Raw genomic sequence first — 56,384 nt, forward strand, 5'->3', positions numbered from 1 at the left:
AGGCCAACCGGAAAAGGATACATCGATGGCTCTCCCTGAATTCAGCATGCGCCAGCTGCTCGAAGCTGGCTGTCATTTCGGACACCAGACGCACCGCTGGAACCCGAAGATGAAAGACTACATCTTCGGCGATCGCTCCAATATTCACATCATCGACCTGTCGCAGACGGTCCCGCTGCTGCACCAGGCCCTGGTGAAAGTGCGCGAAACCGCTGCCAAGGGCGGCCGCGTCCTCTTCGTCGGCACCAAGCGCCAGGCCCAGGAGCCGATCTCCCAGGCGGCCGGTCGCTGCGCGCAGTACTACATGAACCAGCGCTGGCTCGGCGGCACGCTGACCAACTGGTCGACGATCTCCAAATCCATCCAGCGTCTGCGCGAACTGGAAAGCATGTTCGACAGCGAGGGCGGCCTTGACGGTCTGACCAAGAAAGAACAGCTGATGCTGACGCGTGAGCGCGATAAGCTGGAACGCTCCCTCGGCGGTATCAAGGACATGGGCGGCACGCCGGACCTGATGTTCGTGATCGACACCAACAAGGAAGCGATCGCGATCCAGGAAGCCAAGAAGCTCGGCATCCCGGTTGTCGCCATCGTCGATACCAATTGCGACCCGGACCCGATTGATTTCCCGATCCCGGGCAATGACGATGCCAGCCGCGCGATCGCACTGTATTGCGACCTCGTTGCTGACGCCATCCTCGACGGCATGGCCGACAGCCAGCTCGCCATGGGCGTGGATCTGGGTGAAGCCGAAGCACCGGTCGAAGCCATGATTGAAGCCGAAGCCCCGGCTGCTGAAAAAGTCGCTGCTGAGGCTCCGGCCGAAGCGGCTGAAGCCCCGGCGGAAGCGTCCACCGACACCGACAAAACCGAAGCCTAAAAGCTTCAACCGACCGAATATTCCAGGAGAATACCGATGGCTGCAATTACGGCTGCACTGGTAAAAGAACTGCGCGAGAAAACCGGCGTAGGCATGATGGACTGCAAGAAAGCGCTGAACGAGACGGACGGCGATTTCGAAGCGGCTGTCGACTGGCTGCGCAAGAAGGGCCTGTCCAAGGCTGCCAAGAAGGCTGACCGCGTCGCCGCTGAAGGCCTCGTCGCTGTGGCGACCGAAGGCTCCAATGGTGCCGTTGTCGAGGTCAATTCCGAGACCGACTTCGTGGCCCGTAACGAGACCTTCCAGGTCGCAGTGAAGGACATTGCGACCCTGGCCCTGACCACGGGCGGCGATGTCGACGCCCTCAAGGCGGCATCCCTGCCGTCCGGCGAGACCGTCGAAGACAAGCTGACCAACCTGGTCGCGACGATCGGCGAGAACATGTCCCTGCGCCGCACCCAGGTCATCACGGCCGAACCGGGTGTTGTCGCGTCCTACATCCACAATGCTGAAGCTGACGGCATGGGCGCCCTCGGTGTTCTCGTTGGCCTGAAGTCCGAGGGTGACAAGGACAAGCTGGCTGAGCTGGGCCGCAAGATCGCCATGCACGTCGCCGCCGGTTCTCCGGCGATTGCCGTCTCGGTCGACATTGACGGTGTCGACAGCGCGATTGCCGACAAGGAACGTGAAGTCTTCGCCGACCAGGCGCGCGCTTCAGGCAAGCCGGACAACATCGTAGAGAAGATGGTGGAAGGCCGCATGCGCAAGTTTTACGAGGAAGTCGTGCTGCTGAAGCAGGCTTTCGTCATGGACCCGGACCGCACCATCGAGAAAGTTCTCGAAGATGCCGGCAAGGAGCTTGGCTCTCCGGTTGAGATCACCGGCTTTGTCCGTATGGCCAAAGGCGAGGGTGTCGAGAAAAAAGAAGAGGACTTCGCTGCCGAAGTCGCGGCCGCAACCGGCCAAGCCTAAAAATGCTGTATGGCGGCGCTGTTTCAGCGCCGCCATTTTCTATAGGCTGAACCTCGTGACTGATTCTGCTTCCTCCGCGCCTTCGGGCGATGAAAACCCGCCGCAATTCCGGCGGGTTCTGCTCAAGGTCTCCGGCGAGGCCCTGATGGGCTCGCAGCAATTCGGCATCGATCTGGAAACCGCCAATCGGATCGCCGGCGAGGTCAAGCAGGCCGTCGAGGCGGGCACGGAAATGTGCCTGGTGATTGGCGGCGGCAATATTTTCCGCGGACTGTCCGGTGCTGCCAAGGGCATGGACCGGACCGCAGCGGACTATATGGGCATGCTGGCCACGGTGATGAACGCGCTGGCCATGCAGACGGCGCTGGAAAGCATCGGCGTTCAGACCCGCGTCCAGTCGGCCATTCCCATGACCACGGTGTGCGAACCCTATATCCGCCGCCGCGCCACGCGGCACATGGAAAAGGGCCGGGTGGTGATCTTTGCGGCCGGCACCGGTAATCCCTTCTTCACCACCGATACCGCTGCGGCCCTGCGCGCTGCCGAAATGGGCTGTGATGCCCTGGTCAAGGGGACCCAGGTGGATGGTGTCTACAGCGATGATCCGCGCAAAAACCCGGATGCGGAGCGCTATGACCGCCTCGATTATCTCGATGTGCTGACCCGCGATCTGAAAGTCATGGACGCTTCGGCGGTGACATTGATGCGCGAAAATGCGATCCCGATCGTGGTATTCGATATTCACACCACGGGCGGTCTGGCCCAGGTGCTCGCCGGGGAAGGCGTGTGCACCATTATCGGCGATGTTCGCGAGCCCGCGGCCGCCGGGGCCTGATACGTTCCAGACCATAACAAGGGGAAACGTCCATGAGCGATGTGGATTACGATGAGGCGGACCTGAAGCGCCGCATGGATGGCGCGCTGGAGTCGCTGCGCAAGGAGTTCGGCGGTCTGCGGACTGGCCGAGCCAGCGCGGCCTTGCTCGACCCGATCAAGGTCGAAGCCTACGGTTCCCCGACGCCGATCAGCCAGGTCGGAACGGTTTCCGTTCCCGAGCCGCGCATGATCTCGGTCCAGGTCTGGGACAAGGATCTCGTCGGCGCCGTGGACAAGGCGATCCGCAATTCCGCGCTGGGCCTCAATCCGGTTGTCGAAGGTCAGCTGCTGCGTATTCCGATCCCGCCGCTCAATGAGGAGCGCCGCGCCGAGATTGCCAAGCTGGCTGGCACCTATGCTGAGAATGCCCGCGTTGCCGTGCGCAATGTGCGCCGCGACGGCATGGACGCGCTGAAGAAAATGGAAAAGGATGGCGATCTTTCCGAGGACGAGCACAAGATGTTCGCCGATGATGTGCAGAAGCTGACCGATGCTGCCATCAAGGGGATCGATGAGAGCCTGAAGACCAAGCAAGAAGAGATCATGCAGGTTTGATCGCCGGTTCTCGCGGAGACCAGAATGACCGAGACGGCGCCCGCAATATCGACCGTGCCGAGCCATGTGGCGATTATCATGGATGGCAATGGACGCTGGGCGAAACAGCGCGGCCGGCCGCGCTCTTTCGGGCATTCCAAGGGCGTTGATACCGTCCGCAAAACGGTCGAGGCGGCGGGCAATATCGGCATTCGCCATCTCACCCTGTTCAGCTTCTCGACGGAAAACTGGAACCGTCCGGCCGATGAGGTCGGCGCCTTGTTCGAGCTGATGAAACGCTATGTCGAAGCTGATTTCAACACGCTCGACAAACGTGGTGTGCGCGTCCAGATCGCCGGGCGCCGCGATGACCTCTCTGCTGATATCCTGGAGATTATCGAGAAAGCCGAGCGCCAGACCGCCGGCAATACCGATTTCTACCTGACCATCGCTTTCAATTATGGCGGCCGCGATGAAATTGTCCGGGCCTGCCAGTCGATTGCCCGTGATGTGGCGTCCGGTGAGGTGAAGCCGGACGAGATCGATGAAAGCCTGTTCAGCAGCCGGGTCGATACGGCGGGCATTCCCGATGTCGACCTCTTGATCCGTACCAGCGGCGAGCAACGCATTTCCAACTTCCTGCTCTGGCAGGCGGCCTATGCCGAATTGCTATTCCTCGACGTGTTGTGGCCGGATTTCTCGCCCGAACATCTTGAGGGGGCGGTACAGGTGTTCGCAGCCCGCGAGCGGCGCTATGGAGGCGTCAATGCCGGCGCGGCATGATCCGGTCTTTCGCAAGCGCCTGCTGTCCGCTCTGATCCTCGGTCCCCTTGCTTTTCTCCTGCTCTGGTATGGCGAGCTGGCCTTTACCGCCTGGGTTGCAGCCTTTGCCGCGGCCATGGCCTGGGAATGGATCCAGATGTCCGATCGCGACGCGCCGCCGGTGGCCTATGCCATCGCCTGCGCCACGGCCTCGGGGGCGGTGTTGCTGGCCGGTCAGACCTCCATAGCCGATGCGGTAATCTGGGGCGCGCTGGGCACGCTGGGCAGCGGTATTGAACGCTGGCGCCGCGGCTGGTCGATCGAGATTCTCGGCGTGCTTTATGTCTCGCTTTCGGCGGCCCTGCTGGCCGCCATGCGGGCACAGGAGCCCAACGGCCTGGCCGCTGTGATCGTGCTGTTTTCCATCGTATGGGCCGCGGACAGTTTCGCCTACCTTGTCGGGACCTGGATTGGAGGGCCGAAACTCGTGCCACAGGCTAGCCCCAACAAGACCTGGTCGGGCTTTCTTGCCGGACTGGCCGCCGGCATGGCTGCCGGGTGGGCCGCGGGCATGATCTTCGGTCTCGACCCCGTGATGGTGCTCGTGTTCGGCCTCCTTGTGGGCGCTGCAGCGATTGCCGGGGACCTGGCCATGTCGCTGTTCAAGCGCGGTTTCGGGGTCAAGGACAGTGGCACGCTGATCCCGGGCCATGGTGGCGTTCTCGATCGTGTCGATGCGCTTATGCTGGCAGTGATTATCTCCGTCATTGCCCAGCGCTTTATCGATCTGGGATGGGGCGCATGAGCATGCCGCGCCGGATTTCCGTTCTCGGGGCGACGGGCTCTGTCGGTGCCGCCACACTCGACCTGATCGAGCGCGCACCGGAGGGGGTGTATGACGTCGTCGCCCTGACAGCGCGCACCAATGTGCTCGAACTGGCCCGTCTGGCCATCAAGCACCGCGCCCGCTTTGTCGCCATCGCCGACGAAGCCTGCGAACCGGCCCTTCGCGAGGCGCTGGCCGGCCATGACATCGAGATTGCCAGCGGTGAGGGAGGGGTCATCGAGGCGGCGCAACGCCCGGCGGACTGGATCATGGCCGCCATAGTCGGCGCGGCGGGATTGCGCCCGACGCTTGCCGCCTTGCGCCAGGGGCGGGCGCTGGCCTTTGCCAACAAGGAATGCCTGGTCTGTGCCGGCGCCCTGTTCATGCAGGAAGCAGCGGCCCACAGGACCCGGCTCCTGCCGGTGGACAGCGAGCACAATGCCATTTTCCAGGTCTTCAACAGTGAGGACCGCGGCGCGATCGACGCCATAACCCTGACGGCCTCCGGTGGCCCGTTCCGGACCTGGGATAAGATTCGCATGCAAAGTGCTGGGCGGGCCGACGCGTTGGCGCATCCGACCTGGGATATGGGCGCGAAGATTTCCATTGATAGCGCGACGATGATGAATAAAGGGCTCGAGGTCATTGAGGCCTGCTGGCTGTTTGATCTGCCGGAGGACCAGGTCCGCGTCGTCGTGCATCCGCAATCCATCGTGCACGGCATGGTGCATTATGCCGATGGCAGCGTCCTGGCGCAGATGGGTTCACCGGATATGCGCACGCCGATTGCCCATACGCTGGCCTGGCCGGAGCGCATGGCCGCGCCGGTGGAGCGCCTCGATCTGACACAGGCCGGACGTCTCGATTTCGAACCGCCGGATCTGGAGCGTTTCCCAGCCTTGCGCCTGGCGCGTGAGGCGGTGCAGGCCGGGGGCATTGCCCCCACGGTGCTCAATGCGGCTAATGAAGTGGCGGTGGCCGCGTTTCTGGATGAACAGATCGGTTTTCTTGACATCACCGCTTGTGTTTCCGAGGCTCTTGATCGCGCGGCGGGGGATGAGGACATGCCGTCGCAATTGGGAGCGTTCGACGACGTGTTCGCGATCGACAGGCGGGCAAGAGTGCTGGCACGCGGCTTGATTGGCGCACCGGCCGGACAGAACGGATAAGGGTTTCCTCATGAGCGTGATTTTCGGCTCCTTGCTGGCCATCGTCTCCTTTGTCTTCCTGATTTCGATCGTCGTGGTGATTCACGAGCTGGGGCATTATTGGGCCGGCCGCTGGTGCGGCGTGCATGCGGAGGCCTTTTCCATGGGGTTCGGCCCGACCATGTTCTCCTGGAGGGACAAGAACGGCACGGTCTGGCGGATCGCGGCGCTACCCATTGGCGGCTATGTGAAATTCCTCGGCGATGCCGGCGCGGCCAGCGAACCGGATTCGGAAAAACTCAAGGAACTTCGAGAACGCATGGGGAATGCGTCCGAAAAGTGCTATCATTTCAAACCCATCTGGCAGCGCGCCTTCATTACGGCGGCGGGTCCGATTGCCAATTTCATGCTTGCGATTTTTATCTTTGCCGTGATGGCGCTGTCTTTCGGCGACCGCTTCAATGAGCCGGTCGTGGGAAGTATCAGTACTGGAACGCCCGCGGAAACGGCCGGATTTGAGATCTATGATCGTATTGTCTCGATCAATGGCATGCGGATCCGTGATTTCTCCGACATCGCCCGTGAAGCGGTCTGGCGGCCGGGCGAGGAGTTGAACTTCCAGGTCCAGCGCGGCGATGAAATAATTACCATCCGCGCGGCCGCGGAGCTGGTGACGGTTCAGGATCGTTTCGGTGGTGAGCGCCAGTTTGCCCAGGTGGGTCTGGGGTCGTCCTCTATCCCGATGATTGGCAGGATCGAGCCGGGCGGCGCGGCCGAGATGGCCGGCTTCATGTCCCGGGATGTGGTGCTGTCGGTGGATGGTCAGCCGGTCCGGGTCTTCCAGGATATCGAACGTGCGGTAGAGGCCCGATCGGGTGAGACGCTGACCTATGTGGTCCGCCGCGGCGAGGACGAGCTGAGCCTGCGTGCGGCGCTGCCGTTCCGCGATCGTGAAACGCTGATGCAGGGGCAAGGGCAGGGGATGATTGGATCCATCACCATGGCCAGCGCCGGCGCGATGGAAACCTATCAGAGCTATAATCCGGTGACCGCACTAATCCGCGGGGCCGACCGGACCTGGGGCGTGGTCTACATGACCGCCCGCTATGTCAGCTATGTCGTCACCCTGCGTTCACCGCCAACCATGCTCAATGGCCCGCTCGGGATTGCAGAGACGGCCGGGCAGATGGCCCAGACCAGTATCGAACAGGGCCGGAGCGCCGCGGAAAGCGCATTTTTGTGGCTCGTGAACATGATTTTGCTGGCTGCATTCCTGTCGGTGGGACTGGGATTGGTGAATTTGTTACCGATCCCGATCCTCGACGGCGGTCATTTAGTGTATTACGCCTATGAGGCGGTCGCGAGACGCCCGTTAAGCATGAAGGCGCAACAACTTGGTTTTCAGTTGGGGCTTGCACTTGTGCTTGGGATGATGCTTTTAGCGACCTGGAACGATATTAACTACAAGCTCAGTCAATGGTTCTGACTGAGCGCAGAAAGCGGCGATCTTTCATGGCGAGTGTTTTGCGTGTGCTTTTCGCGGCCCTGATGACCTGCAGCCTCGGGGCGGCTGCACTGGCTCAGGATCCGGCATCTGATACAGGACAGCCCGCCGTCCAGGCCCAGCCGGTGATCCAGCAGATCTTGGTCGATGGCAATCAGCGAGTGGAAGCAGATACGGTTATCTCCTACCTGCTGATTCAGCCGGGCCGGCCGCTTGATCCGCAAACCGTTAACCTGTCGATCCAGACCCTGTTCGCCACGGGCCTGTTCTCCGATGTCCAGATCGAGGATCGCGGCAATATCGCCGTTGTCCGCGTACAGGAAAATCCGATCATCAACCGCGTGGTCCTGGAAGGGAACCGCGCCATGGATGATGACAAGATCACGGACGAGATCCAGGCCCAGCCGCGCGCCATCTTCACCCGCGCCCGGGTGCAGTCCGATGTGCAGCGGATTATCGAGGTTTACCGCCGCTCGGGCCGTTTTGCCGCGACCGTAACGCCGAAAATCATCGAGCTGCCGCAGAACCGTGTCGATCTGATTTTCGAGATTTCCGAGGGTCCGGTCACCGGTGTCAGCCGCATCAACTTCATTGGTAATGACAGCTTCTCAGACCGCCGTCTGCGCCGCGAACTCGTGACCCGGGAATCGCGCTGGTGGCGGTTCTACTCGTCGAATGACAATTACGACCCGGATCGTCTGGAATACGACCGCGAGCTGCTGCGCCAGTATTACCAGAACCGGGGCTATGCCAATTTCCGGGTGCTGTCCTCTGTGGCCGAGCTGACCCCGGATCAGGAAAGCTTCTACATCACCATCACGATCGATGAGGGTGAGGTCTATAATTTCGGCGAGATCACTGTCGACAGCCAGATCGAGGAACTCACCAATGAATTCCTTGAGGCCATCCTGCCGATCAATACCGGTGATATCTACCGTGCCGACGCGATCGAGAATTCGATTGATACGCTGACCTTTGCGGCCGGTGCGTCGGGCTATGCCTTCATCAATATCCGCCCGATCATCGAGCGTAACCGCGACACGCAAACCGTCGACGTTGAATTCGTGCTCGATGAAGGGCCGCGTGTCTACATCGAGCGCATCGACATCGTGAACAATACCCGGACGCTCGACCGTGTGATCCGCCGCGAGCTCGATGTGGTTGAGGGCGACGCCTTCAACCGCGTCCTGATCGACCGGTCGCGCAATAATGTCCGTCGTCTCGGCTTCTTCGAGGAAGTCGAAGTGACCGAGACGCCGGGCTCGAGTGCTGACCGTGCGCGCCTGCTGGTTGACGTCACAGAACAGCCGACGGGTGAGCTGGCCTTTGGTGCCGGTTTCTCCTCGACGGATGCCTTCCTGGTTGACCTGTCGATCTCCGAGCGCAATCTGCGTGGCCGCGGCCAGTTCCTGCGTTTCCGGATTTCCGCCAGCTCGCGCCGGGAGACGATTGATATCCGCTTCACCGAACCGCGCTTCCTCGATCGCAATCTGGCGGCCGGTTTTGACCTCTTCCGGGTCAATTCGGACTTCCTGAGCGAAGCCTCCTTCCAGACCGAGTCGACGGGTGGTTCCGTGCGCATGGGTTTCCCGGTGACGGCGAATACCAACATGCAGCTGCGCTATACGATCCGGAATGACAACGTCCTGGTCTTCTCCAGCGCGTCGGCGGCCTTGCAGAGCCAGTCCGGTAACCGGACCACCTCGGTGGTTGGCTATTCCTTCAGCTGGTCCCAACTTAATGATCCGATCGAACCGAGCGATGGTTTCCGTTTCACCGTGAGCCAGGACTTTGCCGGTCTCGGTGGTGACGTGAACTATGTTCGCACCGAGATCCAGTCAGCCTTCTATTATGGCTTGTGGCGCGACATCGTCGCGAGCTTCACCGCCGATACCGGTTTCATTCTGGGATGGGGTGGAGACTCGATCCGCATCAACGACCGCTTCTTCAAGGGCGGCAACAGCTTCCGTGGCTTTGATGTAGGCGGTCTGGGGCCGCGTACTGTCTCGCGGGACGAGGATACGGGTGAGTTGATTCTTGGCGATAGCCTGGGTGGCAGGCTTTATGCAATTGGCGCACTTGAAGTCACTTTCCCGCTGGGTCTGCCAGAGCAATACGGCATCAGCGGAAGCGTCTTCACTGAGTTTGGTACTCTGGGTCTTCTGGACACAGTGGACCAGATCGACGAGGGAACAAGTCCGGTCTTTACGGTCGATGATTTGGCGCTGCGGGCGTCGGCTGGCGTGAGTATCTTCTGGGATTCTCCGTTCGGTCCGGTCCGTTTCGACTTCGCAGAGGCGTTTATGGCGGAAGAGTACGACAGAACGGAATTCTTCCGCTTCAGCACACGAACAGGGTTCTAAGAATATGAAATTTCTCAAAGCATTTCTGCTCCTTCCGCTGGCGGTCGTTGCGCTCGCCGGTCCGGCGATGGCGCAGGCCAAGGTCATTGTGATCGATCGCGATCGCATCCTGGCGCAAAGCCAGGTCGGCCAGCACGTTGCTGAGCGTCTGACCACGATCGAGGCCGAGATGGCTGCCGAGCTCCAGGCCATCGGTGCGCCGCTGGCCCAGGAACGCGATGCGCTCAATGCTGAGACCGCAAGCATGACCCCGGCCGCTGTCCAGGCCCGTCCCGATTTGATGCAGCGCATCGAGGCGCTTAACGCCAACGCGGCTGCCTTTGAACAGGCGCGCCGCATTCGTGCGGAAGAGCTTGAGCGGACGCGCGTCCAGGCCCTGCGCCCGGTCGGCGAAGCGCTTGACGGTATTGTTCAGCAGCTGGTGGCGAACGAAGCCCCGGACCTGCTGCTTGATCGCTCTGTGCTCTACTATGCCAGCGACAATGTCGATATGAGCGCAACGCTCATCGAACAGCTGAATGCACAGCTGCCGACGGTTCCGGTCAACCGCGTCCGCGTTTCCGTCGACCCGGCTGCTTCGCAGGGCGGCGAATAAGACCAGGATCGGAAGACACGTGGCTGAAACCAGGTTCTACGACCGGCTTGGCCCCAGAACGATTACGGAAATCGCTGCGTTATCTGACGCGGCGATTTCTGATTCTGGGGCAGGCGACATCAAGGTGGATGCGGTGGCGCCCCTGACCGAGGCGAAGGCCGGATCGGTGTCCTATGTGGAGTCGGCCAAATTCCTTGCGGCCTCAGAGGGTGTCGATCTGCGAGGCGCGGTTGTGATAGCCACTGAGGCTCTTGATCATGCGCTGCGCGAACGCGGGGCAATCGTCCTGGTCCATGCTGCGCCGCGAGCCGCCTTCGCACGAATTGCCACCGCCCTGTTCCGTCCGCGTCGGGTCGCTTCTGCGCAAGCCATCGATCCGAGTGCCCGTATTGCCGGTGATGCCGTGATCGCGGCCCATGTCGTGATCGGACCGGATGTCGAGATCGGGGCCGGTGTCTTTATTGGACCAGGTGCTCATATCGGACCGGGTTGCCGTATCGGGGCTGGCAGTGTGATTGGCGCCAATGCGTCTATTTCCTGCACCGATATGGGTGAGGGGTGCCAGATCCTCGCCGGAGCTGTCCTCGGTGAAGCCGGTTTTGGCGTCGCGGTGGCGGGCAGCTCAGTCATCGACATCCCGCATCTGGGCCTTGTGCGCCTGGGTGACCGGGTCACGGTGGGGGCCAATTCCTGTATCGACCGGGCTGTATTTGGCGAGACCCGTCTGGGGGATGGCGTCAAACTCGATAATCTTTGCCATATCGCGCACAATGTAACGGTCGGGGCTTCGGTGCTGATGCCGGCCTTTGCCGGTGTGTCCGGATCGACCACGATCGGCGAGGGCGTGATGTTCGGTGGCCGCGTCGGCGTGTCGGACCATGTCGATATCGGCGCCGGTGCACGGGTCGGCGGCAATTCGGCGGTGATGAATAATGTGCCGGCCGGTGAAACCTATGCCGGTGCGCCGGCTCAGCCGATCCGCAAGCATATGCGTGAGGTCGCCGAACTTCGGCGTCTGGTAAAGTCTAAGGACAAAAGCAAAAAAGGGGGCTGAAGCCATGTCCGAGCGGATTGAGAGTACCGAAATCCAGCAATTGATCCCGCACCGCTACCCCTTCCTGCTTGTGGATGCGGCAGAAGATTATGTCGAGGGCGAGTCCATCACCGGCCTCAAAGGTGTGACGGCGAACGAGCCTTTCTTCCCGGGCCATTTTCCCGGCAATCCGGTGATGCCGGGCGTGCTGATGATCGAGGCCATGGGCCAGACGGGCGCTGTCCTGATGTCCAAGACGCTGAAAGCCGATCCGTCCAGGGTGACGATCTTCTTCATGGGGGCCGACAAGGTGAAGTTCCGCACGCCGGTGCGTCCAGGCATGATGTTGCGCATGCCGGTCGTCGTCACGGCTGCGCGCCATGGCGTGTTCAAGTTCAAGGGCGAGGTCTATGCCGACGGGGCCAAGGCGGCCCAGGCCGAGTTCGCCGCCAAAGCGGTAGAGCACGCATGAGCGCCCCGGTGATCCATCCGACCGCGATTGTCGATTCCGCGGCCCGGCTGGGTGAGGGCGTGGAAATCGGTCCGTTCTGCATGGTGGGACCGCATGCTGTTCTCGGCGACCGCGTGCGCCTGCTCTCGCACGCCACTGTGGCTGGAAATACCAATATCGGCGAGGACTGCGTGCTTTATCCCGGCGTGCATCTCGGTCATCCGCCGCAGGATTTCAAATACCAGGGTGAAGATACCAAGCTGGTGATCGGTCAGCGCAATATCATCCGCGAGAACGTCACCATGCACCCCGGAACCAGTGTGGGCCGGGGTGAAACCCGTGTCGGCGATGACGGCTACTTCATGGTCAACAGCCATGTCTCGCATGACAGTGTCGTCGGCGACCGCGTGGTCTTCGCCAATGGAGCGGCGATTGGCGGCGGTACCACCGTGGCCGATCATGTCATTCTTGGTGGTTATGCTGGTGTACACCAGAACAGCCGCATCGGGCGTCACGCCTTCATCGGTGCCATGGCCATGGTCACGGCCGACGTCATTCCCTACGGCTCGGTGATCGGCAATCATGCGCGCCTGGCCGGGCTTAATGTCGTGGGTCTCAAGCGCCGCGGCATGCCGCGCGAGACCCTGCGCGATTTGCGCACCGCCTATCGTTTGCTGTTTGCCGCAGAGGGCACGTTCCAGGAACGCATCGAAGATGTGTCCGGCGCTTATTCGGACAACGCACCGGTGAAGGAAATCATCGATTTCATCCGGGCCGACGCCAAGCGCTCCTTGTGCATGCCCAATGACTGACACCGCTTGCCAGGCCGATTCGTGGTCGCGGCTGGGTATTCTGGCCGGTGGCGGTGACTTGCCGTTGACCCTGGCGCGCGCCGTGTCGGAGGATAACCCCTTCATCGTCGAGCTCTCCGGTTTTTCCGACCGGGATTATTCCGCCTTCGAAACAAAAACCATTGCGGTCGGCCAGATCGGCAAGATCATTAAAGCGTTACATGAAGCGAAGTGCGACACGATCTGTTTCGCCGGCTATGTCACCCGGCCGGATATGAAGGCGTTGAAGATGGATGCGCGGGGCCTCGCCCTGGTGCCCAAGGCACTGGCGGCGGGACGCAAGGGTGATGATGCGCTGATCCGTGTCGTGGTGGGCGAGTTTGAGCAGGCCGGTTTCCGGGTTGCCGGAGCCGATGAGGTTCTGGCCGGCCTGGCTCCCGATGATGATGGCGCTATCGCGCCGGAGCTCGCGCACGCACACCAGGCCGATATCGACAAGGCCGCTGCCATTGCCCGCTCCATCGGAGCGCTGGATATCGGCCAGGCCTGCGTGGTCGCGGACGGTCTGGTTCTGGCTGTCGAGGCACAGGAAGGCACCAACGAAATGCTGGACCGCGTCGCCGGCCTGGATGCGGCCTTGCGTGGCCGTGCCGGGGACCGCCGCGGTGTTCTGGCGAAAATGCCCAAGCCGGTGCAGGAGCGCCGGGTGGACCTGCCGACGATCGGGGCCGGCACCGTGACGCGATGTGCTCAGGCTGGCCTGGCCGGTATCGCGCTCGAGGCGGGTGCGGCACTGGTGCTGGAAGGTGAGGCGGTCAAGGCCGCCCTGGCTGAAAACGGCATGTTCCTCGCGATCGTGCCAGCTGTTGGCAAGGCCGAAGACGCATGAACCAATCGCCGTCCATCTATGTCGTCGCGGCCGAACGTTCCGGTGACCTGCTCGGCGCCGGACTGATCAAGGCGCTCAAGGCCCAGACCGGGGGCGAGGGAGTGTTTCATGGCGTCGGCGGCGAGGCGATGGCGGAGGAAGGCGTGGATAGCGCGGTCGATATTTCCGGCCTGTCCATTCTGGGCTTCTTCGACGGTCTCAAGGCCTTCAAACGGGTCAAGGCGCGCGTCGCCGAGACTGTGGCCGATATTCTCAAGCACAGGCCCGATGCAGTCGTCCTGATCGATAGCTGGGGCTTCATGCTGCGTGTCGCCCAGGGCGTGCGCGCCGCGGATCCGTCGATCAAGCTGATCAAATATGTCGGCCCACAAGTGTTCGCGACGCGCCGCGGCCGGGCCAAGACGCTGGCCGCTGCTGTCGATCACCTGATGACTATTCTCAGCTTCGACGCGCCGTATTACGCGCCGCACGGCCTGCCGGTGACCTTCGTCGGCAATCCGACGCTGGATCGCATGCAGCCGGGCGATGGCACCGGTTTCCGCGCCTGCCATGGCATTGGCGAGGATGAGGAAACCGTCCTTGTCCTGTTCGGCAGCCGCAAATCGGAAATCGACCGTATGTCGGCCGACTTCACTCGCACGATCCGGCGATTGAGAGCGCAGCGCGGCGTCCGCCCGGTCATTGTCACTGCCGGATCGGTCGCCACCCATCTGGCCTCGGTCTCGGCCCAGTTTGCGGACGAGTTCGGCGCGGTGATCGTGAGCGAAGAGGAAAAGGCCGACGCATTTTCTGCAGCCGATGTGGCGCTGGCGTGTTCCGGTACGGTGGTCACCGAGCTGGCGACCGCTGGCGTGCCCACGGTCACCGGTTACAAGCTCGGCTGGCTGACCTGGGCGATTATCCGTGGTTTCAACATCATGAAGGCGCCTTTCATCAGCCTGGTGAATATCGCCGCAGACGAGATGCTGGTGCCGGAATTCGTCCAGACGCGAGTGCGGGCCGGGCTAATGGCGCAAGCCGTGGCCGATTTGCTCGATGATCCGGCCGGTCGCGAGGCCCTGAGCGCGCGCCTGGTCGAAACCACGGCGCAGATGCGCGGGCGCGGTGAAGCCAGTGACCGGGCCGCCGCCACGGTGCTCGATGTGATCGCGCTATAAAAAAGGCCGCCCCGGAGGGGACGGCCTCTCTTGTCATATGTATCGCCGGTTAGCGCTTGGACACGTCGACATAGTCACGGGCCTGAGCGCCGGTGAAGATTTGGCGCGGACGGCCGATCTTCTGGTTCGGGTCTTCCAGCATTTCTGACCACTGTGCGATCCAGCCGACGGTCCGGGCCAGGGCGAAGAGCACGGTGAACATCTCGGTCGGGAAGCCCATCGCCTTCAGGGTAATGCCCGAATAGAAGTCGATATTCGGATAAAGCTTCTTCTCGACGAAGTATTCGTCTTCCAGCGCGATACGCTCGAGCTCCATGGCGACCTGCAAGGTCGGATCGTTGCGGACACCGAGAATGTCGAGAACCTCGTGGCAGGTCTCGCGCATCACCTTGGCGCGCGGATCGTAATTCTTGTAGACGCGGTGACCAAAGCCCATCAGGCGGAACGGGTCATTCTTGTCTTTCGCCTTGCGGACATATTCTGGGATCTTGTCGACTGAACCGATCTCGTTGAGCATGTTCAGTGCCGCTTCGTTGGCACCGCCATGCGCCGGGCCCCAGAGCGAGGCGATACCAGCGGCAATACAGGCAAACGGGTTGGCACCGGACGAACCGGCCAGGCGCACGGTCGAGGTCGATGCATTCTGCTCGTGGTCGGCGTGCAGGATGAAGATGCGGTCCATGGCGCGCGCCAGAACCGCATTGTTTTCATAGTCTTCAGCCGGAACCGCAAAGCACATGCGCAGGAAGTTGGCGGCATAGTCCAGCTCGTTGCGCGGGCTGATGAAGGGCTGTCCGATAGCGTATTTGAACGCACGGGCCGCGATCGTCGGCATTTTTGCGATCATGCGGTGCGAGGCGATGGTGCGCGCCTCGGGATCATTGATGTCCGTTGAGTCGTGGTAGAAGGCGGACAGGGCGCCGACCGTACCCACCATGATCGCCATCGGGTGTGCATCGCGGCGGAAACCACGGAAGAACATCTCGAACTGGTCGTGCAGCATGGAGTGGCGACGGATCGTCCAGTCGAAGGTTTCGAACTCGCTGGCGGTCGGCAGTTCGCCTTTCATCAGCAAGTAGCAGACTTCCATGAAGTTGGACTTCTCGGCCAGCTGGTCGATTGGGTAGCCGCGATAGAGCAGGGTGCCTTCATCGCCATCGATATATGTGATCTGGCTTTCACAGCTCGCCGTCGAGGTGAAGCCGGGATCATAGGTAAAGGCGCCGGTCTGCTTGTAGAGCGTGCGGATGTCGATCACATCCGGGCCGATCTCGCCGGAGAAGACCGGAAGCTCGTAATTCTCGCCCTTATAGTTAAGCGTGGCAGTTCCGTTCGGCTTGGCTTTGCTTTCCATGACATCATCCCTATACGCGGTGACCGGCTCAGTTTGCCGGCGACATTTGTTCCTGTATGCGATCGAGCGCTTCGTCGCGGCCCAGGAAGACCATGACTTGTGCCAGATCTGGGGCGGCAGCCCCGCCGGTCAATGCCGCGCGCAGCGGTTGGCCGACTTTGCCGAATCCGATCTCTTCGGATTCAGCGAAACTCTTAAGTGCATTCGCCAATTCATCTTCATTCCAGGCCGTGAGATCGGACAGATGAGTGAAAAGGCGGTTAAGACGGTCGCGCGCCTCGTCATTTAAGACCTTGGCGGCCTTGCCGGAAAACTCGAACGGACGCTGCTTGATTAGAAAATAGCCTTGTTGGGCCAGCTCTTCCAGCGTCGAAGCGCGGGTTTTCAGGACCGGCATGGCGACCATGTAACGCGCGGCGATCACATCGGCGTCATCGAGCCGGTCTTCCAGCGCATCGATGAAGGGTTTGGCGAGCTCAACGAGACGGGCATCATCGGCCTGGGCCAGGTGATGGCCATTGATATGGTCGAGCTTGGCCTTGTCCATGCGGGCCGGTGCCTTGTTCAGCCCCTTCATGGTGAAGGCGGCGATGGCTTCGGCATCGGTGAAGGTCTCCTGGTCGCCATGGGCCCAGCCGAGGCGCAGCAGGTAATTGCGCAAGCCCTCGGGCAGATAGCCCATTTCGCGATATTCCTTGGCACCGAGGGCGCCATGGCGCTTGGAGAGCTTCTTGCCGTCATCGCCATGGATCAGCGGGATATGGGCGAAGACCGGGCGGTCCCAGCCCATCGCGTCATAAATCTGGCTCTGCCGGGCGGCATTCACCAGGTGATCATCGCCGCGAATGATGTGGGTGATTTCCATATCATGGTCATCGACAACAACGGCGAGATTATAGGTCGGTGTACCGTCCGAACGCAGGATGACGAGATCATCGAATTCCTTTGCCGCCCAGCGCACATCGCCCTGGACCGCATCGGCGATGACAACATCTTCGTCGCCGGCGCGGAAGCGCACCACGAAGGGCGTATCAGCCGGCGCTTGCGAGGCATCGCGATCCCGCCAGGGAGAGCGCAGGGCGCGGCCCTCGGCGAAGGCCTGTTCGCGCAGCGCGTCGACTTCCTCGGGGCTGCAATAACAGCGGAAAGCCCGGCCGTTCTCGATCAGGGCTTCAGCGATCTCGACATGGCGGCTAGCGCGGGCAAATTGGGAAATGGCATCGCCGTCCCAGTCGAGGCCGAGCCAGCTCAGGCCCTCGGAGATGGCGTCGATGGCTTCCTGGGTCGAGCGGGCGCGGTCGGTATCCTCGATTCGCAGCAGGAATTCACCGCCGTGATGGCGGGCGAAGAGCCAGTTGAACAAGGCCGTGCGGGCGCCGCCAATATGGAGGAAACCGGTCGGCGAGGGCGCGAAACGGGTACGGATCATCGAATTTTTTTCTTGCACTTGCGAGATCATGCTGCGCTGCGGGAGGGAAATAGGTGTTAGCATGGATTGGTTCGCTGGCGATAGAGTGAAGCTAAATTCATGTTTGCGGCTGCAGACCGGCGTGTTTCTCCTTGGCTTGACTGGCTGCTGCGGCAGCTGGACGGACCGCGTCTGCAATCGGGACGCGGCGGCAATATCGCCCTGGGCTTTGCCGGCGGGTTGATCCTCGGTGCGGCGGTTTTCTTTGCCTGGCCATCCGATCCGACGGCGCCGGCAGTCATCATTGCCGGGCTGCTATTCGCGCTGGGTCTCGCCGCGTTCCTGCTACTGCAATTCCGCCTGTCCGCCGGGCTGCTGATCGGGGTGGTGCTGATTTGCGGTCTGGGCCTGGGTTTTGCCCGGTCGGAGATGCGCACGGGGGCCTTTGATCATGACTTCGAGATCAGTACCCGGGCGGTGTCCGTGAGCGGCTGGATCGAGGCGGTGGACCGGGCGGGGAATGGCCGACCGCGCCTGCTGATCCGGTTGGCAGGCCACGAGGCGGCAATCCGGGTGCGGGTGCTGGCGCAAGCGGGCGAATTTGGCCCGGGTGACAGTGTCACTCTCAATGCCGTCATTGAGGCACCGCGCCGGGCCGCCGTGCCGGGCGGATTTGATTCGCGTTTCTTCTTTTATTTCCGCGGTGTTGTGGCCACTGGCTATGCCGTTACGCCGGTCCGGGCGGGTCAGGCGCTGGACCAGGACCGCTGGGCGCGCTCGATCGCCAGCTTGCGGGCCGATATCTCGCAACGGGTCACGGCCCAGCTTGAGGGACGACAGGGCGCGCTGGCGGCCGCCTTGCTGACCGGGCAGCGCGGTTATCTCACGGCCGATGACCAGGAGGTGCTGCGCGCCTCCGGACTGGGCCATATCCTGGCTATTTCCGGCCTGCACATGGCCTTGCTGGCGGGCGGCGTTTTCGTGTTCGTGCGCTGGCTCAGCGCCCTGATCTCGCCCTGGGCGAGACGCGGGGACACCTCCCGGCCGGCCGCGATCGCTGCCTTGCTGGCCGCGACGGTCTATCTTGTCCTCTCCGGCGGCGCCATACCGACCCAGCGGGCCTATATCATGGCGGTGATCGCGCTCCTGGCGGTGATCGCCAATCGCCGGCCGGTCTCCCGTCACACCCTGGCGCTCGCCGCCATCGCGGTCGTCCTGATCCAGCCGGAGGCGGTGATGGGGGCCGGATTCCTGATGTCCTTTGCGGCCGTGGCAGCGCTGATTGTTGTGGCCGAGCGCTGGCCGGGTGGTGGTGGCGGACGTTTGCGCCAGGCCCTGTCCGGCCTGTCGATGACCAGCCTGGTGGCCGGCACGGCGACGGCGGGCGTGGCCGCCTTTCATTTTCATCGCCTCGCGCAGTTTGGTCTGCTGGCCAATCTTCTCGCCATGCCGGTCTTTTCCTTCTTGGTCATGCCGCTTGGGATCGCCGCCCTGATCCTGATGCCCTTCGGGCTGGAGGCGCTGCCGCTCTGGCTGATGGGGCAGGGGATTGGTCTGGTCTTTGCCATCGCCGATGCGGTCGCGGGACTGCCCGGTGCGATCACCCCGGTGCCGGCAGCACCCGCCGGTGTCTTTGCGCTCTATGCGGGTGGTTTTGCGCTTGCGGTGCTGGGCCAGTCCGGGGTGCGGCTCGCGGGCCTGGCCTGGCCGGGCTGGGACTGGCAATGGCCCTATGGGCCGCCGTGCCGCAACCCGATCTCCTGGTGACGGAGAACGGGCATCTGGTTCTGCGCCAGGAGGACGGTTGGGTTGCCAGTGATCGGCGCCGCGACCGGTTTGCCCGGCGGGTCTTCCTCGAACGTCGGGCCGCGTCAGAAGCAGCGGAGCGCGCCCCGGAGGCCTGTGATGCGGTCGGGTGTGGCTACCAACTCGATGAGATGCGACTGGTTCGGGTCGACGCGCTGGAGGGGCTGGCCGAGGATTGCCGGCGGGCCGGCCTGATCATTGCCAGTGTGGACGTGCCGTCCTGGCTGGAGCGCAGGTGCCGGGCGGAGATTATCGATGCCGGGGAGCTCGCCCGACACGGTGCCTTGATTGCCTGGATTGAGGCGGGGCGCCTCGTCCGTATCCGTCATGCCGACCCGGATGGACCGGTCCGGCGCTGGATGTGAAGCGAGCGGGCGGGGGGCATTTCAAGGACGGATTCCTGTGCGGTGCGCTCTGACAGCGTCACAAATGCAAAGCGCCGCCTCGGTGATTGACCGGGCGGCGCCGGTAATATCTTGAAGCTGAAAGCCTAGTGATATTGCCGCAGCAGGCCGACCAGCTTGCCTTGGACCTTGACCCGGTCCGGCCCGAAAATGCGGGTTTCATATTCCGGATTGGCGGCTTCCAGGGCGACGGAGCCGCCCTTTTTGCGCAGCCGTTTCAGGGTCGCTTCCTCATCATCGACGAGGGCAACGACAATCTCTCCGCTTTCCGCGGACTGGCAGCGGCGGATAAGCACCGTATCGCCATCGAGAATGCCGGCCTCGATCATCGAATCGCCCTTGACCTCGAGCGCGAAATGCTCGCCCTGGCCCAGCATGCCGGAGGCGACGGGCAGGCGATCGGTTTCGTGCTGGATGGCGGAAATGGGAACACCGGCAGCGATGCGGCCGAGCAGCGGGACCTCTACGGTCTCCGGTCCGGATAGATCAGACGTTGCATCGAACACACCGCGAACCACGTTGGATCCGGCATCACTGTCGCTGGCGGTCGTCGACTGCGGCTGAGCCGGTTCCTCCGGAACCGCGCTTTCAGGCAATTTGAGCACTTCGAGCGCCCGGGCGCGATGGGCGAGACGGCGAATGAAGCCGCGCTCCTCCAGGGCCGTGATCAATCGGTGCACGCCGGATTTCGAAGCAAGCTGCAGCGCGCCCTTCATTTCATCGAAGGAGGGCGAAACGCCGGTTTCCTTGATGCGCTTGTGGATGAACAGGAGAAGTTCATTCTGTTTACGCGTAAGCACGAGCACCCCCGAATTGGCGGCCGGTTCGGAACAAACCGGGAAAACATGCTCGTGTTCTACATGTGTTCCACTCAAGCGTCAAGCGTGGGCCTAGCCCATCAGACGCCGGGTTGCCGCGGTCACATCGTCCTGGCGCATCAGGCTTTCACCGACGAGCAGGGCGCGAGCCTTGGCCGCCTGCACGCGCTGGGCATCGGCCGGCGTGAAGATACCGCTTTCGGCGACGAGGAGTTTGTCCGCGGGAACGCGCGGAGCCAGGCGTTCAAAGGCTTCCAACGAGGTCTCGAAGGTGCGCAGATTTCGGTTGTTGATGCCTAACAGGGGGGAGGGCAGTTTGAGGGCACGCTCGAGCTCTTCCTCGTCATGCACTTCGATCAGCGCATCCATGCCCCATTCGCTCGCCGCCTCGACGAGCGCCAAGGCGGTCTCGTCGCTGACTGCGGCCATGATGACCAGGATCGCGTCCGCGCCCAGCAGGCGGGCTTTGGCGACCTGGTAGACATCGTACATGAAGTCCTTGCGCAGGGCCGGCAGCGCGACCGCGTCGCGTGCGGCGGTGAGGAAGGCATCGGCACCCTGGAAGCTGGGCGTGTCGGTGAGGACAGACAGACAGGTGGCGCCTCCGGCTTCATAAGCCCGGGCCAGGGCGGGCGGATCGAAGTCTTCCCGAATCAAACCCTTGGACGGGCTGGCTTTCTTGATCTCGGCAATCAGGCCGAGCCTGCCCTCGGCGGATGCCGTCTCCAGCGCGCGGTAGAACCCGCGCACCGGAGCGACGTCACGAGCGGCGGCAGCGACCTCGTCATAGCTGCGCTTGGTCTTGCACGCCGCGATATGCTCAAGCTTGTAGGCGGTGATGCGCGCCAGCGCGTCGGGCATGGCCGTCATCACGCCTCTCCCTTGGAAATTGCGATCATCTTGTCCAGCGTCACCTTGGCGCGGCCGTCATCGATCGCGGCGGCGGCTTGCTGCGCGCCGTCGGCAATGGTTCCGGACAGACCGGAGATCACGAGGGCCGCGCCGGCATTGAGCAGGACGATATCGCGGAACGGACCCGCTTCACCCTCGAGCAGGCGCAGGATGGCGGCCGCATTATAGTCCGGATCTCCGCCTTGCAGGTCTTCCTCGCTGGCGCGGGGCAGGCCGGCATCTTCGGGCGTGAGCGTGAATTCGCGGATCTCGCCATCGCGCAGCTCGGCAATGCGGGTCGGTGCGGTGGTGGTGATCTCATCCATCCCGTCCTCGCCCCACATGACCCAGGCATGCTCGCATCCCAGCCCGCGCAGCGCTTCGGCCATCGGCACCAGCCAGCGCGGATCAAAGACGCCGAGCAATTGGCGTTTTACCCCGGCCGGGTTGGACAGGGGGCCGAGCAGGTTGAACAGGGTGCGCACGCCAAGCCCCTTACGGGCACTGGCGACATGGCGGACGGCGGAATGATGCGCCGGGGCGAACAGGAAACCGGCACCGGCTTCGCTGATCGAACGCTCAACGCGGTCCTTGGGCGTGTCCAGGGCAATCCCAAGTGCGGCCAGCACGTCGGAAGAGCCGGATTTGGACGAGGCGGCCCGGTTGCCGTGCTTGGCGACAATGGCGCCTGCGCCAGCGGCGACAATGGCGGAGGCGGTCGAGATATTATAGGCGCCCTTGCCGTCACCGCCGGTGCCGCAGGTGTCAATGGCGCCCGCCGGCGCCGTGATGTGCAGCATGCGGCTGCGCATGGCTGTCGCGCCGGCAACGATATCGGAGGGGCGTTCGCCGATAGCCGCCAGGCCCATTAGGAAACCGCCGATGGCCGCGTCCGGGGCGTCGCCTTCCATCAATTGATCGAAAGCGCCGGCAATATGGGCGTCGTCAGGCCGTTGACCCTGGCTGAGGGCCTTCAGGCAAAGGGCAAGATCAGTCATGCCGCTCTCTTGTTAAGTCGAAGTTTGAAAGATCAGGATGGAGCGAATGAGCTGCGCCATCGCCGATCCAGCACACGGTATCGAACGCACGACATCGCCATGGCGCGGGTGCGTCTGGGCGCACGGGCGGGGGCGGATTGGATCGGCATACCGGCTGTCTCGTCTGGTAAATCCTGCGAACGGGATGAAATCTATCGGTCGCGCATGGAAATTCAACGCCCGAGTGCGCCTGTGCGCAGCCCGCTAGGCGGCCTTGGCGCCGGGTGAGCGGGTCAGGGCAAGGAAATTGGCCAGGATGTCGTGGCCATGCTCGGAGGCAATCGACTCGGGATGGAACTGCACCCCCTCGATCGGGCGGGTCTTGTGCTTCAGGCCCATGATCTCGCCATCAGCGGTCTGCGCAGTGACTTCCAGGCAGTCCGGCAGGCTCGACGGCTCGACGGCGAGGGAGTGATAGCGTGTCGCTTCAAACGGCGAAGGCAGGCCGGCAAACACGCCCTGGCCGGTATGCTCGATTGGGCTGGTCTTGCCGTGCATGATGGACTTGGCCGCGACAACCTTGCCGCCAAAGGCCTGGCCGATGGATTGATGACCCAGGCAGACCCCGAAAAGCGGTAGGTTTTCGGGAAGTTTCTCAATCAGTTCCAGACAGATACCGGCCTGATCCGGGTCACAGGGGCCGGGCGAGATGACGATGCCGGAAGGCTGTCGGGCCAGCACCTCTGCCACGCTCAGCGCATCATTGCGCACGACCTCGATATCGGCCTTCAGCTCCTGGAAATAATGCACCAGGTTGTAGGTGAAGCTGTCATAGTTATCGATCATCAAAAGCATGGCGGATCTCCTGCCCGGCAAGATAGGGCGTCCGCGGAAAAAACGCCAATGCCGGGTGCTGTTTAACACCGGATTAACCGACTCTCTGCTGCATCGCACCATGCGACGCCGAAACGCTCATCCACTGCGCAGGGTTCTGCAATCCGCTACGCCGGCCATGGCCAGTGTCGTGGTCGCGACGGCTTACGGGCTGGGCGCGATTGTGTTCTCCATCGCCAGTGCCGATGCGACCTCCGATCTGCCCGACAGGACCTTTGTCGATTTCGCAGCGCTGGATCGCGAGGAGATCAGTTCTACGCCGTCCTCTGACCGGGCCAGAGCGCGCACCGTGACCTATGAGCGAGCCGCGCCGGAGCCGCGTCAGCCGCACCAGGCCTTGCCGGCGATCCCGCAGGACAAGCCGCGTATCGCGCTGGTCATTGACGATGTCGGACTTGATCTCGGGGCCGCGGACCGTGTCGCCAACCTGCCGGTGCCGCTGACCTCGGCGATTCTGCCCTATGCCGAACAATCCGCCGATGTCTCCCGCCAGATGCGCGCGGCGGGGCATGATGTCCTGGTGCACATGCCGATGGAGCCGGTTGGTCTTGCCGATCCGGGACCCAATGCGCTGCGCGTCGGGCTCAGCGCTGCCGATATCGAGGCCCGTGTCCTGTGGGGGCTAGCCCGTGTGCCCGGTGCGATCGGGCTCAACAACCACATGGGCAGCCGCTTCACCCGCGACGCCGAGGCCATGCGCCTCGCGCTCTCTGCCGTGCCGGCAGAGGCGGGGCTGTTCCTTGATTCCATGACGACCTCGCAAAGCCGCGGCGCCCTGGCGGCACGCGGTCTCGGGCTCAACGTCCTCGAGCGTGATATTTTCCTCGACCATGTGCTCGAGCCGGCGGCCATCGAGGCGCGCTTGGCCGATGCCGAAGCGCTGTCAGAATTGCGCGGTTGGGCCCTGGTTATCGGGCATCCGCATGATGTGACCCTGGATGCGCTGGAGAGCTGGATCGACGGCGCGCAGGCGCGCGGGATCGAATTCATCACCCTGAGTGAGCTGGTCGAGCATACCGCGCTGGATCAGCCGCAGCCGCAAATCCAGGCATCGATCCGACCTTAATCAGCCTAAGAGCGTAATCAGTCCGAGAGCGCCTGTTCGGCCGCGCGGAACAAGGCTGCGGCCTTGTTGACGCATTCCTCGTGCTCGGCGACCGGGTCGCTGTCGAGCACCACGCCGGCGCCGGCCTGCACATACATCTTGCCGTACTTCACCACCGTCGTGCGCAAGGCGATGCAGGTATCCATGCCGCCATCGGCAGAGAAATAGCCCACCGCTCCGGCATAGATGCCGCGGCGATGCGGTTCCAGCTCGTCGATGATCTCCATCGCCCGGACCTTGGGCGCACCGGAAACGGTCCCGGCCGGGAAACCGGCGAACAGGGCGGAGACTGCATCCTCGCCATCGGCCAAATCGCCTTCGACATTGGAAACAATGTGCATGACGTGGGAATAGCGCTCGACGATCTCGCGCTCGGTAATGCGCACCGAGCCCGGCTTGGCGACGCGGCCGACATCATTGCGCCCGAGATCGAGCAGCATGAGGTGTTCCGAGCGCTCCTTGGCATCGGCCAGCAGGTCCGCTTCGAGGGCATCATCCTCAGCTGGGGTCGCGCCGCGCTTGCGGGTGCCGGCGATCGGGCGGACGGTGACGACACCGTCGCGCAACCGGACCAGGATTTCTGGGCTGGATCCGGCAATGGCAAAGCCGGGCATGCGGAAGAAGAACAGGAAGGGCGAGGGGTTGAGCCGTCGCAATGAACGATAGAGCGTGAAGGCGTCGGCCTTGAAATCGGCTGAGAAACGCTGACTCGGGACGACCTGGAAGGCGTCGCCGGCGCGGATATAGTCGCGCGCGGCATTGACGGCCTCGCCATAATTCTCCGGCGTGCGGTTGGAGTCTCGCTCGCCCAGTTCAGTGTCGATGTGCGGGCTTGCCGGCACGGCACTGTCGAGGCTGCGAAATACCTGTTCAATGCGCTCGGAGGCGGCGTCATAGGCCTCGCGGGCGCTGAACTGGCCCGGCCGGATCGGGCAGAAGACCTGGACTTCCTGTTTCAGCGCATCAAACACGACGACGGTTTGCGGCCGCATCAGGATCGCTTCCGGCACATCCAGCGGGTCTGCTGCAGCGGCCTCGGGCAGGCGCTCGATATGACGGATCATGTCATAGCCGAGATAGCCGAACACACCCGACGCGATCGATGGTGCGCCCGAGGGCAGCTCGCACCGGGTTTCCGCGATGACGGCGCGCATCGAGGTCATCGGATCATCGCCGAGCCGTGTGAAGCTCTGGCTGGTGGCGTCGGGCCCGCGGGCCTCTTCAGCCTGTCCGTCGTGACAGCGCCAGATCAGGTCGGGGTCCAGGCCGATGGCGGAATAGCGTCCGCGCCAGGCACCGCCCTCGACCGATTCGAGCAGAAAGGCGTTCTCTCGCTGCCCGCCAAGCTTGAGATAGGCTGCGACCGGGGTCAGCAGGTCGTCGGCGCGCGAGGCCGTCAGGACAACGGTTTCGCCACGATCATAGCGCTCGGCCGCTGCGGCGTAATCCGGAGCGATACGGGCGCGGGCTGCCGGCCTCATTGCTGGTCGTCGGCGAGGCCGAGAGCCTGGTCACGCAGGCGAGTATCCACCGTCGGGGCGTAATCATCGATGATTGCGCTCTGGGCCGTGTTCAGGATCGACGTGCTGGCGATCTGGGAGAGGGTGTATTGCTCGCCCTGTCCGGCCACGGTGAAGGCTTCGGTGCGTTCGGCCGGGTCTGCCTGGATCACCTCGTCGACAACGAGGATGGCGCGCATGGTGTCGCTGAGCGCAATTACTTCGCTATAGGCACCCGGTTCCAGATTGAAGGCCTGGAAGACTGCGAGCGGCGTGAACATGCCCGCGGATTCCGTCCGCGTCAGCGTGGTGGTTTCAACCTGGCCGCCGGTCGTCAGGGCGACGAGGTCGAGATCCTCACCGGCCTCGATCTGTGCGTAGGCTTCAGCAGCGCGGTTTTCCAGCGCAGCACTGATCTGGGCCACGCGCCAGCGGGCATCGGCGATGTCGCGAACTTCGTCCAGCTCGGCATTGCGCTGCGGTTCGATATCGTCGACGCGGACGATGAAGAAGTCCGAGCCGTTGAATTCGAGCAGATCGGTTTCAATGCCTTCAAACTGCTGGAAGACCGACGGCAGGATTTCCGGAACCAGCGTCTGATAACGCTGGAAGTCGAATTCCAGATCGTCGCCGCGGCCCAGATTGTCCATGGCGCCGAAGAATTCAATCGGCACGCCGGCATCAGCGGCTGCGTCTTCGATGGAGCCGGTGGTGTCGCGAGCGTCCTGGAATTCTGCGATCTTGGTGTACATCAGGTCGGTCGCGGCCTGTGCGGCGACTTCGTCGCGCAACTCCGGCAGCATGTCCTCGAAAGTCGGCAGGACTTGGTCCGTCGCAGCGGCAATCTCGACCGCATACCAGCTGAAGGCGCCTTCGACCGCAGCGGTCGCACCCTGGCCGAGGCCAAATACGGCCTCACCCAGATCAGTGTCCGGAATATCGAAGATCTGCACATCGCTTTGCTCGACCAGCGCAGCAAGGCCAAGATCGGCCGCGATATTGCTCAGCGTCTCACCGGCCTCGATACGGGCCACCACGGCATTGGCGGTGGCTTCATCCGGCACGGTCAGCTGGGTAAAGCTGCGCAAGGCGGGAGAGCCGATCTCGCCCGTCTCGACACGGAAATCATAGGTTTCACGCAGGAAGGTTTCATCAACTTCCACATCGCGCAGATAGTCCGCGACCTGGAAACGGATCAGGGTGAAGCTGCGGCGTTCCGGAACGACGTAGAGCATAACTTCGCGATCGATAAAGGGCAGGCTGTCGAGACGGTTGTCATCGATATAGGCCTGCAGCTGCTCATCCGTCGGATCCTCGACGCCTTCAACGCCGCCGCCATCCAGGAAGAGGCCGCGGATGGTGCGACGCTCATTGGCGTGCTGGTAGGCGATATCATCCCAGGTGGACGGCAATTGCGTGGCTAGGGTCAAGGTGTCGGCCAGTTGCGCCCGGGTCAGGTCGGCGATCAGCTCATTATCCCATTCGGTCAGGGTATAGCTGTTCTGCAGCAGGACCTCTTCCATGGTCGCGCGATCAAACTCTCCCGTGGCCGGATTGCGGAAGGCCGGGACCTCGGCGGAGGTCTGAACCCGCTCGCGAGCCGAGACCGTCAGGCCCATCTCGCGGGCGCGGGCGACGAAGGCGGCGCGGTTGACCATGCCCTGCAGTACGAAATCGCCAAGCCCGTCAGCGCGGGCGTCTTCGACCGTATAGCTGCGGTCCTGGGCCTGGATCGAGCGCAATTGCCGGTCATGCTGGCGCGCCAGCTCGCGCATTGAAATCTGCTCACTGCCGACAACAACGACGGCTGTGCCGCTGCCGGTAAAGATCCCGCCGACACCGTAGGCCGCAAAGGCCAGAACGAGCAGGCCGATGATCACGAAGGCGGCCGGCGATTTGGCGAAAGAACGAAGGATGGACAGCATGATTTCAGAACCGTTGATAAGCGTGTGGCGGAAGGTAGCGGCGCGGAATCGCGGATACAAGCGTGCGTGGCTGTGAAATCCGCATCAGTTGAGGGCGTTGCACCGTTCGCCGATGCCAATTAATCCTGCTGTCGAGCTTTCGGGGAGGGGATCGATGGCGCGACAGCAGCTGATTGCAGGTAATTGGAAGATGAACGGCACACGTGATGCGCTGGCGTTTTTTCAGGACATCGCACCGGCCGCGGCGGCCAGCACGTCGGAAATCCTGATCTGTCCGCCCGCAACACTGGTCGCCGCAGGCGCCGCCGCTTGCGCCAATAGTCCCGTCAAGATCGGCGGTCAGGACTGCCATAGCGAAACCAGCGGTGCCCACACCGGGGATATTTCTGCCGTAATGCTGCGCGATGCGGGGGCGGAATTCGTGATTCTGGGACATTCCGAACGCCGGGCCGATCATGGCGAGAGTTCCGCGCTTGTCGCGCGCAAGGCGAAGGCAGCTCTGGAGGCCGGCCTGGTGCCGGTGATCTGTGTCGGCGAAAGCGAGACCGAACGCCGCGAGGGACGGGCAGAAGCCCTGGTTGCAGAGCAATTGGCCGGCTCGCTGCCGGAGGCCTCAGGCGAGGACTATGTCATTGCTTACGAGCCGGTTTGGGCGATCGGGACTGGTCTGACCGCGAGCGCTGAGGACATCCAGGCCATGCATGCCTTTATTCGCGGTCGACTCGAACAGGGTGAGGCCACGCGTCTGCTTTATGGCGGGTCGGTCAAACCGGGCAATGCGGCGGAGATTTTCTCTTTGCCGGATGTGGATGGCGGGCTGATCGGCGGGGCTAGTCTGAAGGCCGAGGACTTCGCCGCAATCATAAATAATACTACCGTATAAGAACGCGGTAAGGGCATTGAAACTTCTTGGCATAATGATGATCGGCCAAATGTCGTGATTTCATGTCTCAGGAGTTCCGCCGCGTATGGCCGATACAGATTATGCCCGCGCCCCGGTTTTGCTGTTCGATCCGGTTCATGCGAACCAGCGGACCACGCGCTACGCCCTGCATGAAATCGGCTTTCGCCAGATTGAATGCGTCTCGACGCTGCCCGATCTGAAGACCGGCCTGACCGAAAGCAATCCGGTGCTTGCCGTGATGGAGAGCAGCGCCACGGACGCGGATGTGTTCAAGATCGTGCGTTCAATGCGTCGCAGCGAGCTGGGCAATAATCCTTTCATGGTGATCCTGCTGACCACGTGGAGCCGCGACACGGTGCATATCCGCCGCGCCATCGAGTGTGGTGCCGATGATGTCATCGTGCGTCCGTTCTCCACCATGTTTGCCGAGGAGCGCGTGCGCACGCTGATCAAGGCGCGCAAAGATTTCATCGTCACCTCTGATTATATCGGGCCGGATCGCCGCAAGGGCGGAACCAGCCGCCAGTCCGACGCCCAGGCCCTGGAAGTCCCCAACCTGCTGCAAGCCATGGTGGAGGGCGATACCGCCGCCCTGGCCCGCGGCAGCCACTGGATCAAGGAAGCCAAGAGTACGGTGATCGCCGAGCGACTGCGCCGCCTCGCCATGCGCGTGGTTGTTACAGCGGAGCTGCAACTCGGCGACAAGGCGGGCGATACCCGGATCGACTATGAAGACATGCTGCGCACCTCACGCGAGCTGAAAGCGCAATTGCTGAAACTCTCGCGGGCCGAAGCCGCTGAGGTTGCGGAGGCTCTTATCGAGCAGGTCACCACTATGCAGTCCGGTAACGACACCAGCCCCGCCAGCTTCAAGCTGACCAAGGAGTTGGCCATGGGCGCCTATGCCGCCTTTGCCAATGGTGAGTCGCTGGAGCGTTCGCGCGATGAAATCGAGCGCACGGTGGCCAATCTGCGCAAGCGGATCCAGGCCCGGGCCCAGGCCGCTGCAGGCAATGCCGCATAGGTGCTGGCCAACGCCACACGCCTAGTATAAAACACCACGCCTTGTGATCGGAGCATGCGTTCCCCAAGTAAGAGGAGCGCGCGCACAGCGTCTTTAGGCAGCAGGTTTCATGACGACGGTTCTTCTCATCATCCAGGTTCTTATCGCCGTATCCCTTACGGTCGTGGTGCTGCTGCAGCGGTCCGAGGGCGGTGCCCTGGGTATTGGCGGCGGTCAGGGCTCGATGATGACGGGCCGGTCCGCAGCAACCGTGCTGACCCGTACCACCATGGTTTTGGCGGCACTGTTTATCGGCAATTCCATATTCATGGCCGTTCTGGTTGGTGTGAATACGGACGGGTCGAGCATTTATGACAATCCGGTCGATCTCTCCACGCCGGTTCTGCTGGAAGAAGAGACCAACCAGGTTCCGACCGACGGCTAGGCCCGTCTCTCCGGACACTTTCCTTTCAGCGGCTTAGGCCGATTTCCGCATTAACCGCATTTCGTCCCTTTCGGGGCGCACGAATCTCGGATAATCAGACGGCCCATGCCGCGTTATATCTTTATCACCGGCGGCGTGGTCTCCTCTCTTGGAAAAGGCCTCGCCTCCGCCGCTTTGGGTGCCTTGCTGCAGGCCCGGGGTTATCGGGTCCGTTTGCGCAAGCTCGACCCTTATCTCAATGTCGATCCCGGCACGATGTCGCCGTATCAGCACGGCGAGTGCTATGTGACGGATGATGGGGCCGAGACCGATCTCGACCTCGGTCACTATGAGCGCTTCCCCGGCGTTCCGGCGAGCCAGTCCGACAATATCACCACGGGCCGCATCTATTCGCGCATTATCGAGCGTGAGCGCCGGGGGGATTATCTCGGGGCGACGGTGCAAGTCATTCCGCACGTCACCGACCAGATCAAGCAATTCGTCCTCTCCGACGCCGGGGATGTCGATTTCGTCCTGTGCGAGATCGGCGGTACGGTCGGCGATATCGAAGGGTTGCCCTTCTTCGAGGCGATCCGTCAGCTCGGCCAGGAACTTGGCTCGGACAATGCGGTCTTCGTGCACGTGACCCTGCTGCCCTTCATCAAGGCCGCCGGCGAGATGAAGACCAAGCCGACCCAGCACTCGGTGAAAGAGCTGCGCTCGATCGGTATCCAGCCGGATATCCTTTTGTGCCGCTGTGAAATCCCGATCGAGCCGGGCGATAAGCGCAAGATCGGCCAGTTCTGTAATGTCCGCGAAAGCGCCGTCATCGAAGGCCGGGATGCGGCCTCGCTCTATGACGTGCCGCTGGAATATCACCGCCAGGGCCTCGACCGCGAAGTGCTGCGCTGTTTCGGCATGGAAGACGCGCCGGAGCCCGATCTGACGCGCTGGGAGACGATTTCCCAGGTCGTCGCCGAGCCCGATGGCGAGGTGACGATCGGCGTGGTCGGCAAGTATGTCGGCCTGCTGGACGCGTATAAATCCCTCATCGAGGCCCTGCACCATGGCGGTATCGCCAATGGGGTGAAGGTCAATCTGAAATGGCTCGATAGCGAGCAGTTCGAACAAGACGATCCCTACGAGCCCCTTGAGGACGTGCACGCCGTGCTCGTGCCGGGCGGTTTCGGGGAGCGCGGGGCTGAGGGCAAGATCGCCGCGGCCCGCTTCGCACGCGAGCGCAAGGTGCCGTATTTCGGCATTTGCTACGGCATGCAGATGGCGGTGCTGGAAGCGGCCCGCAACATGGCCGGTATCGAGAACGCCATGTCGACGGAGATCGGGCAGGGCGGTGAGCCGGTGATCGGTCTTCTCACCGAATGGACCCGTGGCAATGAAGTCGAGACCCGCTCGGCCGAGGGCGATATGGGCGGCACGATGCGTCTCGGGGCGTATCCGGCCGTGCTCACCGAAGGCAGCCGGGTACGCGAGATCTATGGCGCGGCTCATATCGAGGAGCGCCATCGCCATCGCTATGAGGTCAATGTCGCCTATCGCGAACAGCTAGAAGCGGCCGGCCTGAAGTTTTCCGGCCTGTCACCCGATGGCGTTCTGCCTGAAATCGTCGAGATCGAGGACCATCCCTGGTTCATCGGCGTGCAATTCCACCCGGAGCTGAAATCCCGGCCCTTCGAACCGCATCCGCTGTTCGCCAGCTTCATCGCGGCGGCCCTGCATCAAAGCCGGATGGTCTAGGTCCGGGGAGCGCTGAGCTCCCCGATCGCCTTCACCGCCATCATCACATCCGCGCGCGTGCACGCGAACGGTCCGATCTGGAAACGGATGACGAAGCGGCCCTTGTGCCGGGTCTGCGTGAGATAGGTGCGGCCATCATCATTGATCCGCTGCAACAGCGCTTCTGTCGCCGCATCATCCTGTGCGGCAAAGGAGAAGAGCGAGAGACGCGGTTCGGTGACGATCTCCAGTCCCGCCACGGCGCCGATCTTGTTTGCGGCCTCCTGGGACCAGGCGACGTGGTTGCGGATTCGTTCGCGAAGACCTTCCAGCCCATAGCCGCGCATCAAGAACCAGAGTTTCAAGGCCCTGAAGCGCCGCCCCAGCGGGATCGTCCATTCGGAGTAATTGACGATATCGCTCTGGCCCAGCGTCTCGAGATAATCCGGGCGCAGGCCAAGCGTCTTCACCTGCGCCTGCGGGTCGGCGAGGAATTGCACCGAGCACTCGAACTGGGCGCCAAGCCATTTGTGCGGGTTGAAGACGATGCTGTCGGCGCCCTCTGCTCCGGCCCAGAAGTGACGGAATTCCTCGCAGATCATGGCGGAGCCGGCCCAGGCCGCGTCGACATGGGTGTAGAGGCCTTCCTCGCGGGCGATCGCGATCAGCTCGGCGACAGGGTCCATGGCGCCCACGGACGTGCCGCCCGTGACGATGACAAGGCCGGCAGGCTTGTGTCCCGCAGCCCGGTCCTCGGCGATGGCGGCGCGCAGGGCTGCCGGGTCCATGCCGTCTAGCGGGCCTTTTGAAGCCACCTTGACCAGATTGTCCTGGCCAATGCCGGCGATCCATGCGGCCTTGTCGATGGAGGAATGGCCCTCGGCGGAGGAATAGATGCGCAGGCGCGGCTGGCCCGACAGGCCCTCGCGATTGCCGGCCCAGTACAGGGCGCGCTCACGCATGGTCAGGAGCGCCGCCAGGGTCGCCGTAGAGGCGGTATCATGGATAGTCCCGCGCATGCCCTCGGGCAGGCCCATGGCCTGGCGCAGCCAGTCGACCATGCGGGTTTCCATCTCGGTGGCCGCCGGTGAGGTCTGCCACAGCATGCACTGCGCCGCGATGGTATTGGCGAGTTGCTCGGCGAGCATGGAAACAGGCGCCGCATTGGCCGGGAAATAGGCGAAGAAGCGCGGGTGCTGCCAATGGGTCATGGCGTCCGGCACGAGGCGTTCGAAATCGGCGAAGATCGTATCGAAGTCCTCGGCCTGTTCCGGAGCGGCGGCGGGCAGGGCGCCGAGCACATCACCGGGCTCGCCCCGGGCGCGCACCGGGCGGTCGCGCAGGCTGGACAGATAGGCTTTCGACCAGCTGGCGATCCGCTTCGACCAAGCCTCGAATTGATCCAGTTTCATCAGCATCTCCCCCTTGCGCGCACTTTTTTATCGTCCCGGTGCATCCAAACCCATCCCCGGATGCATCTCACTCAAAAGGCCCCCGTGCATCTTGTTGTGGGCAATGGAGATCAATATGCGCAAATTTGCTTCCCTCGCAGCCGTCATGGTCCTGTCGGCCGGTCTGAACCTTCCCGCGTTCGCCCAGGACAGCCAGTCCATGGATGTCGGCGTCTTTGACCGTATTGATGCGGCCGGTCAGTTCCGTGTCGTTCTGATTCAGGGCGACACGCACTCGGTGCGCCTGGAAGGCGATGGCGGGGAGTTTGACGAGGTCAGCATCAGTCTCAATCGCGGCGAGCTGGAACTTGACCAGGACATGCGCTGGTTCGGCAATAACCGCTCGGTCGACGTGACCGTGTACGTCACCGCCCCGGGCTTTACCCATATGGAGTTCGGGCGCGGCATCGGAGCGGAAGTGCGCGACTTCCACACCGGCGAGCTCGACCTGGAAATTTCCACCGGAGCTGTCGTGCGTATGACCGGTGCCTGTGACGCGCTGGATCTCTCCATGTCGACGGGCGGCGTGCTCTATGCCGAGGACTTCGTCTGCACCGATGTCCGCGCTCGCGCTTCAACCGGCTCGAGCGGCGATATTCACGCGACCGGTTATGCCGATGTGCGCGCTTCGATGGGGGCGGATTATGACGTCTACGGCAATCCGGAGAACCGGGAACTGCGCTCTTCCATGGGCGCCAGTGTTCGCCTGGTACGCCCGCGCAGCTGATATAACCTGGATTGAGCTGTGCCCTATGGCACTGAAGTGGTTGCGCACTCGCGGCGAAGCAGCTATACGGCGCGGCTCGAACAGATGGCGTGTGCCATCCCAGCAGTTTTCTACCCGGTGGAGAGGCTCATGGCCGTCCCTAAGAGTAAAGTCACGAAATCCAAGCGCGGCTTCCGTCGTAGCCATGACGCGATCAGCAGCACGGCCTATGTCGAAGACAAGGACAGCGGTGAGCTGCGTCGTCCGCACCACATCGATCTGAAGTCCGGCATGTACCGCGGCAAGCAGATCCTCGAGCCGAAAGACGACTGAGTCGGCTTGAACGGGCTGTATTCGGTCCGGGCCAAGAGAATACCAAACGCGCTTCGGCAGGGCCGGGGCGCGTTTCTCATTATCGGGTTGTCCTCTCTCCTTCGTGACAATCCGGCTTTTTACAGCTGGGTTAGCGGTAACAAGCCTCGCTGAGGCTTGCGCATGGCCGCGCCTTGTTTATGAAGCGCGCCAAGACTTCTGCGCTTTTCAAAACGAGAGCTTCCATGACCGCCATTACCGACATCACCGCCCGCGAAATCCTCGACAGCCGTGGCAACCCAACCGTTGAGGTTGATGTCGCGCTCGAGGATGGCAGCTTCGGCCGCGCCGCTGTGCCCTCCGGCGCGTCGACCGGTGCTCACGAAGCGGTGGAAATGCGCGATGGTGATGAACGCTATGGCGGTAAGGGTGTGACCAAGGCCATCGAAGCGGTCGAGACCGAGATTTTCGAAGCCATCGCCGGTTATGACGCGGAAGACCAGCGCCGCATCGACGAGCTGATGATCGAGCTCGACGGGACGGCTAACAAGGCCCGCCTCGGCGCCAATGCGATGCTCGGTGTCTCCATGGCCATCGCCAAGGCGGCAGCTGACGCCCAGTGCATGCCGCTCTACCGCTATATCGGCGGCCTTAATGCCCGCGTCCTGCCGACACCGATGATGAATATCCTCAATGGCGGCGCGCATGCAGACAATCCGATCGATTTCCAGGAATTCATGATCATGCCGGTCGGGTCGCCGACCTTTTCCGAGGCTGTGCGCTGCGGTGCGGAAGTGTTCCAGGCGCTCAAGGCGGACCTAAAGGCCAAGGGTCTCAACACCAATGTCGGCGATGAGGGCGGTTTCGCCCCGAACATCGCCACGGCAGAAGAGGCGCTCGACGCTGTCATGGCCGCCATCGAGAAGGCCGGGTACAAGCCGGGCGAGGAAGTCGCCCTGGCCCTCGACGTGGCCTCGACCGAATTCTTCAAGGCCGGTCGTTATGTGCTGGAAGGCGCCAAGACCGACTATGACGCGGAAGGCTTCTCACAGTATCTCGCCGAGCTGGTCGGAAAATACCCGATCATCTCCATCGAGGACGGCATGGCCGAAGACGACTGGGCGGGCTGGAAAGCTCTGACCGATCGTCTCGATGGTCAGTGCCAGCTGGTCGGGGATGATCTCTTCGTCACCAATCCGGAACGCCTCGCGCACGGCATCGAAGTCGGTGCCGCCAACGCCATCCTGGTCAAGGTCAACCAGATCGGTACGCTGTCGGAGACCCTCGACGCCGTCGACATGGCGCTGCGTTCCGGCTATGGCGCGGTGATGAGCCACCGTTCCGGTGAGACCGAGGACTCAACCATTGCCGATCTCGCGGTCGCCACCAATTGCGGCCAGATCAAAACCGGCTCGCTGGCGCGCTCGGACCGGACTGCCAAGTATAATCAGCTGCTGCGCATTGAAAGCGAACTGGCGGAGACGGGTGTTTATGCCGGTGACACGGCGGTGAGCTGCTAGGCCCAACTGGCCGGGAAGTAACGCTTCCTTCATGCTGATCGCGTTATCTACGTCCATCGACACGGCCAAAAGGCCGGCAATCAGGATGGACCGGTGGACGCGATCAAGCGCCTCATTCCCAGTTTCTTTCTCGCGCTCGCGATTGCCTATTTCGGTTATCACGCGCTGACCGGTGAGCAGGGCGTGCTGAACTGGCTCGTCGTCGAGTCCGAGATTCGCGAAACCGAAGCCGAGCTCGCCGTGGCCACGGCCCAGCGTGAAGACCTGGAAGAAACCGCAGCGCGTCTGCGCTCCGACAGCCTGGATCTGGACTATCTCGATGAGCGCGCCCGCGACGTTCTCAACGTTGCCCATCCGCGTGAATTCATTGTCGAGATTGAGCCGGACGCGCAGCGCTAGCCGCGCCTCAGGAATTTCGCACGCGGAATTCTGAATGAGATCGTTTCAAGTGTAACGATAAAAACTTTCGCCGGGTGCTTGCAGCGCCGGGCGCAATTCTGTTATGGCCGAAGCGAAACATCCGGGAGCGCGGAAACAATTTCGCGAGCAAAATAATGGCCACGAAGCGTACCAGCTCGAAATCGACCTCTAAAGACCAGATGCTTGCCGATTATCGCGAGATGCTGCTGATGCGGCGTTTCGAGGAAAAGGCGGGTCAGCTCTACGGTATGGGGCTGATCGCCGGCTTCTGTCACCTCTATATCGGTCAGGAAGCCGTCGTCACCGGCATCCAGGCGGCGCTGGACGAGGGTGACCAGGTTATCACTGGCTATCGCGACCACGCCCACATGCTCGCCTGCGGCATGGACCCCAATGGCGTCATGGCCGAGCTGACGGGGCGTGAAGGCGGCTATTCGCGCGGCAAGGGCGGCTCGATGCACATGTTCTCGCGTGAGAAAAACTTCTATGGCGGTCACGGCATTGTCGGCGCCCAGGTCTCGATCGGCACCGGTCTGGGCTTTGCCAACTGGTACAAGGATAATGGCAAGATCTCCGTCGCTTACTTTGGCGATGGCGCGGCCAATCAGGGCCAGGTCTATGAGAGCTTCAACATGGCCAAGCTCTGGGACCTGCCGGTCGTTTTCGTGATCGAGAACAACCAGTACGCTATGGGCACGGCAGTCAAGCGCGCCTCCTCGGAAACCCATCTCTACAAGCGCGGCATTTCCTTCGGTATTCCGGGCGAGGAAGTTGACGGCATGGATGTGGAAGCAGTGCGCAAGGCAGCCGAAAAGGCGGCCAAGCATGCCCGTTCCGGCAAGGGTCCCTATATCCTCGAGATGAAGACCTATCGCTATCGCGGTCACTCCATGTCCGACCCGGCGAAATACCGCACCCGCGACGAGGTCGATGAAATGCGCACGCATCACGATCCGATCGACATGGTCAAAGCCAAGATCATCGACAAGGGCTGGTCGACTGAAGAGGACCTCAAGGCGATCGACAAAGAGGTCAAGGCGATCGTCAACGCCTCCGCCGAGTTCGCCAAGGAAAGCCCGGAGCCCGATCCGAGCGAGCTTTACACCGACGTGCTGGTGGAGGCGTAGATCATGAGCGCTCTGGCCAAGGAATTCCTCGCCGACTGGCACAAGGCCGTGAAGCATCGCGATCGCGAACTGCTCTCCTCCATCATTGCCGAGGGCTGTGAATTGCGCTCGCCGGTGGTCTGGAAGCCGACGGCGGACAAGGACTATCTCCTGCACATCCTGATGGGGGTGATCACCGTCGTGGAAGGGTTTGAGTATCGCGATGAGTGGATCAAGGAGAATGAGATCATTCTCGAGTTCACCGGCACGGTAGACGGCAAGGGCCTCAGTGCGATTGACCGCATTACCCTCGATGAGAACGGCAAGATGTGCCGGATCGAAGTGATGATGCGCCCGCTCAACACCCTTATCGAATTTGCGACCCGCATGCGTGAACACGCGTTGCGTTACCAGCCCGAAGCCGCGAACGGCTAATCCTGCAGGACTGAAGAAATGTCGATTGAAATCCTGATGCCCGCGCTCTCTCCGACCATGGAAGAGGGCACGCTTGCCAAGTGGAATATCAAGGAAGGTGACAGCGTCGAGAGCGGCGATGTCATCGCCGAGATCGAGACCGATAAGGCGACGATGGAAGTCGAAGCCGTCGAAGAGGGCACTGTCGCCAAACTGCTCGTCGCCGAAGGCACGGAAGGCGTGAAGGTCAATGCCGTCATCGCCATCCTGGCCGAAGAGGGCGAGGATGCTTCGGACGCGGCACTTACCCCCTCCGTCAGCTCCGCTGACACCTCCCCCGTGAACGGGGAAGGACAGGACGCGGCGCCGTCTTCCCCCGCAGGGGGCGAAGGGGGTGCGACCCCGGCCATCGACGAACGCCCGGCCATGATGGCCGCCAATGTCGCCTCGCTGTCCGATCCGGATGTACCGGCCGGCACAAACATGGTCGAGACCACGGTGCGTGACGCCTTGCGTGACGCCATGGCCGAGGAAATGCGCCGCGACGACACCGTTTTCGTCATGGGTGAGGAAGTCGCCGAATACCAGGGCGCCTACAAGGTCACCCGCGGGTTGCTGCAGGAGTTCGGTCCCAAGCGGGTCGTTGACACGCCGATCACCGAGCACGGCTTTGCCGGTCTCGGCGTCGGTGCGGCCTTCAACGGTCTCAAGCCGATCGTCGAGTTCATGACCTTCAACTTCGCCATGCAGGCGATCGACCACATCATCAACTCCGCCGCCAAGACGCTCTACATGTCCGGCGGCCAGATGGGTTGCCCGATCGTCTTCCGCGGCCCCAACTCGGCGGCGAGCCGGGTCGGCGCCCAGCACTCCCAGGACTATTCCGCCTGGTATGCCAATGTGCCCGGCCTGAAGGTCATCGCGCCGTGGGATGCGGCCGATGCCAAGGGCCTGCTGAAGGCCGCGATCCGCGATCCCAACCCGGTCGTCTTCCTCGAGCACGAGCTGGTCTATGGCGAAAGCTTCGACGTGCCGGAAATGGATGATTATGTCCTGCCCATCGGCAAGGCCAAGATCCGCCGCGAGGGCACGGATGTGACCATCACCGCGCATTCGCGCATGGTCGGCTTTGCCCTGGAAGCCGCCGAAATTCTCAGCCAGGAAGGCATTTCCGCCGAGGTCATCGACCTGCGCACCCTGCGCCCGCTCGACACGGATACCGTGGTGCAGTCGGTGATGAAGACCAATCGTCTCGTCACCGCCGAAGAGGGCTGGGGCCGTATGGGCGTCGGCGCGGAAATCGCCGCCGTCGTTACTGCCGAGGCCTTCGACTATCTCGACGCCCCGCCCGCCCGCGTGCACCAGGAAGACGTGCCGCTGCCCTATGCCGGCAATCTGGAAAAACTGTCTCTGCCGGGCACGGAGGATATCGTGGCGGCGGCGAAGGCCGTTTGTTACGCGGAGTAGGGTGTGTACGATTTCTCGAAATCGGTATTAAGCAAATGGTGCCCGTCCATTCCTGTTGGAGAGTATGATTTTGTCTCCAGCAAGTTAGAGCTTGGCGAACTATCAGTGAAATTGGTTCGGAGAAATCCAAGACTGGGTGAGGAATTTGCCTGCGAGCTGATCGCGCAGCCTGTTTGGCATTGCGTCGTAGAGGATGAGCAATATCAGGAGCAATTAATCGCGGCAGCACCGGGGGATATGTTCGAGGTCCGAAATTCCCCAGTCGTTACAGGGTTTTTGTCCAATGAAATGCTGTTCCGGGAGCTAGGCGTTAATGCCCGGCATTGGGTCATCCTAACGTTACAAGAATGCGTCCATATAGTCGCGGAAAACGAGCCAACATTCCGCCCAATTTACGGTGATGCCGCATGACCAACTCCCCGCAAAAATCCTGGCGCCATGGCGAGTGTCATTGTGGTGAGGTTGCTTTCAAGGTGAACCTGCCCGATTCCGTCGTGGCCCTGTCATGCAATTGCTCGATCTGCGCCAAGACCGGCTTTATCCATCTCATTGTTCCAAAGCCCGACTTCGCCATTGAGCGCGGGGCGGAAAGCCTGACGACCTATACATTCGGCAGCCATACGGCCAAGCACACCTTCTGTTCCAAATGCGGGGTGAAGGCCTTCTACGTGCCGCGCTCGCATCCTGACAGCTGGTCGGTCAATCTGCGCTGCCTCGATGCCGATGCCGATCTCCAGCTGCGCTTTGAAGAATTTGACGGCGCCAACTGGGAAAAGAATATCCAACAGATCAATCCGGAGCTGGGCGGTAACGCCTGACCGATCCAAGGGGACGAACCATGCCAATCGAAATCCTGATGCCCGCCCTGTCTCCGACCATGGAAGAGGGCACGCTCGCCAAGTGGAATATCAAGGAAGGCGACACCGTTGAGAGCGGTGACGTGATAGCCGAGATCGAGACCGACAAGGCGACGATGGAAGTCGAGGCCGTCGATGAAGGCAAGGTCGGCAAGATCCTCGTCGCTGAGGGTACGGAAGGCGTGAAAGTGAACGAACTGATCGCGCTTCTGCTCGAAGATGGCGAGGATGCGTCAGCCATGGATGCGCCGTCACCCACAACAGACGCCAAGGCCGCGCCATCTGCACCGGCGTCCAGCGAAAAGCCCGCCGCGCCGGCACAAAAAGCCGACGCAAAGCTCGCGCAAGCCGCGCCGAAACCCAGCGCAAACCGGGTGCTATCCTCACCGCTGGCCCGCCGGATCGCCGCTGATAACCAGCTGGATCTGTCAGCCCTGGAAGGCTCCGGCCCGCGTGGCCGTGTGATCAAGCGAGACGTCGAAGCCGCGTTGGCCGCCCCCAAACCCGCCCCCAAACCCGCCGCAACGCCCGCACCAGCAGCCCCGCAACCCGCTGCCGCACCGGCCGCGAGTGCACCGGCAGCTGCGCCGGCGGATACTGCGAGCTCGGAAGAGCCGCTGGCGAAATTCGGCATCAAAACCGGGACTTATGGCCTGCGTGACGCAGACAATGTGACCAAGGTCTCGGCCCGCCGCCTGACCGAAAGCTTCCGCGATATCCCGCATTTCCCGCTCAACATGGATCTGGAAATCGACGCCCTGATGGCCTTCCGCAGGGAGGTCAATGCCAAGGCCGCGGCCGATGGCGACAAGATTTCCGTCAATGATATCCTCATCAAAGCGTCCGGAATGGCCCTGCGCAAAGTGCCCGAAGCCAATGCGTCCTGGGTCGGCGATGGCCGGATTGCGCGCCACAAGACGGCCGATGTCTCTGTCGCGGTGGCCATTGATGGCGGTCTGATTACGCCCATCGTACGCGCCACCGGGAGCAAGGGGTTGGTGCAGATCTCTCGTAATATGAAGGATTTGGCAGCTCGAGCGCGGGCCCGAAAGCTGAAGCCGGAAGAATTCCAGGGCGGATCCTTCTCGATCTCCAATCTGGGAATGTTCGGGGTGAAGAGTTTCTCCTCCATCATCAACCCGCCGCAGGGCATGATCCTGTCTGTCGGGGCAGGGGAAAAGCGCCCGGTCGTCAAGGATGACGCCCTGGCCATCGCCACCGTCATGAGCGTCACGCTGACCTGCGATCACCGGGTCGTCGATGGCGCCACCGGTGCGCGCTGGCTGCAGGCCTTCAAGGGCTTTGTCGAAGATCCGGTGACGATGCTGATGTGATCGGACGGGCCCGCTTGTCCACGCCTGGAAAACCTGCGCTATGCTGTGCGCCCGGAGGATGACATGACCGTCAAGACGATTTCCCTGGTGGAAAAGCATTCCCAGTTTGACGCGCCCTGGTCGCCCAAGCGCATCGCGACCGTGGATGATTACGATATCAAGCTGGCCAAGGCGTCGGGCTGTTTCGACTGGCACAAGCATGATGAGGAAGATGAGCTCTTCCTCGTCACCAAGGGGGTCCTGCACATCGAGATCGAGGGGCAGGACACGGTTGTGCTCGGCCCGGGCGAGATGTGCGTCATCCCCAAGGGGGTCCGCCATCGCCCGGTGGCCCAGACCGAGGTCGTCGACCTCCTGTTGATGGAAAAGAGTGGTGTCACCAATACCGGTGACAATCCCGACAGCGATCTGACCCAGGTGATCGAGGACCTCTAGGCGGCGGGGACGCTCTCGCGCCTAGAGACCGAAGGATTTCAACGCCGCCCTGGCGATATCCTCACCCCATTCCTGCACGAAATGCCCGCCCTCGGCGACTTCCATGGGCGCGGGGCAATTGCGGATCAGCTGGCGCAGGCCGTGCATGGCGGGCGGGCCCAGCACCGGGTCCTGCATGCCGATGGCCATGAAGCTGTCGCCCTGCCAGTCCTCTTTCCAGAGCTTGACGGCGGCGAGCCCGGTATCCACGCCTTCCATTGCCGGGTCCGTTTGAACGAGGGCCGGAAAGCGGCGCACGCCGGCCTTGAATTCAGGACCGGGGAAGGGCGCATCATAGGCCGCGACCTCGGCCTCGGTGATGATCGGAGTGGAGCGTTTCATCAGCCCGCCGACATTGAAGTCGGGCGTATTGGCAACGTAATCGCGCCAGGCATTGAAGCCGTCCCCGGCCGGGCGGCCGACACCGATGGAGGTATTCATAACCAGAAGCCGGGTGAAGCGGTTGGGATAATCCATCGGCAGGGTCAGCCCCAGCAGCCCGCCCCAGTCCTGGCAGACAAGGCAGACATCTCTGAGATCCATGCGTTCGAGGAAGGCCTTGAGCATGTTGCGATGGAAATGGAAGGTGTAGTCGGCATCGGCAACCGGTTTGTCGGAGCGGCCAAAGCCAAAGAAATCCGGCGCGACCACCCGGGCCCCGGCCTCTAGGAAGACCGGGATCATCTTGCGATAGAGAAAGGCCCAGCTGGGTTCGCCATGCAGGCACAGAAACACCGGTGCACCGGTCTTCGGGCCGTCATCGACATAATGCAGGCGCAGACCCTCATAGCCCGGCAGATCGTCGATATAATGGGGCTGATAGGGCCAGTCGGGCAGGTCCGCGAAACGGTCATCCGGCGTGCGAACATGGTCGAGCGTACGTGTCATCTGGGCCTCCCGGGGCTTCTTTGCCGTCACCCTAGGCGCGTCCTCTACAGAGGCCAAATACAATCGAAGCCTCGCCTGTGCATTGGGCCTATGCGGGCGAAATTCTTGTCTGGGCCAGGAGGCGATCCATCGAATGTCCTGATCGGCAAACCGGATTCCCGGTCTTCGCGGGCAACGCCATTGATCAGACGTCGCGTCACTGCTATCGAGCCAGCTAGGTTAGCGTTATATTACGCATGTAAAGAAAGGCTCCGGCATGGCGGATACCAGCTTTGACGTGATCATCATTGGCGGCGGCCCGGGCGGCTATGTTGCGGCGATCCGTGCGGCCCAGCTCGGCCTCAAAACCGCTTTGGTGGAGCGCGAGCATCTCGGTGGCATCTGCTTGAACTGGGGCTGTATCCCGACCAAGGCATTGCTGCGCACCTCCGAGGTCTATCACCTCATGCACAATGCCAAGGATTTCGGCCTGTCCGCGGAGAATGTCAGCTTTGACATCGAGGCGGTGGTCAAGCGTTCGCGCGGTGTTGCCGGGCGGCTGTCCGGTGGCGTGGCCATGCTGCTGAAGAAGAACAAGGTCACTGTCATCGATGGCGAAGCCAAGCTGGCGAAGACGGCGGGCACGCCGGACGTGCTGGTCGGCAAGGACCGCTACAAGGCCAAGCATGTCATTATCGCCACCGGCGCCCGGGCGCGCACGGTGCCGGCTGCGGGTCTGGAGCCGGATGGCGACAAGGTCTGGACCTACAAGGAAGCGATGACCCCGGAGACGATGCCGAAATCGCTCCTGGTCATTGGCTCCGGTGCCATCGGCATCGAGTTCGCCAGCTTCTACAAGACCATGGGCGCTGAGGTCACGGTCGTTGAAATGATGGATCGTGTGCTTCCGGTCGAGGATGCCGAGATTTCCAAATTCGCCGCCAAATCCTTCACCAAGCAGGGCATGAAGCTGATGACCTCGGCCCAGGTCGAAAAGCTGGAGAAGGGCGCCAAGAGCGTGAAGGTCCACGTCAAGAATGCCAAGGGTAAAGTCGAGATTGTCGAGGTGGAGAAGGTCATCCTGGCCATCGGCATCCAGGGCAATACGGAGGGTCTCGGGCTGGAAGCGCTCGGCGTGAAGACCGATCGCGGCCATATTATCAATGACGGTTTCGGCCGCACCAATGTGCCGGGCGTCTACGCCATTGGAGATGTGGCCGGGCCGCCCTGGCTGGCGCACAAGGCGAGCCATGAGGGCGTGGTCTGCGTCGAGAAGATCGCGGGCGAAAATGTCCATCCGTTCGAGACCGGCAATATCCCCGGCTGCACCTATTGCCATCCGCAGGTCGCCTCGGTCGGCCTGACCGAGGCCAAGGCCAAAGAGGCGGGCTATGACGTCAAGGTTGGGCGTTTCTCCTTTGTCGGCAATGGCAAGGCGATCGCTCTGGGTGAAGACCAGGGCCTGGTGAAAACCGTGTTCGACGCCAAGACCGGCGAGCTGCTCGGCGCCCACATGGTCGGCGCCGAAGTGACCGAAATGATCCAGGGCTATGTGGTCGCCCGCCAGCTGGAAACCACCGAGGAAGACCTGATGCACACCGTTTTCCCGCACCCCACGCTGTCGGAAATGATGCATGAGAGCGTGCTGGACGCCTATGGCAAGGTCATCCACATGTAAGCCTGCCCGGAGGCGTGGAATAACCCTTCTCGCAAAGGGGGGAATTCTGGCGGGACGTTCCCTGCATCCGATTCCCCGTTCATGTGCATCATAGGCTCGAGATACGCGCATCAGGCGCATTGGGAGCGAAGAATGCACAAGCTGATTTTGGTCACCATGACCGCCCTGGCCGTGACCGGCTGTACCTATTCCCACCATGGTTCGGGAGATGACCGCTCCATCGAAGGGGCGGGGCTTGTCGCGTCGCGCAATGTCGATATTGCGGGGGATGCCGAATTCGCCGGCATGCTGGTCCGGGTCAATGGCGAGGTCGGCCGCGACCTTTCGATGGCCGGCGCCAGCGTCCGCTCTGATGCCAAGGTCGGCGGCGATCTCGAGGCCGCCGCGGCGCGGTTGCGCTTTACTGGTGAGGTTGATGGCGATGCCGAGCTGGCCGGTGCCTCAATCGATATCGATGCTATCTTCCACAACAATGTCTCCATGGCCGGCGCCAAGATCGAACTGGACGGGCTGATCGAGGGCGAGCTTGAAATCTATGGTCACAATGTGGAGCTGAAAGGCGAAGTTCGTGGTCCGGTCAAAATGATCGGTCAGGGCGATACCGAGAATGGCAGCCTCGTGCTTTCGGGCCGCTTCATGGGCGGCGGCGCGTTCTGTGCAACGGAGATTGAGGTTGAGCGCAGCGCTGAATTCGCGGGCGATTTTGTCTTCGTCGCCGACGCGGAACCGGCCAATCTTCCCGCCGGCGCGGTCTTCGAAGCTCTGGATGGCCGGGAATGTGACCGCATCGATCTCTAGATCGTCAACGCAAGACAAGAAAAAGGGCCCGGCGGATCACCGCCGGGCCCTTTTGTCTTCGACCTGTGTCGCCTTACTGAGCCGGTTCCGGCTCGGCTGGCGCAGCCGGAGTAGCCATGGCTTCCTCGGCCGTGCGCTGGACACGCCCATAGTCGGTTTTGCCGGTGCCCAGAACGGGAACCTCGTCGACGACGATGATCTTCTTCGGAATGGCCAGCTCGGTGACACCGTGATTCTTGGCGAAGGAGACCAGGCTTGCCCGGTCGGCATCCTTTTGCGTGGTCAGCAGGATAATCTGTTCACCCTTGCGCTTGTCCGGCAGGGCTGCGGCGGCATGCATGCTGTCCGGCCAGAGCGAGGTGGCGCAATTCTCCACCACGGCGAGCGACACCATCTCTCCGCCCAGCTTGGCGAAGCGCTTGACGCGTCCGCGGATGCGCAGGAAGCCGTCCTTGTCGATGGTGACGATATCACCTGTATCATGCCAGCCCTCATTGGGCTCTTCGAGCACCAGCGGCGCGGACGGGCGGATATAGCCCTTCATGATGTTGGGCCCGCGGATATGCAGCTGGCCGCCTTCATCGATGCCGTTGACGCTGATCAGCTTGGCCTGGCAGCCCGGCAGGAGCTGGCCAACCGTGCCCGGCTTGTTGTTTTCCGGCTGGTTGACAGAAAGCACGGGCGCGGCCTCGGTCAGACCATAACCTTCGACGATTTCCAGGCTGAAATTGCGCTTGAGCGCCGTCCGGGTCTCGTCCTTGACCCGCTCGGCACCGCAAACCGCCATGCGCAGGGATTTGAGGTCTTCCTGGTCGGCCGCCCGGGCGTACTGATTGATGAAGGTATCGGTGGCGAAGAGAATGGTCGAACCAGTTTCGGCAACCCGTTTGACGATGGTCTTGGCCTGCAGCGGTGTCGGGTGACAGACGGCCGGTATGCCCAGATTGAGCGGCAGCAGAACCCCGCCGGTCAGGCCGAAACAGTGGAAGGTCGGCATCGGGTTGAAGACGACATCATCGGGGTAGAGCTGGATATGGTCGCGGACCTGCTCGACATTGGCCAGGAGATTGGCATGGCTGAGGACGACGCCTTTGGGCTCTCCCTCGGTGCCGGAGGTGAACAGGTAGACGGCCGCGTCGTCGGGCGAGGGCCAGGCCCGGACCGCCCACGGCGCCACCATGCCGACGGCAGCGGCGACCTTGTCCATGGTGGACAGGTTCTCGCGCACGTCCTCGAGATAAATCATCTCGTGGTCGCGGGCCAATTCGGCTTCCAGATCGTGCAGCTCACCCAGCTCGATGAAGCGACGTGCGGTGACGATCCGCTTACATTTGCTGGCCTTGCAGGCCGATTTCAGGGCCCGGTCACCCGCCGTGAAGTTGAGCATCGCCGGAACGCGGCCATAGGCCGAAATGGCGAAGAAGGAAATGATCGCCCCAACGCCGGTTGGCAGCAGGATGGCGACGGCCTCGCCGGGCTCGGTGCCCGCCTTGAGCGCATGGCCAAGGGCGAAGGAGGCCTTGACCAGGTCATCATAGCTCAGCTCGCGCCCGTCGGCGTCGATGGCTGCGATCTTCTTGCCGCCATACCGGCCCTTGGATTGCAGCAAAGCCTGAAAGACGGATTTGCGGATCCGGCCTTCATTGAAATTGGCGCCGGAATAAATGGTTTCCGCGAGGCCGGCCGGTTCCGGATTGATCTCCGGAGCCGGATCGGCGGCTGTTTGCTCAGCCATATATGTCCTCCCACTCACGCCGATTCGATTGGCGCGTTGTTCTTGTGACAACGATATTACCGCGCCCGCGCGGGGAGGGAAGGGTTGATACTGTTCACAAGGCGCTGTACCCGCCTGCGATTTCTCGTAAAACAAGAATAATTTATCGATAAACAAAAAATCGCTTGATATCGTTTTTCGATAATGTATGGTCCGCAGGAACGCTGGGGAGCGTCAATGTCCTCGTCGCTACTGGTTTTGACGGGACCGATACGGGAGTTTCAGACATGCGCAAGGCATGGCTTCTGGCCGGCGCGGTAACAGCGTCTCTGGCTACATCAGGCTGCGTCGTAGTGGTCGGCGATGATGGTGATGGCAAGAGCTGGACGGCTCACACTTATGCCGAAGGATATCAGGTTGTTGACCGGAATGGCGATTACAGCCGTATCGGTGGCGACATCAATTTGCGGGGTCGTATCGGTGGCGATCTCAGCCTGATCAGTGGCGATGTCGATGCCGATGAGCTCGAGGTTGGTGGCGATGTCTCGATTGCGGCGGGTGATGTCGATTTCAACGGTGCCGTGGACGGCGAAGTGTCGATCGCGGGCGGTGATGTGACCTGGTTGGGTTCCGCCGGCAGCGATTTTTCCATCGCAGCGGGTGAGCTAACGGTTCGGGGCGATATCGCCGGCGAAGCGGCAATGGCTGCAGCGAGCATGCATCTCGACGCGGATTTTGCAGACGAGGTTATTGCCCAGGCTGACGAAATGCTGGTCGAGGGTCGCATTGCAGGCCCGGTCAAACTGGTCGCAGCGGAAGAGATCAAGCGTCGCCGGATGGATGATCCGGAGCATGGCCTGATCGAAATTTCCGCAAATCTCGAATCCGGTGGCGATATCTGTGCGCGCACCGTGATCTTCGAACCAGGCGCGCGCCTGGGCGGAGAACTTCGTATCTGGGCTGAAAGCGAGCCGATAATCCCGGCGAGTATGAACGCCAGCCGCGTGACTTTTGAATATCGCGATGACCGCGATTGCGACGACATACTGGACTAGAAAATATCCACAATTAAGGAACCTGACCGCCGGGGGGCGCAGGGAGTAAAATCATGGATTTCAAAAAGCTGATTATGGCCGGGGGGCTGGCCTTGGCTATTCTCACCGGCGGCGCCCAGGCGCAGATCATCGGCGGCGATGTCGTCGTCGATGGCAGCCGGGACGATGTCATTTTCCTTGGTGGGGAGATGCATGTCTCCGGCACCGTCGAGGGCGATGTATTCGGCATGGCCGGTGAGGCTCAGATCGACGCCATTGTCTCTGGTGATGTGCAATTCTTTGGCGGCGAGCTTTCGCTGGCCGGCACGGTTGCCGGTGAAGTCGATGCCGCAGCCGGCGACATTCACTTGTCCGCCGATGTGGGCAATGACGTCAATGTCGCTGCCGGCGATGTGACCGTCACCGGCGCGATTGTCGGCGACCTCAATGCGGCGGGCGGTTCGGTTGATATTCGCGGCTCGGTCGGTGGGGAAAGCCACCTGGCCGGCGGACATGTCCTGCTTGCCCCGGAAAGCGAATATACCGGAACGGTCGAGATCATCGGCGGCCATATCGAGTTCCAGGGCATTGCCCGCGACCGCGTCGAGATCGAGGCCGAAGAGGTTATCCTTTCCGGCCGTTTTGACGGTGATGTCGAGATTCTGGCCGAACAGGTTCGTGTGGCTTCCGGTTCCGTAGTGACCGGGACGCTACAAATCGAAGGCCCGACTGAACCGGTTATTGAAGACGGTTCCAGTGTGTCTGTGCTTGATTACACCCAGCGAGACTACAATTTCGAACGCGAGAATATCGACGAGTTCGATGTTGATTTCGACTTTGATGGCCCGCTGAATTTTGCCATCGGCGTGGGTGAGAATATTCCGGCAGCTTTCCTCGCGACCGCCTTCGTGATCGGTTTCCTGATCGCGCTGATGTCGCCCAATGGCCTGCGCGGGATGACCTCGGCTTTCCGCCGTCGTCCGGTCTCGGCATTCTTCCTCGGCGCGATCGGCATCCCGATGGTGTTCATCATCATCATGGTGGTGATCGTGTTGCTGTGGGCCACGGTGATCGGCATTCCGCTGGCGATCCTCCTGCTGGTCATGCTGCCCTTCATCTATATCGGCTTCATGGCGATTGGCGGTTTCGCGATTGGCGATCTGATCTTCAATCGCAGCTACCCCAATGCCGGACTGGGTCTGGCCCTGCGGGCTGCCTCGCTTCTGGTCGTGCTGGTCGCGGTCTATGTGCTCGGCTTCGCACCGGGTCTGGGATTGCTGATCGGTCTCGTGGTCCTGGCGATCGGTATCGGGTCCTGGCTCCTCTCCTTTGGCAAGCACCCCGATGGGCGTGATGACCGCAATGATGAGCCGGCGGAAACATCGCGCCGCGATCCTGAACCGTCAGATGACGGATCTGTAACCGACGGTGAGGGGTGACCCTAGGAAAAGTAGGCGTTACACAATCCCTGGAACAAAAGTCCGCTTCGGCGGCACCAAAGGGGATCCATGCGCAAACTTACCGTTATTGCACTGGCTGCGGCCGTTGCGACCCTCAACGTCGCGGCGGCCCAGCCGATTCGTCAGACCACCAATGACTGGCGCGACGCATTCCGACAGCTCGAGGATGAGGACTGGCCGACACCGAACCGCGAACGCCGGGCAACCGGCGCGCCTGGGCCGGACTACTGGCAGCAGGATGTCGATTACGACATCGATATCCACCTCAATGAACGTACCAAGGTGCTGACCGGTTCCGCGACGGTCACCTATACCAACAACGCCCCGGATGAGCTTGATTTCCTCTGGTACCTGCTCGACCAGAACCGCTTCCGCGATGATTCCATTGCAGTAATGACGGAAACCGTTGGCGGGGGCGGGCGTGCTGCCTCACGCGTTGGCGGATCCATGCCGGAAGGCGTGTCGGCCTATTCGGTGCGGCGTCGGGACCGGCTGGAAAATGACGGCTATGGTTTCAATATCACCGCCGTGACTGATGCCGATGGCGCGGACATGGATCACACCATTGTCGACACGCTGATGCGCATTGATCTCGATGACACTCTTGAAACCGGTGACAGCGTCACCTTCACCATTGAATGGAATTACCGCCTGATCGAAACCCAGGTGGTTGGCGGTCGTGCCGGCTGGGAGTGTTTCGAGGAAACCAGCGATACCGGCGGTGATTGCATCTACCAGATCGCGCAATGGTTCCCGCGCGCTGCGGTCTTCTCCGACTATGAAGGCTGGCACAACAAGGCCTTCCTTGGCCGCGGCGAGTTCGGCCTGGAATTCGGCGACTACAACGTCTCCATCACCGTGCCGCAGGACTTTATCGTCTCCGCCACGGGCGTGCTGCAGAATCCGGAAGAGGTGTTGACCCAGTCCCAGCGCCAGCGCCTGGAAGAGGCGCGCACGGCGGACGAACCGGTTTTCATCGTCACCCCGTCGGAAGCCCGCGCCAATGAGCGCCGCGGCACGCGTTCGGAAGCGACCTGGGAGTTTTCCGCCGAGAATGTTCGCGACTATGCCTGGGCCGGCTCGCGCAAATTCATCTGGGATGCGGTCGGCGTGGAACAGGACGGGGAGGGCGAGGCGCCCGATCTCGTGATGGCCATGTCCTTCTACCCCAATGAAAGCGAACCACTCTGGTCGTCTTTCTCGACGCGGGCTGTCGAACATACGCTCGAGGTCTACAACTCCTTCGCCTTTCCCTATCCCTATCCGGTTGCACAATCGATCGCCGGGCCACAGGGCGGCATGGAATACCCGATGATCACCTTCAATGGCGGCACTTATGGCCGACCGGTTGAGGATGATGATGGCAATCTGTCCTATTCGCTGGGCGCCAAGCGCGGTCTGATTGGGGTCATCATTCATGAGATCGGGCACATCTATTTTCCAATGGTCGTGAATACCGATGAGCGCCAGTGGACCTGGATGGATGAAGGGGTGAATTCCTTCCTCCAATTTGAAGCCGAGCGTCTGTGGGAGGAAGACTTCCCGGTGCGTCGCGGTGACCCGCACACGATTACGTCCTACATGGTGTCTCGCGATCAGATGCCGATCATGACGCAGTCGGATTCGATCCTGCAATTCGGCCCCAACGCCTATTCCAAGCCGACCATCGCTCTCGTCATCCTGCGCGAAACGGTTCTCGGCCGTGAATTGTTCGATGAGGCGTTCCAGACCTATGCCCGGCGCTGGCGGTTCCGGCGGCCGACCCCGTATGATTTCTTCCGCACGATGGAAGAAGTGTCCGGCGTTGATCTCGACTGGTTCTGGCGCGGCTGGTTCTATTCGACCGATCATGTCGACATCTCCATCGACCGGGTCATCGAGGGCACGCTCAACACGGAGAATCCGGAAATCGAGAACGCCCTCGCGGCCCAGATCGAGGCCGATCGCGCGGAAAGCCTGACCGAGGTGCGCAATCGCGAGGACGGTCTGTCCACCTATGCCGAGAGCAATCCGGAAGTGATCGAATTCTACTCCCGTACCGATCGCCACGCGGTGACCAATCGTCAGCGCGAAGCCTATGAGCGTTTCCGTGACGGGCTGGAAGAGTACGAGGAGGAGATCATCGATCGTGGCGATCGATTCTACTATGTCGATCTGTCCAACCAGGGTGGCGTGGTGATGCCGGTCATTCTCGAGTTCACCTTTGCCAATGGCGAAACAGACCTGGTCCGCATACCAGCCGAGATCTGGCGCTATAACCCGGTCAATACGACCTGGGTCTATCGCACCCAGCGTGAGGTGGTGTCCGTCGAACTCGATCCGCTTTGGGAAACGGCGGATGCGGACCGGACGGACAACTATTATCCGCCCCGTATCGAGCCGACCCGGCTGGAGATGTACCGCTCCTCATCGAGCAGTTCGAACATGATGGACGACATGGATCGCCGCGTGACCCGCGACGACATCCAGGACAGGCCGGAATAGGACAATGAAGAGTCTGAAAGCCAGCATTATGGGCGCATTGATCGCCGGGGTGGTCGTCATGACGGCCCCGGCCTTCGCGCACAAGGTCCACGCCGGTGCCACCGAGGTCAGCCTCAATCCGCGCACCGGTGAGATGGAAGTCGTCCACCGCATTTTCGCCGATGATCTCATGGTCGCAATCGGGCGTGATGATGGCGATGCCGAAGATGTGCTCGCCGAGGCGGCAGGGCTTGAAGCCGTCCGCGATTATACCCTTGCCAATTTCCGCTTGGGAGACCCGACAGGGCTCCTGTACGAGCTTAACTATGTCGGCGCGGAGATCGATGGCGAGTTTGCCTGGATCTATTTCATCACCGAGGCCCCGCAGGACGAAAGCGGTTTTACCGTGGACAATGACCTGCTCGCCGACGTGCTCGACGACCAGGTCATGATGACGAATTTCCGCTTCAACTCCCTGGTCCGCACCGCCATGCAGGGCGAGGGGCGGCGCGAACCTGTGCGGGTGAGCTTTGCGGATTAACGGGACAGGTGTGATAGCACCCGGCGCAACATGACCAGTCCAACACCTGACACCAGCACGGCCATGCCTGCGAAAAGAGTCCAGTCGAGCGGAGCGAAGGCCCAGATGGCGGCGTAGAGGATCGCGGTGATCATGAACATGCGGCCGGCAAAGCGGTTGAAAGCCTGTTCCGATGCGCGGTCACACTTGGTCGAATTGAGCGACACGCCACTTTTGGGGACAAGGTTTCCGTAGGCGGCGAAGACCAGACCGAACACTACGCCCATGGTCCGCTGTTCGAAATCATCATTCATCTGAACGAATTGCGATGTGTAGGCTGCGGTCATGGCCAGGGGGATGGCCAACATCAGACCGGCCGATGTGATGGCGTTGCGGATTTGGGTCAGCTCCTCCATCGCCTCCTCGCTGGCGGCGCCGTGGAATTTCAGGCGCTCGATGAGCAGCCAGACAATCGGGAAGCCGGCGGCGACAGCCAGGAACAGCCAGGCCGCGTCGGGATTGAGCCACGCACTGGTGGCCCCGAAAGCAACAACAAGGCCGGTCATGATCAGGGGCGTAACGATTTGCGGACGGTCAAGGCTCATGGCGTGTTCTCCTTGTTGTCTGGGCTTGGGGCTCCAATACCGAAGGCTTGTGCGAAGCCGAACAGAGCGTCTTCCAGGACGCTGAGGCGAATGCGGTAGATGACTTGCTTGCCCTGCTTGGTCGCGTCGACCAGCCCGGCTTCCTTCAGGACCGCAAAGTGCGCGGACATGGTCGGCTTTGATACATCGAACTCGGCCGAGATTTCCCCGGCGCTCATGGGTTCCTCGCGCAAGAGTTCGAGGACGCGGCGCCGTGTCGGGTCGGCAAGGGCTTTGAATACACTGCTCATGCGAAGATAGTTAGCTAAATGTCGAAATGAAGTCAACAACAATTCGACCATTGACTAATTAATAGAGCAGGCGGGGTTTCCCGACACCCCTTGGCGGATCGGGCGATCAATGCCATCTAAGCAGGCAGAAAAGGGCGCCATACGCCCTTCACCAGGGGGCGTTATGGCCAGGCTCTTGCTCTATTACGCCCATCCCGGGCAGAAATTCTCCCATGTGAATCAAGCAATGTGGACCGCGGCGCAGGATCTCGACGGGATTACCCGCGTCGACCTTTATGCCGAGAATCCGCGCATGGATATCGATGTCGACCGGGAGCAGGCCCGCCTGCTCGAACACGATGTTATTCTCTTCCAGTTCCCACTGTTCTGGTACTCGACACCGGCCATCATCAAGGAGTGGCAGGATTTGGTTCTTGAGCACGGGTTTGCCTACGGCTCCGATGGAGACAAGCTGGCCGGCAAGACCCTGATGCTGGCCATCACAGCGGCCGGTCCGGCCGACGCCTATAGCCATGAAGGCTATCAGCGCTTTCCGCTCAGGACATTTCTGACCCCGCTAGAACAGACCGCGCATCTGTGTGGCATGCGGTTCGCGACCCCGTATGTGCTCCATGCTTCCTTGCGTGCGCCGGGCGATGGCACTGTGGAGCCGCATGCGCTGGGATATCTCAAACTGCTGGGCGCCATTCGTGACAACCGCTTTGATTTCGACAAAGCCGCATCGCAGGACATCCTCACCCATGACACTTTGCCGATCCGGGAGCTGATCTGAGCCATGGGCGATTTTCTCCTTCTTGCATTCATCTTCCTGAGTGCCGGCGTTATCGCCGTCCCGATTGCCTCGCGGCTCGGCCTGGGCTCGGTGCTTGGCTATCTACTGGCGGGTATTGCGATCAGCCCGTTGCTGGCGGCGATCGACGTCAATGTCACCGCGATCCAGCAATTCGCCGAGTTCGGCGTGGTCATGATGTTGTTCCTGGTCGGTATCGAGCTTGATCCGCGACGCTTGTGGGATTTGCGTGCCAAGCTCCTCGGACTGGGCGGGCTGCAGGTCGCCCTGACAGTTTTCGCCTTGATGGGCGTGGCTATGTTGTTTGGCTATACTTGGTCCGTCGCCCTGGCGATTGGCCTGATCCTGATGCTGTCTTCCACGGCGATAGTTCTTCAAACCCTGCAGGAAAAGGGGTTGCTGAAGTCCGATGGCGGGCAGGGGAGTTTCTCGGTCCTCCTGTTCCAAGACATTGCCGTCATTCCCATGCTGGCGCTGATCCCGCTTTTGGCCTTGCCGGAGCTTGTCCCGGCGGCCACAGATACGGCCCAAGCCGGTACGGGCGACGCGGGACGTTCGCTCAGCCTCGTCGAGGGACTGACGGGTTGGCAGCAGGCGGGTGTCACCATTGGTGCCATCGCTTTTGTCATTCTCGGGGGCAGCTATCTGACGCGACCCATTTTCCGTTTCATCGCCATGGCCCAGCTGCGCGAGCTGTTCACTGCCACGGCCTTGATGATCGTGATCGGTATTGCCTTGCTGATGACACTGGTCGGCCTGTCGCCGGCACTGGGCACATTCCTGGCCGGTGTTGTCCTGGCCAACAGTGAATACCGCCACGAACTCGAGAGTGATATCGACCCGTTCAAGGGGCTTTTGCTCGGGCTGTTCTTCATCACTGTCGGGGCCAGTATCAACTTCCAGCTCCTGTTCGCCGACTTCGCCCCCTATTTGGGAGCTGCGATCGGCTTCATGGCGGTCAAGGCCGTGGTCATGCTGGGACTGGCGATCGCCTTCAAGATCCGCGGTGCGGACAGATGGCTGTTCGCGCTGGGACTGGCCCATGCCGGCGAGTTTGCCTTTGTCCTGCTTTCCCTGTCGGTTGCGAATTACGTGATCCCGCAGGCCTTGGCTGATCAGCTCTTGCTTGTCGTGGCCCTGTCGATGCTGATCACGCCCTTGCTCTTCATCCGGTTCGACAAGGTGATAGCCCCCGCCTACGCCAAGCCAGACGAACAGGCCGCGGACGAGATCGAGGAGAATAATCGCATCATCATCGCCGGGCATGGCCGGTTTGGTGGTATCGTCAATCGCATGCTGCGCCGTGAAGGCTATGAGACGACCGTTCTCGACTATAGTTCCGAGCAGCTGGAAATGCTGCGGACCTTCGGTTTCCAGGTGTATTTCGGGGATGCGACACGGCCGGATCTTCTGCACGCCGCTGGCATTGCCGATGCCAAAATGCTGATCATCGCCATTGATGACAAGGAGCAGATCACCGAGCTCACGCGCTATGTCTGCAAGCACTATCCCGGTGTTCACATCATCGCCCGGGCCAAGGATCGTCAGCACGTCTATGATCTCTACGCGGCAGGGTGCCGGGATATCATTCGCGAGACCTTCGACAGCGGGGTCCGGACCGGGCGTTCAGCCTTCGAGGCTCTCGGAATACATCCCTTCGAAGCTGAACGCATGGCGCGCGGGTTCGTCAAATCCGATCGCGAGGCGATTGTGGAAATGGCCGCGCTCTATGATCCCGACGTGCCGATCCATCAAAACCAGCCCTATGTGGAAAAGTCGCTAGAGCTGAGCGAGCGGCAAAATTCCGAGCTACGCAATGGCCAACGCGCCTTTTCCGGCCGCAGCGAGCGGGGCTGGGTTCCGCCAACGGTGGCGGACGTGGATGCCGAGGAAAGTGGCAACAAGGCTGGCGACTAGAAGTGCGGGGCCTGGGGGTGCGGCGCTGACTTCAGGGAGGCTGGCGGCGGAGACGCCTAGGTCTCAGGTTTCTGCGCCCTGGCTCCAAAACCGAGCAGGCCGACAATTGTATTGCCCATCTTGATCATGCGGAGCAGCGTGGCCGGTGGAACCTTGAGCATTTGCTCGTACCAGCGATCCATGCTTCCGGTGAATTCCTGCATGGCTTCCAGACGCGCCCGCTGGGTCGCGCTGACCCGGCTGTCATTCTCTGCCTCGGC

General features: G+C 61.9%; 55 protein-coding genes (1 of these 55 running past the window's edge). 41 read left to right on the top strand and 14 right to left on the bottom strand.

What is annotated here, in order from left to right; all coding sequences use genetic code 11:
* Positions 1-25 precede the first annotated feature (25 nt).
* Genes rpsB through lpxB form a run of 15 tightly spaced genes read left to right on the top strand, consistent with a single transcriptional unit; the run spans position 26 to position 14,781 of the window.
* Positions 26-880 carry a 30S ribosomal protein S2 gene (gene rpsB, locus Q1V51_RS02225; RefSeq protein ID WP_300552602.1) on the top strand — a complete coding sequence of 285 codons (855 nt, stop codon included), beginning with the start codon at positions 26-28 and terminating at the stop codon, positions 878-880.
* Positions 881-916: 36 nt separating this feature from the next.
* Positions 917-1,852 carry a translation elongation factor Ts gene (gene tsf, locus Q1V51_RS02230; protein WP_300552251.1) on the top strand — a complete coding sequence of 312 codons (936 nt, stop codon included), beginning with the start codon at positions 917-919 and terminating at the stop codon, positions 1,850-1,852.
* A 55-nt stretch (positions 1,853-1,907) separates the two neighbouring features.
* Complete coding sequence (pyrH, locus tag Q1V51_RS02235; protein WP_300552253.1) at positions 1,908-2,687, top strand: UMP kinase; 780 nt, start codon at positions 1,908-1,910, stop codon at positions 2,685-2,687.
* Positions 2,688-2,719: 32 nt separating this feature from the next.
* Positions 2,720-3,283 carry a ribosome recycling factor gene (gene frr / locus Q1V51_RS02240; protein ID WP_300552255.1) on the top strand — a complete coding sequence of 188 codons (564 nt, stop codon included), beginning with the start codon at positions 2,720-2,722 and terminating at the stop codon, positions 3,281-3,283.
* 24 nt (positions 3,284-3,307) lie between these two features.
* Positions 3,308-4,045, top strand: a complete 738-nt coding sequence (locus Q1V51_RS02245) for an isoprenyl transferase (protein WP_300552257.1) — start codon at positions 3,308-3,310, stop codon at positions 4,043-4,045.
* Positions 4,029-4,829, top strand: a complete 801-nt coding sequence (locus Q1V51_RS02250) for a phosphatidate cytidylyltransferase (protein ID WP_300552260.1) — start codon at positions 4,029-4,031, stop codon at positions 4,827-4,829. Before Q1V51_RS02245 ends, Q1V51_RS02250 begins: the two co-directional genes overlap by 17 nt.
* Positions 4,826-6,019: a 1-deoxy-D-xylulose-5-phosphate reductoisomerase gene (gene dxr, locus Q1V51_RS02255; protein ID WP_300552263.1), complete on the top strand. Its 1,194-nt coding sequence runs from the start codon at positions 4,826-4,828 to the stop codon at positions 6,017-6,019. Before Q1V51_RS02250 ends, dxr begins: the two co-directional genes overlap by 4 nt.
* Before the next feature lie 10 nt (positions 6,020-6,029).
* Positions 6,030-7,484, top strand: a complete 1,455-nt coding sequence (gene rseP / locus Q1V51_RS02260) for an RIP metalloprotease RseP (protein ID WP_300552266.1) — start codon at positions 6,030-6,032, stop codon at positions 7,482-7,484.
* Positions 7,485-7,510: 26 nt separating this feature from the next.
* On the top strand, positions 7,511-9,865 hold the full coding sequence (bamA, locus tag Q1V51_RS02265) for an outer membrane protein assembly factor BamA (RefSeq protein ID WP_300552269.1): 2,355 nt from the start codon (positions 7,511-7,513) through the stop codon (positions 9,863-9,865).
* 4 nt (positions 9,866-9,869) lie between these two features.
* Positions 9,870-10,460: an OmpH family outer membrane protein gene (locus Q1V51_RS02270; protein WP_300552272.1), complete on the top strand. Its 591-nt coding sequence runs from the start codon at positions 9,870-9,872 to the stop codon at positions 10,458-10,460.
* A gap of 19 nt (positions 10,461-10,479) precedes the next feature.
* Entirely contained in the window at positions 10,480-11,514 is a 1,035-nt protein-coding gene (lpxD, locus tag Q1V51_RS02275) for a UDP-3-O-(3-hydroxymyristoyl)glucosamine N-acyltransferase (RefSeq protein ID WP_300552274.1), read from the top strand.
* A 4-nt stretch (positions 11,515-11,518) separates the two neighbouring features.
* A complete protein-coding gene (gene fabZ / locus Q1V51_RS02280; RefSeq protein ID WP_300552277.1) occupies positions 11,519-11,965 on the top strand; it encodes a 3-hydroxyacyl-ACP dehydratase FabZ in 447 nt (148 codons plus the stop codon).
* Positions 11,962-12,756, top strand: coding sequence for an acyl-ACP--UDP-N-acetylglucosamine O-acyltransferase (lpxA, locus tag Q1V51_RS02285; protein ID WP_300552279.1), 795 nt, complete (start codon positions 11,962-11,964; stop codon positions 12,754-12,756). The genes fabZ and lpxA overlap by 4 nt, the downstream gene beginning before the upstream one ends.
* A complete protein-coding gene (gene lpxI, locus Q1V51_RS02290; RefSeq protein ID WP_300552282.1) occupies positions 12,749-13,624 on the top strand; it encodes a UDP-2,3-diacylglucosamine diphosphatase LpxI in 876 nt (291 codons plus the stop codon). The genes lpxA and lpxI overlap by 8 nt, the downstream gene beginning before the upstream one ends.
* Positions 13,621-14,781, top strand: a complete 1,161-nt coding sequence (gene lpxB / locus Q1V51_RS02295) for a lipid-A-disaccharide synthase (protein ID WP_300552285.1) — start codon at positions 13,621-13,623, stop codon at positions 14,779-14,781. Before lpxI ends, lpxB begins: the two co-directional genes overlap by 4 nt.
* A 49-nt stretch (positions 14,782-14,830) precedes the next feature.
* Here the strand turns inward: lpxB and gltA are convergent, their stop codons facing one another.
* Entirely contained in the window at positions 14,831-16,135 is a 1,305-nt protein-coding gene (gene gltA, locus Q1V51_RS02300) for a citrate synthase (protein ID WP_300552287.1), read from the bottom strand.
* A gap of 28 nt (positions 16,136-16,163) precedes the next feature.
* Entirely contained in the window at positions 16,164-17,594 is a 1,431-nt protein-coding gene (gene gltX / locus Q1V51_RS02305) for a glutamate--tRNA ligase (RefSeq protein WP_366522686.1), read from the bottom strand.
* Positions 17,595-17,663: 69 nt separating this feature from the next.
* On the opposite strand from gltX, the gene Q1V51_RS02310 reads away from it, so the two are divergent.
* Both Q1V51_RS02310 and Q1V51_RS02315 read left to right on the top strand, forming a co-directional pair.
* A complete protein-coding gene (locus tag Q1V51_RS02310) occupies positions 17,664-19,310 on the top strand; it encodes a ComEC/Rec2 family competence protein (RefSeq protein ID WP_300552292.1) in 1,647 nt (548 codons plus the stop codon).
* Positions 19,268-19,714 (top strand): hypothetical protein, encoded by a 447-nt coding sequence (locus Q1V51_RS02315; protein ID WP_300552294.1) that lies wholly within the window; start codon positions 19,268-19,270, stop codon positions 19,712-19,714. The genes Q1V51_RS02310 and Q1V51_RS02315 overlap by 43 nt, the downstream gene beginning before the upstream one ends.
* Positions 19,715-19,839: 125 nt before the next feature.
* On the opposite strand, the gene lexA is transcribed toward Q1V51_RS02315, so the two are convergent.
* The 4 genes from lexA to Q1V51_RS02335 all read right to left on the bottom strand — a co-directional run bounded on the left by lexA (position 19,840) and on the right by Q1V51_RS02335 (position 23,294).
* Positions 19,840-20,553 carry a transcriptional repressor LexA gene (lexA, locus tag Q1V51_RS02320; protein WP_300552296.1) on the bottom strand — a complete coding sequence of 238 codons (714 nt, stop codon included), beginning with the start codon at positions 20,551-20,553 and terminating at the stop codon, positions 19,840-19,842.
* Positions 20,554-20,643: 90 nt separating this feature from the next.
* Positions 20,644-21,432: an indole-3-glycerol phosphate synthase TrpC gene (gene trpC, locus Q1V51_RS02325; RefSeq protein WP_366522687.1), complete on the bottom strand. Its 789-nt coding sequence runs from the start codon at positions 21,430-21,432 to the stop codon at positions 20,644-20,646.
* 8 nt (positions 21,433-21,440) lie between these two features.
* The gene (trpD, locus tag Q1V51_RS02330) at positions 21,441-22,460 is read right to left on the bottom strand and encodes an anthranilate phosphoribosyltransferase (RefSeq protein WP_300552301.1); all 1,020 of its coding nucleotides are present in this window, start codon (positions 22,458-22,460) and stop codon (positions 21,441-21,443) included.
* Between the two features lie 243 nt (positions 22,461-22,703).
* Positions 22,704-23,294 carry an aminodeoxychorismate/anthranilate synthase component II gene (locus Q1V51_RS02335; RefSeq protein WP_300552303.1) on the bottom strand — a complete coding sequence of 197 codons (591 nt, stop codon included), beginning with the start codon at positions 23,292-23,294 and terminating at the stop codon, positions 22,704-22,706.
* 100 nt (positions 23,295-23,394) lie between these two features.
* Between Q1V51_RS02335 and Q1V51_RS02340 the strand changes: the two genes are divergently transcribed.
* The gene (locus Q1V51_RS02340) at positions 23,395-24,399 is read left to right on the top strand and encodes a divergent polysaccharide deacetylase family protein (RefSeq protein WP_300552306.1); all 1,005 of its coding nucleotides are present in this window, start codon (positions 23,395-23,397) and stop codon (positions 24,397-24,399) included.
* Between the two features lie 17 nt (positions 24,400-24,416).
* On the opposite strand, the gene trpE is transcribed toward Q1V51_RS02340, so the two are convergent.
* Positions 24,417-25,919 carry an anthranilate synthase component I gene (gene trpE / locus Q1V51_RS02345; RefSeq protein ID WP_300552309.1) on the bottom strand — a complete coding sequence of 501 codons (1,503 nt, stop codon included), beginning with the start codon at positions 25,917-25,919 and terminating at the stop codon, positions 24,417-24,419.
* Positions 25,916-27,862, bottom strand: a complete 1,947-nt coding sequence (locus Q1V51_RS02350) for a SurA N-terminal domain-containing protein (RefSeq protein ID WP_300552311.1) — start codon at positions 27,860-27,862, stop codon at positions 25,916-25,918. Before Q1V51_RS02350 ends, trpE begins: the two co-directional genes overlap by 4 nt.
* 154 nt (positions 27,863-28,016) lie before the next feature.
* Here Q1V51_RS02350 and tpiA point away from each other — a divergent pair, with 154 nt between their 5' ends.
* The 4 genes from tpiA to Q1V51_RS02370 all read left to right on the top strand — a co-directional run bounded on the left by tpiA (position 28,017) and on the right by Q1V51_RS02370 (position 31,948).
* A complete protein-coding gene (tpiA, locus tag Q1V51_RS02355) occupies positions 28,017-28,745 on the top strand; it encodes a triose-phosphate isomerase (RefSeq protein ID WP_300552314.1) in 729 nt (242 codons plus the stop codon).
* Between the two features lie 85 nt (positions 28,746-28,830).
* Entirely contained in the window at positions 28,831-29,790 is a 960-nt protein-coding gene (locus Q1V51_RS02360; protein WP_300552317.1) for a response regulator receiver protein, read from the top strand.
* A gap of 109 nt (positions 29,791-29,899) precedes the next feature.
* Positions 29,900-30,214 carry a preprotein translocase subunit SecG gene (gene secG / locus Q1V51_RS02365; RefSeq protein ID WP_300552320.1) on the top strand — a complete coding sequence of 105 codons (315 nt, stop codon included), beginning with the start codon at positions 29,900-29,902 and terminating at the stop codon, positions 30,212-30,214.
* A 105-nt stretch (positions 30,215-30,319) separates the two neighbouring features.
* Entirely contained in the window at positions 30,320-31,948 is a 1,629-nt protein-coding gene (locus Q1V51_RS02370) for a CTP synthase (protein WP_300552323.1), read from the top strand.
* On the opposite strand, the gene Q1V51_RS02375 is transcribed toward Q1V51_RS02370, so the two are convergent.
* Positions 31,945-33,339, bottom strand: a complete 1,395-nt coding sequence (locus Q1V51_RS02375) for a pyridoxal-dependent decarboxylase (protein WP_300552326.1) — start codon at positions 33,337-33,339, stop codon at positions 31,945-31,947. The two genes, Q1V51_RS02370 and Q1V51_RS02375, sit on opposite strands and share 4 nt — an antisense overlap.
* A 115-nt stretch (positions 33,340-33,454) precedes the next feature.
* Here Q1V51_RS02375 and Q1V51_RS02380 point away from each other — a divergent pair, with 115 nt between their 5' ends.
* The 11 genes from Q1V51_RS02380 (at position 33,455) to Q1V51_RS02430 (ending at position 41,949) form a co-directional block, all read left to right on the top strand.
* Positions 33,455-34,105: a DUF2807 domain-containing protein gene (locus Q1V51_RS02380; protein ID WP_300552328.1), complete on the top strand. Its 651-nt coding sequence runs from the start codon at positions 33,455-33,457 to the stop codon at positions 34,103-34,105.
* 129 nt (positions 34,106-34,234) lie between these two features.
* Positions 34,235-34,417, top strand: coding sequence for a 50S ribosomal protein L32 (gene rpmF / locus Q1V51_RS02385; RefSeq protein ID WP_300552331.1), 183 nt, complete (start codon positions 34,235-34,237; stop codon positions 34,415-34,417).
* Between the two features lie 224 nt (positions 34,418-34,641).
* Positions 34,642-35,916 (top strand): phosphopyruvate hydratase, encoded by a 1,275-nt coding sequence (gene eno / locus Q1V51_RS02390; protein ID WP_300552333.1) that lies wholly within the window; start codon positions 34,642-34,644, stop codon positions 35,914-35,916.
* Positions 35,917-36,009: 93 nt separating this feature from the next.
* Entirely contained in the window at positions 36,010-36,315 is a 306-nt protein-coding gene (locus tag Q1V51_RS02395) for a septum formation initiator family protein (RefSeq protein ID WP_300552335.1), read from the top strand.
* Positions 36,316-36,470: 155 nt separating this feature from the next.
* Positions 36,471-37,463, top strand: coding sequence for a pyruvate dehydrogenase (acetyl-transferring) E1 component subunit alpha (pdhA, locus tag Q1V51_RS02400; protein WP_300552337.1), 993 nt, complete (start codon positions 36,471-36,473; stop codon positions 37,461-37,463).
* Between the two features lie 3 nt (positions 37,464-37,466).
* Positions 37,467-37,877 carry a hypothetical protein gene (locus tag Q1V51_RS02405; RefSeq protein WP_300552339.1) on the top strand — a complete coding sequence of 137 codons (411 nt, stop codon included), beginning with the start codon at positions 37,467-37,469 and terminating at the stop codon, positions 37,875-37,877.
* An 18-nt stretch (positions 37,878-37,895) separates the two neighbouring features.
* Positions 37,896-39,323 (top strand): pyruvate dehydrogenase complex E1 component subunit beta, encoded by a 1,428-nt coding sequence (locus Q1V51_RS02410; RefSeq protein WP_300552342.1) that lies wholly within the window; start codon positions 37,896-37,898, stop codon positions 39,321-39,323.
* A 3-nt stretch (positions 39,324-39,326) separates the two neighbouring features.
* Positions 39,327-39,734: a hypothetical protein gene (locus tag Q1V51_RS02415; RefSeq protein WP_300552344.1), complete on the top strand. Its 408-nt coding sequence runs from the start codon at positions 39,327-39,329 to the stop codon at positions 39,732-39,734.
* Positions 39,731-40,141, top strand: coding sequence for a GFA family protein (locus Q1V51_RS02420; protein WP_300552346.1), 411 nt, complete (start codon positions 39,731-39,733; stop codon positions 40,139-40,141). Before Q1V51_RS02415 ends, Q1V51_RS02420 begins: the two co-directional genes overlap by 4 nt.
* A 20-nt stretch (positions 40,142-40,161) precedes the next feature.
* Entirely contained in the window at positions 40,162-41,514 is a 1,353-nt protein-coding gene (locus Q1V51_RS02425) for a pyruvate dehydrogenase complex dihydrolipoamide acetyltransferase (RefSeq protein ID WP_300552348.1), read from the top strand.
* Between the two features lie 63 nt (positions 41,515-41,577).
* On the top strand, positions 41,578-41,949 hold the full coding sequence (locus Q1V51_RS02430) for a cupin domain-containing protein (protein WP_300552351.1): 372 nt from the start codon (positions 41,578-41,580) through the stop codon (positions 41,947-41,949).
* Between the two features lie 21 nt (positions 41,950-41,970).
* On the opposite strand, the gene Q1V51_RS02435 is transcribed toward Q1V51_RS02430, so the two are convergent.
* Positions 41,971-42,876: a haloalkane dehalogenase gene (locus Q1V51_RS02435; protein ID WP_300552354.1), complete on the bottom strand. Its 906-nt coding sequence runs from the start codon at positions 42,874-42,876 to the stop codon at positions 41,971-41,973.
* Between the two features lie 256 nt (positions 42,877-43,132).
* Here Q1V51_RS02435 and lpdA point away from each other — a divergent pair, with 256 nt between their 5' ends.
* A complete protein-coding gene (gene lpdA, locus Q1V51_RS02440) occupies positions 43,133-44,533 on the top strand; it encodes a dihydrolipoyl dehydrogenase (RefSeq protein WP_300552356.1) in 1,401 nt (466 codons plus the stop codon).
* A gap of 132 nt (positions 44,534-44,665) precedes the next feature.
* Positions 44,666-45,331, top strand: coding sequence for a hypothetical protein (locus Q1V51_RS02445; protein ID WP_300552358.1), 666 nt, complete (start codon positions 44,666-44,668; stop codon positions 45,329-45,331).
* A gap of 73 nt (positions 45,332-45,404) precedes the next feature.
* On the opposite strand, the gene Q1V51_RS02450 is transcribed toward Q1V51_RS02445, so the two are convergent.
* Positions 45,405-47,066 carry an AMP-binding protein gene (locus tag Q1V51_RS02450; RefSeq protein WP_300552360.1) on the bottom strand — a complete coding sequence of 554 codons (1,662 nt, stop codon included), beginning with the start codon at positions 47,064-47,066 and terminating at the stop codon, positions 45,405-45,407.
* Between the two features lie 266 nt (positions 47,067-47,332).
* On the opposite strand from Q1V51_RS02450, the gene Q1V51_RS02455 reads away from it, so the two are divergent.
* The 4 genes from Q1V51_RS02455 (at position 47,333) to Q1V51_RS02470 (ending at position 52,543) form a co-directional block, all read left to right on the top strand.
* Positions 47,333-48,100 (top strand): hypothetical protein, encoded by a 768-nt coding sequence (locus Q1V51_RS02455; protein WP_300552362.1) that lies wholly within the window; start codon positions 47,333-47,335, stop codon positions 48,098-48,100.
* 53 nt (positions 48,101-48,153) lie between these two features.
* On the top strand, positions 48,154-49,518 hold the full coding sequence (locus Q1V51_RS02460; protein ID WP_300552364.1) for a hypothetical protein: 1,365 nt from the start codon (positions 48,154-48,156) through the stop codon (positions 49,516-49,518).
* Positions 49,519-49,587: 69 nt separating this feature from the next.
* On the top strand, positions 49,588-52,023 hold the full coding sequence (locus tag Q1V51_RS02465) for a M1 family metallopeptidase (protein WP_300552366.1): 2,436 nt from the start codon (positions 49,588-49,590) through the stop codon (positions 52,021-52,023).
* A 4-nt stretch (positions 52,024-52,027) separates the two neighbouring features.
* Positions 52,028-52,543, top strand: a complete 516-nt coding sequence (locus tag Q1V51_RS02470) for a DUF6702 family protein (protein WP_300552368.1) — start codon at positions 52,028-52,030, stop codon at positions 52,541-52,543.
* Here the strand turns inward: Q1V51_RS02470 and Q1V51_RS02475 are convergent.
* On the bottom strand, positions 52,540-53,127 hold the full coding sequence (locus Q1V51_RS02475; protein ID WP_300552370.1) for a hypothetical protein: 588 nt from the start codon (positions 53,125-53,127) through the stop codon (positions 52,540-52,542). The two genes, Q1V51_RS02470 and Q1V51_RS02475, sit on opposite strands and share 4 nt — an antisense overlap.
* Positions 53,124-53,417, bottom strand: coding sequence for an autorepressor SdpR family transcription factor (locus Q1V51_RS02480; RefSeq protein ID WP_300552372.1), 294 nt, complete (start codon positions 53,415-53,417; stop codon positions 53,124-53,126). Before Q1V51_RS02480 ends, Q1V51_RS02475 begins: the two co-directional genes overlap by 4 nt.
* A 163-nt stretch (positions 53,418-53,580) precedes the next feature.
* Here Q1V51_RS02480 and Q1V51_RS02485 point away from each other — a divergent pair, with 163 nt between their 5' ends.
* Both Q1V51_RS02485 and Q1V51_RS02490 read left to right on the top strand, forming a co-directional pair.
* Entirely contained in the window at positions 53,581-54,189 is a 609-nt protein-coding gene (locus Q1V51_RS02485) for an NAD(P)H-dependent oxidoreductase (RefSeq protein ID WP_300552374.1), read from the top strand.
* 3 nt (positions 54,190-54,192) lie between these two features.
* Positions 54,193-56,124, top strand: a complete 1,932-nt coding sequence (locus Q1V51_RS02490) for a monovalent cation:proton antiporter-2 (CPA2) family protein (RefSeq protein WP_300552376.1) — start codon at positions 54,193-54,195, stop codon at positions 56,122-56,124.
* A 56-nt stretch (positions 56,125-56,180) separates the two neighbouring features.
* Here Q1V51_RS02490 and Q1V51_RS02495 read toward each other — a convergent pair whose 3' ends face one another.
* Positions 56,181-56,384: the end of a MarR family transcriptional regulator gene (locus Q1V51_RS02495; protein WP_300552378.1), read on the bottom strand. The gene runs 372 nt beyond the window's last position; only the last 204 of its 576 coding nucleotides appear in the window; its start codon lies off the right edge, out of view; its stop codon occupies positions 56,181-56,183.

It is taken from the genome of Maricaulis sp. (genome assembly GCF_030149235.1).
In the GTDB taxonomy this organism is placed as follows: domain Bacteria; phylum Pseudomonadota; class Alphaproteobacteria; order Caulobacterales; family Maricaulaceae; genus Maricaulis.

Coding starts and splice junctions, on each gene's coding strand:
- rpsB (WP_300552602.1), top strand. CDS start 26: ATGGCTCTCCCTGAATTCAGCATGCGCCAGCTGCTCGAAGCTGGCTGT.
- tsf (WP_300552251.1), top strand. CDS start 917: ATGGCTGCAATTACGGCTGCACTGGTAAAAGAACTGCGCGAGAAAACC.
- frr (WP_300552255.1), top strand. CDS start 2,720: ATGAGCGATGTGGATTACGATGAGGCGGACCTGAAGCGCCGCATGGAT.
- Q1V51_RS02245 (WP_300552257.1), top strand. CDS start 3,308: ATGACCGAGACGGCGCCCGCAATATCGACCGTGCCGAGCCATGTGGCG.
- Q1V51_RS02250 (WP_300552260.1), top strand. CDS start 4,029: ATGCCGGCGCGGCATGATCCGGTCTTTCGCAAGCGCCTGCTGTCCGCT.
- dxr (WP_300552263.1), top strand. CDS start 4,826: ATGAGCATGCCGCGCCGGATTTCCGTTCTCGGGGCGACGGGCTCTGTC.
- rseP (WP_300552266.1), top strand. CDS start 6,030: ATGAGCGTGATTTTCGGCTCCTTGCTGGCCATCGTCTCCTTTGTCTTC.
- bamA (WP_300552269.1), top strand. CDS start 7,511: ATGGCGAGTGTTTTGCGTGTGCTTTTCGCGGCCCTGATGACCTGCAGC.
- Q1V51_RS02270 (WP_300552272.1), top strand. CDS start 9,870: ATGAAATTTCTCAAAGCATTTCTGCTCCTTCCGCTGGCGGTCGTTGCG.
- fabZ (WP_300552277.1), top strand. CDS start 11,519: ATGTCCGAGCGGATTGAGAGTACCGAAATCCAGCAATTGATCCCGCAC.
- lpxA (WP_300552279.1), top strand. CDS start 11,962: ATGAGCGCCCCGGTGATCCATCCGACCGCGATTGTCGATTCCGCGGCC.
- lpxI (WP_300552282.1), top strand. CDS start 12,749: ATGACTGACACCGCTTGCCAGGCCGATTCGTGGTCGCGGCTGGGTATT.
- lpxB (WP_300552285.1), top strand. CDS start 13,621: ATGAACCAATCGCCGTCCATCTATGTCGTCGCGGCCGAACGTTCCGGT.
- gltA (WP_300552287.1), bottom strand. CDS start 16,135: ATGGAAAGCAAAGCCAAGCCGAACGGAACTGCCACGCTTAACTATAAG.
- gltX (WP_366522686.1), bottom strand. CDS start 17,594: ATGATCTCGCAAGTGCAAGAAAAAAATTCGATGATCCGTACCCGTTTC.
- Q1V51_RS02310 (WP_300552292.1), top strand. CDS start 17,664: ATGTTTGCGGCTGCAGACCGGCGTGTTTCTCCTTGGCTTGACTGGCTG.
- Q1V51_RS02315 (WP_300552294.1), top strand. CDS start 19,268: ATGGCCCTATGGGCCGCCGTGCCGCAACCCGATCTCCTGGTGACGGAG.
- trpC (WP_366522687.1), bottom strand. CDS start 21,432: ATGCCCGACGCGCTGGCGCGCATCACCGCCTACAAGCTTGAGCATATC.
- trpD (WP_300552301.1), bottom strand. CDS start 22,460: ATGACTGATCTTGCCCTTTGCCTGAAGGCCCTCAGCCAGGGTCAACGG.
- Q1V51_RS02335 (WP_300552303.1), bottom strand. CDS start 23,294: ATGCTTTTGATGATCGATAACTATGACAGCTTCACCTACAACCTGGTG.
- Q1V51_RS02340 (WP_300552306.1), top strand. CDS start 23,395: ATGCGACGCCGAAACGCTCATCCACTGCGCAGGGTTCTGCAATCCGCT.
- trpE (WP_300552309.1), bottom strand. CDS start 25,919: ATGAGGCCGGCAGCCCGCGCCCGTATCGCTCCGGATTACGCCGCAGCG.
- Q1V51_RS02350 (WP_300552311.1), bottom strand. CDS start 27,862: ATGCTGTCCATCCTTCGTTCTTTCGCCAAATCGCCGGCCGCCTTCGTG.
- tpiA (WP_300552314.1), top strand. CDS start 28,017: ATGGCGCGACAGCAGCTGATTGCAGGTAATTGGAAGATGAACGGCACA.
- Q1V51_RS02360 (WP_300552317.1), top strand. CDS start 28,831: ATGGCCGATACAGATTATGCCCGCGCCCCGGTTTTGCTGTTCGATCCG.
- secG (WP_300552320.1), top strand. CDS start 29,900: ATGACGACGGTTCTTCTCATCATCCAGGTTCTTATCGCCGTATCCCTT.
- Q1V51_RS02370 (WP_300552323.1), top strand. CDS start 30,320: ATGCCGCGTTATATCTTTATCACCGGCGGCGTGGTCTCCTCTCTTGGA.
- Q1V51_RS02375 (WP_300552326.1), bottom strand. CDS start 33,339: ATGAAACTGGATCAATTCGAGGCTTGGTCGAAGCGGATCGCCAGCTGG.
- Q1V51_RS02380 (WP_300552328.1), top strand. CDS start 33,455: ATGCGCAAATTTGCTTCCCTCGCAGCCGTCATGGTCCTGTCGGCCGGT.
- rpmF (WP_300552331.1), top strand. CDS start 34,235: ATGGCCGTCCCTAAGAGTAAAGTCACGAAATCCAAGCGCGGCTTCCGT.
- eno (WP_300552333.1), top strand. CDS start 34,642: ATGACCGCCATTACCGACATCACCGCCCGCGAAATCCTCGACAGCCGT.
- pdhA (WP_300552337.1), top strand. CDS start 36,471: ATGGCCACGAAGCGTACCAGCTCGAAATCGACCTCTAAAGACCAGATG.
- Q1V51_RS02405 (WP_300552339.1), top strand. CDS start 37,467: ATGAGCGCTCTGGCCAAGGAATTCCTCGCCGACTGGCACAAGGCCGTG.
- Q1V51_RS02410 (WP_300552342.1), top strand. CDS start 37,896: ATGTCGATTGAAATCCTGATGCCCGCGCTCTCTCCGACCATGGAAGAG.
- Q1V51_RS02420 (WP_300552346.1), top strand. CDS start 39,731: ATGACCAACTCCCCGCAAAAATCCTGGCGCCATGGCGAGTGTCATTGT.
- Q1V51_RS02425 (WP_300552348.1), top strand. CDS start 40,162: ATGCCAATCGAAATCCTGATGCCCGCCCTGTCTCCGACCATGGAAGAG.
- Q1V51_RS02430 (WP_300552351.1), top strand. CDS start 41,578: ATGACCGTCAAGACGATTTCCCTGGTGGAAAAGCATTCCCAGTTTGAC.
- Q1V51_RS02435 (WP_300552354.1), bottom strand. CDS start 42,876: ATGACACGTACGCTCGACCATGTTCGCACGCCGGATGACCGTTTCGCG.
- lpdA (WP_300552356.1), top strand. CDS start 43,133: ATGGCGGATACCAGCTTTGACGTGATCATCATTGGCGGCGGCCCGGGC.
- Q1V51_RS02445 (WP_300552358.1), top strand. CDS start 44,666: ATGCACAAGCTGATTTTGGTCACCATGACCGCCCTGGCCGTGACCGGC.
- Q1V51_RS02450 (WP_300552360.1), bottom strand. CDS start 47,066: ATGGCTGAGCAAACAGCCGCCGATCCGGCTCCGGAGATCAATCCGGAA.
- Q1V51_RS02455 (WP_300552362.1), top strand. CDS start 47,333: ATGCGCAAGGCATGGCTTCTGGCCGGCGCGGTAACAGCGTCTCTGGCT.
- Q1V51_RS02460 (WP_300552364.1), top strand. CDS start 48,154: ATGGATTTCAAAAAGCTGATTATGGCCGGGGGGCTGGCCTTGGCTATT.
- Q1V51_RS02465 (WP_300552366.1), top strand. CDS start 49,588: ATGCGCAAACTTACCGTTATTGCACTGGCTGCGGCCGTTGCGACCCTC.
- Q1V51_RS02470 (WP_300552368.1), top strand. CDS start 52,028: ATGAAGAGTCTGAAAGCCAGCATTATGGGCGCATTGATCGCCGGGGTG.
- Q1V51_RS02475 (WP_300552370.1), bottom strand. CDS start 53,127: ATGAGCCTTGACCGTCCGCAAATCGTTACGCCCCTGATCATGACCGGC.
- Q1V51_RS02480 (WP_300552372.1), bottom strand. CDS start 53,417: ATGAGCAGTGTATTCAAAGCCCTTGCCGACCCGACACGGCGCCGCGTC.
- Q1V51_RS02485 (WP_300552374.1), top strand. CDS start 53,581: ATGGCCAGGCTCTTGCTCTATTACGCCCATCCCGGGCAGAAATTCTCC.
- Q1V51_RS02490 (WP_300552376.1), top strand. CDS start 54,193: ATGGGCGATTTTCTCCTTCTTGCATTCATCTTCCTGAGTGCCGGCGTT.